We start from the raw sequence: 57,671 nt of genomic DNA on the forward strand, positions 1-57,671 counted from the left end.
ATAAAAAAAACGCCCCACAACAACAGCTAAGCGCCAGCATCGGCCGACGGCCTCCGCCGTCTTTTAGCCCAACCGTTAGGCAAAATTTAAGGACTTATGAAAATATTTCTTTTTCTCCTGCTTTGTTACAGCTCTGGATTAGGTAATGAAATAAAGTATAACCTTTATTTGAAGAATCCTTGTTTGAATGAAGTTGAGATTAGCTTTAACTATTATCTGGAAAAAGATGGAAAGCAATATCACATATCCGACTTCAAGACTGGGACTGTACTGCTTCCCAAGAAAGGTCAGTATATTTTGGTCTCTACGGGAACTGGTGACATTCAAAACATTCAACTCAATGAAGAGGTAAATTCAGACACCTTAACGATTCCCCGAATCCAAGAATATTTGGTTACCCATGATAAACACGGCTACATTTTTAGAAATTGTGACAAACCTTCTGATGGACTACAAAAAAGTTATTATTCAGACGGTTCAATTAAACTTATTGGTGAATTCAAAGAAGGATTAGTAGTCGGAGTCTTAAAGGAGTTTTATCATAACGGTAAAATCAAGCAAATATCTAATTATACTAAAGATGGTTTTTTAACTAAAACTACTCGATTTGATGAAAATGGTAAAATTATAAAAGAATAAAAAAAACTGTGCCTAACCAAGCACATGAGCAAAGCTGCGGCTGCGCCTGGTTCACCTCATATACAAGCCGTTAGCACAAATAAAGAATGAATAAAGACGAACAAATTTGGCGAGGCATCTTCTTAGTAGTCCCCGCGATTTTGGGATACAATATGGCAGACGCCATGGCGGCAGATGATAAAATGGAAATACTTTATGCCGCACTTTTTGGCGGTGTTGGGGCATTGGTGGGAGCGGGTATTTATTATTTAGTAAAAGAAAAAGGTAAAGGATTAAAAACTGCCTCAGCAGCTGGGCTTTTCGCTGTTGGCATACTTGCTCTATACTTGGTAACATCACAGCCGACTGACGAGGAGATACTGAAAGGGGAATGGGTAACGCAGACTATTGGTGAAGTGCAGTTCGACAGCCCTGAGAAACTGACTTTGCGGACTTCAGAAATTCCAGAGTCCACAAGGTGGTTCTACAAACAACTAAAGATGTACTCGGACGGAAACAATGACAGACTTACTGCCTTCATGGACTCCAGAATCAAAGCAGACACACTCTCTATAGTGGACGCGTATGCAAGCGCGTTGGAAGGCTTGCTAAAGAAACATAACGTCAGTCCAGAAAGGCTAAAGCTTGAGACTTTCTCATCCGATGAGGAGGAAATCTCGGCGATGTACACTTTTGACCTTAAAGGCGAGAGGGTTAACGGTTACGGGCACATGTTCAAGAAAGGAGAAGTACTGGAATCAATATGGCTCATGCCCATAACAAGAGGCTTCTCAAGAGAATACATCGAGGAGTTTGAAGCAGGTATCTTTCCAAACTATAAATAAAATTAATTGTGCTAACAAGGTACAGCTTTAACCCTTGCTACGCTACGGGCTTCGGCTGCACGAGTAACGTTAAAAACCAAAAAACTTGCACAAACCAATACATAATCAGAACTTCGTAGTTCTTACTTTAAATAGATGATTCAGGAAAGATTAAAAGGTACGGGCGTAGCGTTGGTAACGCCTTTTACAAAAGACCTGGCTGTAGATTATAACGGCCTAAAAAAGCTTCTGGACTTTGTGCTGGATGGCGGCGTAGATTACCTGGTAATTAATGGCACCACTGCCGAGTCGGTTACCACAACTGCCGAAGAGAAAAAGCAGATACTGCAAACTATAAAACAACACGTAAACGGACGCGTGCCGCTGGTTTACGGACTTGGCGGCAATAATACCCAGGAACTGCTGAATAGCTTCGCAACTACCGACCTGAATGGCATTGATGCCATACTTTCGGTGAGCCCATACTATAACAAGCCGTCGCAGCAGGGCATTTACCAGCACTATGTAGCTGTAGCCGAAGCATCGCCTGTGCCGGTTATACTTTACAACGTGCCGGGCCGCACAGGCAGCAACGTAACTGCCGAGACAACTATAAAACTGGCTGCACACCCTAACATTATCGGAATTAAAGAAGCATCAGGTAACCTGGAGCAATGCATGGCCATTGCCAAACACAAACCAGCCGACTTTATGCTGATCTCGGGTGATGATGTACTGACCTTGCCAATGATCTCGATTGGTGCTGTTGGCGTTATCTCGGTTCTGGCAAATGCCTTCCCTGAGAAGTTCAGCAACATGATACGCCTTGGCCTGAACTATGATTTCGCTAAAGCATCACAGCTACTTTACGACTTTATAGACATAAACCCGCTGATGTACGAAGAAGGTAACCCTGTTGGCGTTAAAGCCCTGCTGGAGCGTTTCGGAGTGTGCGAGCCTGCTGTGCGTATGCCATTGGTAGAAGCCTCTGCCGGCCTCCGCGACAGGCTATATAAACTGATCTAACCTATAGTATCAACTATAAAACAGAAAAGCCAGGCGATAAACCTGGCTTTTCTGTTTTATAATGTCATAGTATTAATGTCCATGCCCTGCGTGCGCATCATCCTGAACTACAGGCTGCGCTTCCAGTATCTGCTTCATATTATTCAGGCCGCGCTCGAAATCTGCCCCTACATATTTATCAAGGAACAGAATACCGAAATACTTATCTACCGGGTTCATGCCCAGTTCTGACTCCATTGACCAGGTAATGCGGGTGCCCTTTGCAGTTTCTTCAAAACTATAGTTAGTGTTGGCTTTATTGCTTGGGCCAAATTGCATTTCTGCATCAATGGCTTTATAAGGATCTGTTTTAACGATCTTGAATTCGCCATCGCCTACGTTAGGGTCTTTGCTGAACCAATTGTAGCTCGAGCCTGGTCCGCCATCGGGGCCGCTATATGTTAAGATCATATGCGGGTCAATTTTGTGCCACGGCGACCATTGCTCCCAGTTACGGAGCGTGTTTACCTGCTCAAATGCAGCATTGGCCGGTGCTGCTACTTCTATAGAGCGTTCAACCTTTAATTTAGATGAGATAAGCAACGAGCCGGCAGCCAGCAATAAAACCAGCGCAAGCAGTCCGAATCCGATCCTTTTTAACAATTTCATGGGTGTAGAGTGTTTAGGTGTATAGCCAAATATATTTATACTTATCTGGATATACAATACACGGCAGGCACAATAAAAAAGCCGCAGCATGTGCCGCGGCCTTTTCTCAGATGGAAATTTAATACTAATGTACAGGCATCTATACGTTAAAGTTTCGCTTTGGTAGCTTAGTACCTGTCGTAATCGGTGTAACGGTCATCAGAAGGCCTGTTTGTATAATCGCTGCTTCCGTAACGGTCGTTTCCAAAATCCCTGAACTCGTCTTCGTTGCCATATGATGCATCGTGGCGGTAACCGTGGTTGCCCCGGCTGTCGAAGTTGCGGTACATGTCGCCTTCTTCCGGGTTATCGAAGTTCGGGTTGTAGCCTAAACTATAGTTGTAATGGCGGTGGCGGTTATAGGGTCCTTCCTGCAACGGCATTGGCTTCATGTTCATCAATTCATCTTCTGGGCCGTGCGGCAAACCATAATTTTCGTCGCGCGGCATACCGGAATAGTTGGCAATGTCATACATCTGGTTATAGTAATCTTCGCGGGTTGGCTCGTAATCTCCTCTCCTCCTGTTATCCTGGTTTCGCGGAGAACGGTATTGCTCGCCTTCCTCATGATAATTTCCCCGCTGCCGGTTATAGTTCTGTCCGTAGCGGCTATCATCATACTCACGGCTATAGTTATCCTCAAAGTTTCCGGAATACATATCGTTGTTTCGTCTCATAGCTTTATTGTTTAAAAGGCAGCAAAAACACTTCACTTGCATTTGTGCCGCTGTTTAAAAGATTATTTTCTAGATCTGGTTCTTTTGCCACTCTGCGGCTGGTTCTGGGCCTGTTCTCCTCTCCAGCGGTCTATGTTACTGTAGTAACTGCCTTCGCCGTAGTGGGTTTCGCCTTCGGAGTAGTTACGGCCTGCAAAACCGCCACTATAGTCGTTATCGTAGCGTGGGTCGAAGTGTTCGTATCTTCTGTAAGATTCATAATCTCCCATAGACGCATGGCCTAAATATTCGCCTCTGTCTCCACGGCTTAATTCATGTCCAAAGCGCTCGTCGCGTTCACGGCTCAGGTCACGTGGCTCATTTTGCCGGCCAAAGTCGCTGTAATCTGAATTTCTGTAGTTGGCACGCGGGTCATAGTGGCGGCCGGAATTATAACCATCGTCTTTGGTGTAGCTCATGCCATACATATTATCTTTCCTTTGGCGACGACGCTGGTTGGTAAAATCTTCGCCGGCATATTGTGCCCCACCAACCTGGTAGCGACCTTCGGGAGATGAACCGCGATGATCGTCGTTTGTATTAAATGAGGACCTGTCAAGGAAATCTTCATCATACTCGCCTCTTCCGCGGTTAAAATGAGAGTCAATCCTATAGTTTCCCCGGTCCGAATTGTTACCGTGGTTACCGTGTAGCCAACGTGGTTCTACATCGTTTCGGGTTTCGCTCTGGTCATTTTCTCGTCTGTTTCTCATAGTTGTAGATTAATTTGTTCGTTTAGTTTTACGGCAGGTCAACGGGTTTAGATTAATTAGCTCTACATCCATAGTTATATAAATACCTTAACCATAGGCGTTTTCAGCCGTTATAAATAGTATCACTAAAGAATTAAAATGCTATGGAAGGAAACGATTGGTATAATACAGGATACACTGACTACAGAAATAATTACCGCGGCGATGACCGCCCGATAGACCAGAGCGTGTTCAGGGTAGCCTACCGTTTGGATAATGATAGTCCTTATCACGATGAAACCACTTACGACGGGTTTGACAGGCGCGGCGAACGACACGAAAGCTCCAGAACGTATGATCGCAGACCAGAGTATCAGAGCCGTGAGCAACGCTTTTACTATAACGAAAACCAGCCCCGACGCCGGGATCATGACCGTGACAGGGACCGGAACCGTTTTAACTATGGCAGCCGCAACTCACAGGGCTACTGGCATGATGAAGAAACGCAACAGCCGGAGAGCATGTACCGCTCCAGAAGCGTGTTCGCAAACTTTGAAGGAAACTATGATCCGGACCGTTTCAGAACCCGTGGCCGCGACGAAAGCTATGGCAACATGGCTGGCTCGCTAAGTGTGGGCTATGACGGAGACTGGAACGCAGACTGGGAAGAGCATCGTTACTATAACCCGCTTACTGGCCACAGACGCAGCTATCATGGCAACTATACAAGCCGCCATCCTGAGCCCGGCAACGAGCGTCGCGACCAGGATTATAACAGAAACGAACGAAACAGATACAACCGATTTTAACACCAGGCACTAATGCCTAAACCATAACTGAAAATAAAGAAGACTATGAACGATAAAAATAAGAAGAACCAGGACCAGAATAAACCAGATGGCAAAGGCAACAAAGTGCCTAACATAAACCCGACAGGAAAGAAGGTTGATGTTAACAACGAAAAGATCATGAAAGGCAAAGTTGGCGGTGCGCCATCGCAGAAAAGCGGTAGCCGCGGCAGTGCCGATGTACAGGACGGCGGTTCCGATATAGGCAGCAGCGCCGGCAGTCATTAAGCACACACTACAAACAGAAGGCCGGGACATAGTTCCGGCCTTTTTTTGTTGGCTAAAGGTTCCTCAAACTATAATTTACTACCAAGATGGCGCCAACCCATATAACCTTCCGTAGTTTCTTCTGTTGATCATCAGCCCCCTTACAGCATTTTAAACTATATTTGATCTGAGTAGCAGTATTACAACTATAAACCTAAACCGGAAATAAAGTACATGCAGCAAAATAATCATGTGGTAGTGATCGGGAACGGAATAGCCGGAATTACGCTGGCGCAGCGACTTCGTGCCCATTCTGATTGCCGCATTACTGTTATTTCTGCTGAAGCTCCAACGCACTTTTCACGCCCGGCATTGATGTATGTGTACATGGGCCACATGCGCTACCAGGACATTATACCTTACCCCGACTGGTATTACGAAGAACAAAAAATTGAGCAGTTGCAGGATTCTGTAGAGTCCGTAGATTTTGAAACGAAGACCCTGAAACTGCAAAGATCCCAACCGATAACATACGACCAGCTTGTATTGGCTACCGGATCTTCGGCGGTATACTATAACTGGCCGGGATTACAGCTAAAAGGCGTGCAGGCGCTTATAAGCCTGCAGGACCTTGAACTGATGCAGCAGACGACGAAAGGTATTAAACAAACAGTTATAGTTGGCGGCGGACTGATAGGAATAGAGATGGCCGAAATGCTGCAGAGCAAGGGCATAAACGTAACTATACTGGTCCGGGAAAATCTTTACTGGCGTAGTAACCTGCCTGAGCAGGAAGCTAAACTGGTAACGAAACACATCCTGGACTGCGGTATAGAATTGCAACTACAGGATGAATTGGCTGAGATACTTGGTGACGAAACCGGTAAGGTCAGAGCCGTTAAGACTAAAAGTGGTAAAGAGATTCCATGCCAGTTTGTAGGTATAGCTACGGGGGTTAAACCATGCATAGATTTTATAAAACCAACTGGTATTGAAACAGATAAAGGAGTTCTTATAAACCATTACTTCGAGACAAGCATAAAGAACGTTTACGCCATCGGGGATTGTGCCCAGTTTAAAGATCCGGCTCCCGGCGAGCCTGCATTGGAGCAACTCTGGTACACCGGCCGGCAACACGGCGAATCCCTGGCAGCCATACTCACAGGTAACCGGGAACCATATACCCGCGGCCCCTGGTTTAATTCCGCCAAGTTCCTGAACATCGAATACCAGACCTATGGTTTTGTTCCACGCAACTGGGACGAGCAACACTATAGTTCGCTTTACTGGGAACACCCGGTTAAGACCAAAGCCATGCGTTTACTTTATGAGCGAGAGAGCGGCAAACTGATGGGTGTGAACCTGCTCGGCATCCGCTTCCGCCACGACCTGTGCCATTACTGGCTGAAAGAGAACTATACCATACACCAGGTAATGGAGCAGCTGCCAGCCGTAAACTTCGATTCAGAATTTTTCCAGCGGTACGAGCCCGAACTTTTAAAACAGTATTACCAGCAGTTCCCGGAAAAACAGGCCCCGGTAAAACAGCATAGTTGGTGGAACCTTCGTCAGCGCTTATCCCTCTTTGCAGAAACACCCGACAACTGTTAAAGTATGCACAAAACTCCTACCAATAACTTATATAATTACTTTAAATACATTGGCTATACACTATTGGCCATCAGCACACTATGCTTGCTTGTTACTTTAATTGGTGGAGCTAATATTGATGCTGTTACCTGGGGATTAAGTGGATTAGGTCTGCTAACTACAGGCAGCCTGATAACTATAGTTTGCTCCCGTTTACCCAAACATGTATCGCATCAGAACAACGGACTCTGGCAACAGGATGCTACGTCACGCGGTATGTCAGCCTGGGTGTTAGGCATCGTACTTACCGGCTTTTACATCCTGCTTTACTGGTTTCCGGATACGCTGCATGGACTTATAGTTGCCGTAGAGCCACTCAGCCAGGGACTGCGAAATAAACCTTCAGACCAGTGGTTCCTGTATGGCACATTCTATACATTGGCGGTTATAGTGATGGGCGTGTACGCCCTGCTTAAATACCGGAACAATCCCTATCACCTGATCCGGACCTGTTCGGTCATCTTCTTCCAGTTGGGTTTCGCCTTTCTGTTGCCCGGCCTGTTACTGGCCTTTAACCAACCCGAATTCTACTTCAGTTATTTCTGGCCGCTTAAATATGATTACCTTTTTCCGGGTACTGTTGGCTACCTGGTTGATAATGGGCAGGCGCTGGGTGTATTTATGGTGTTCTGGGGTGCTGTGTTCACTTTTCTGGCAACACCTGTACTAACTTACTTTTATGGCAAACGCTGGTACTGTTCGTGGGTATGTGGCTGCGGTGGACTCGCCGAAACCGCCGGCGACCCCTACCGCCACCTCTCCGACAAAAGCAAAAAAGCCTGGCAATGGGAAGTCGCTATCATCTATCCTATTCTTGGCTTTGTGATCGTCACTACTATTCTGCTTTGGGTCAATTCCTGGTCAGGCGGTACTTTACTTGGAGACTTGTCAGGTGGTTTTTCAAGGAGTTACGGTTTCTTTATCGGTTCCCTGTTTTCAGGTGTAGTGGGCGTAGGTTTCTACCCGATCCTGGGTAACCGAGTGTGGTGCCGTTTTGGCTGCCCGATGGCCGCGTATTTAGGCCTTCTGCAAAAACATCTTTCGCGCTTCCGTATCACGACCAACGGCGGCCAATGTATTTCCTGCGGCAACTGCTCTACTTACTGCGAAATGGGCATTGATGTTCGGTGGTACGCCCAGCAAGGTAAGCCCATCATCCGCTCGTCGTGTGTGGGATGCGGAGTTTGTGCCCATGTTTGCCCCAGAGGCGTTTTAAAACTTGAGAATGGTCCGAGAGATGGACGGTATGATGGATCTACACTTATCCAAAGAGATTCTTTAAAGATCTTATCGTAACTGTCATTCTGAACGTCAGCCGAAGGATCTTATGTGTCTTATAGTTACTTCTTGTCATTTCGAACAGCGTGAGAAATCTGAGTTCTATAGTTGTAAACCCTGCTCTTCGCACCAAGCTATAGTTTCAAACCCCTTCCAATCCAGGGAGCTTTACTTATCTATCGTTTCAATCAGGCTTTGGTGCCCTCACGGCCGGGAGGCCCCGTCTTCGGGCATCGCGCTGTGCGAATCTCTTTTGCTCGTTCCTCGCAATGCCTTTCGGCACCAGATATTCACAAGGCGCTCAACCCAAAGACTGTGAAGTTTCGCATCATAACCGCCTATTAATAGTTTGAACGGTAAGCTTCGAGCTTTATCGTGGCTATAGTTCCGTAGGGACAGGTCGCGACCTGTCCGCTCGATAGGCTGTAACTATAGAACTAAAAAGTAAACTATAGGAATAGCAGAAACTGTCCCCTTGAGGGGACTATAGGGGTGTTAAATCACCAACTATAAAACCATAAATTAAACTGTAGCAAAGGCAGAAAAACTCCCCGCCTTAGACTACCGAGAACGAGAGTTCGAAGGTAGCGAGCATAGCTCAGAGGGGCTGGAGGTGGTTGGACCACGTTAACTATACAACTACACTTACCAACCAAATACCCTTTACCACAAAAAAAGCGACAGCTTTTGGGCTGTCGCTTTGATGTCTTTTATAAAACTAACTTGTAGAGTTAACTATGTGCGTGGTAACTAAAAGCTTCTGTTATTGTAATTCTTCCTGCTCCATGTATTCCCACATGGCATCTTCGTTGGCACCTGTCTTTGCAGCATAGATCAGCATGGTAGTATAAACACCTATCAGCAAAAAGCTAAGCGGTATAGAAAACACGAATGATACGACCAGGGTCTTAACCGGATCTGCTTTCGATTTCATCTTCGTTGATGCGTACCAGAAGAACAGAACATTAAAAACACCAGACAGGGCAACAAAATTAATGAGGTCTAACATTGGCTAAAAGTTAAGTTTATACTGATTGAACCAAGAAGTATGCCAGTCTAAACCTGCCTTTTGCAAGTATAATTCCAACATAGCAAAACTTCTTTCAGGGCTTAAAATCACTTTGAATAATTTAATTTTTCTCGGAAGATGTACTGCAATTTAAAAGGCTGTATTTTAAAACGCAAGTATTCATATTAAAATAATTACAAACATTAGCAACAAACTATATTACAAAACAGCTATATCTTAAGTGTTTACAATTCACTCAATTCACTGCTTAAAGGTATAATACATAATAATCCATCTGCGTAAAATCAACTCTTTAAATACAGCCGTATAGTTTACAGCAGGTTTTTATAATTATTTTTGACTGAGAATAACCGTAGTATAATTTTATTTGAATGAAGAAGAAACTGGTTGTACTTACAGGAGCTGGCATCAGTGCCGAAAGCGGAATTGCTACGTTCAGGGATGCGGACGGACTTTGGGAAGGGCACGATGTGATGGAAGTTGCCACACCACAGGGCTGGCGCAAAAACCCGGAACTGGTACTGGAGTTCTATAATCAGCGTCGTAAAAATGCCCATACTGTTAAGCCCAACCAAGGCCACACCATACTTGCCGACCTTGAAGAACACTTTGATGTGCACATTATAACCCAGAATGTAGATGACCTGCACGAGCGGGCCGGCTCAACCAATGTACTGCACCTGCATGGAAAATTGTTTGAAAGCCGAAGCACGCTGGATGAAAAGCTGGTTTATAAGATAGAAGGCTGGCAACTGAACAAAGGCGACAAATGCGAACGTGGCTCACAGCTGCGTCCGAACATTGTCTGGTTTGGTGAGCCTGTGCCGATGATGGAAAATGCCGTACAGGAAACGCTACAGGCTGATATTTTCCTGGTAGTAGGTACATCGCTGGTCGTTTACCCGGCTGCTGGCCTGGTGGACCTGGTACCGGAAGATGTGCCTGTTATAGTGGTAGACCCCAAATTGCCTACCGTAAGGAAACGCCCGAACCTGCTCCTTCTGGAAGACAAAGCCAGCACCGGCATGGAAAAAGTAAAGCAACTGCTGCTGGAGAAATATCTATAGTTTATAGCTTGCCCCACTCCTGCAGCATGCTGTACCATAGTTTGCCTTGTTCTATCTGTAACGGCGATGCAATGTTATTATGGTATAGTTGCCCGGTTCCCAGCCCCTGCGGCATAGTAATATTATAGTTTGCTGTAAAATGGCTTATCGCATTCAACCCGATATTCGATTCCAGAGCCGAGGTAATCCACCAGCCTATGTTACTCTTTTCTGCTAACTCAATCCAGGTAGCGCTAGCTTTCAGGCCACCTACCAGTGTTGGTTTTAAGATGATGTATTGTGGGTTTATCGTATCCAGCAGTTCAGTTTGTTTATCAGCCAACTGCACACCAATTAGTTCTTCATCCAGGGCAATTGGTACAGGTGTGTAGGCACATAGTTCCGCCATCGCTTTCCACTGTCCTTGTTTTATAGGTTGCTCTATACTATGGATGTTAAATTTTGCCAGTCGTTCCAGTTTCTTAAAAGCTTGGTCAGGGGCAAAAGCGCCGTTGGCATCTACGCGTATCGTTAATTCGCTTTCTGAGGCGGTTTCGCGTATGCTTTGCAGTATTTCCAGTTCGGTCGTAAAGTCAAGTCCGCCAATTTTAAGTTTCAGGCAACTATAGCCCTGAGCCAGTTTTTGTGTGATCTGCTGTTGCATAAACTCCTTATCCCCCATCCAAACCAGTCCGTTTATAGAGATACCTGCTTCACCATTGCTGAATGCGTTTTTGTAGATCAACCGCTTTCCGCCGTTTTGAAGATCCTGCAATGCAGTTTCGAGCGCAAAAAGTAAGGCCGGCCATTCCTGTAATTCCAGCATATCCATGTCTAACGTATCGGCTTTCCCTGAATTTATAGTCTGGCAAACTTCTGAAAGCTTCTGCTCTATATCCGGCCGGTGATCGATGCTTAAGCCGGCCAGTGGTGCGCATTCACCAATACCAATTATAGTTGGGTCAGCAGCATCCCAAAGTTTAATATAAAAAACCTGGTGCTGCGAAATAGCGCCTCTCGATGTGCGGGCATCAAACTTAAAATCAAGCGTATAAGGAATATAAGTACATTGTAGAGCCATGGTCCTGCTACTGAATTGTCATGCAAATTAAATCAAAGCAGCCTTAATAAACGTAAGTACCGCCATAACAATAAGAGATCGCGTTGGTTTTCTTAATAGTCAGTCACTTACCGGCCACGAAATTAACCTGATATAACACGCTTAAACTATGAAAACCCTCGCTACTAATTTAACGGATACTGCAACCCGGCTTCAGAAGATTAGATCCCAGACAGAATTTATCTGTAAACCGCTGGAGCCTGAAGATACCGTAGTACAGCCGATGGTTGATGTGAGTCCGCCCAAGTGGCACATGGCCCATACCACCTGGTTTTTCGAAGAGTTTGTGCTGAAGCCTTACCTGCCAAATTATACAGTTTTTCACCCGAGCTATAGTTACCTGTTCAACTCATACTACAATAGCGTCGGTAACCGGGTACAACGCGCTGAACGCAGCACCTTAACCCGTCCGCCACTTCGCGATGTCTATAGTTATCGCAACCATGTAAATGAACACCTGGCAAAACTCCTGGAGAACCCGGATGATCGTTTTCTGAGCGAAATGATGCCGGTGCTGGAACTTGGCCTGCAACACGAACAACAACACCAGGAACTGCTTCTTACCGACATAAAATACATCCTCAGCACAAACCCCTTATTGCCTGTTTATACGCCTGCTAAAACCAGCGGAAAAACGGAACATGTACCGGCCACTTTCCTGGATGTGCCGGGAGGAATTTACAAAATAGGTTACCAGGGCAATGGCTTCTGCTTCGATAATGAACTGGGTGTGCACGAGGTACTGATTCACGATTTACAGGTAATGAACAGGCTGGTGACCAACGGCGAATACCTGGAATTTATGGAATCTGGAGGCTATAAAGATTTCAGATTCTGGTTAGATGAAGGCTTTACCTTAGCTAAAACATCAAACTGGGAATCACCACTTTACTGGATGAAACAGGATAACAAATGGTTCCGCTATAGTTTGCACGGACCTGAAGAACTTGACCTGAACAAGCCGGTTACGCACATCAGTTTTTACGAAGCCAGTGCCTACGCCAACTGGGCCGGCAAACAATTGTTAACCGAGTTTGAATGGGAAGCGGCTTCGCAGGCGTATCCACCACAGCAGGGCAATTTCTCGGACTCCGGCATATTCGAACCAACAGCTGTTAAGACCGATCAAAGTAACATGCTGCAACTATACGGCGATGCCTGGGAATGGACCTATAGTGCCTACCATCCGTACCCGGGTTTCTCAACAGCACCTGGCGCTTTGGGCGAGTACAACGGCAAATTCATGATTAACCAGATGGTGCTCCGCGGTGGCTCCTGCGCTACACCTGCAGATCATATCCGAACTACATACCGAAACTTTTTTCACCCTGACAAACGCTGGCAGTTTACCGGAATCAGGCTGGCAAACAAATAAAACTACATGAAAGATAACCTCACCACTTTGCAGATAACAGATCTGAGCACACCTGAATCGGGTACAAGCGCCAGGGCAAGATTTGCAGCAGACGTAAAAAAAGGACTGAGCCAGCACGACAAACAGCTATCGTCGCGGTATTTTTATGATGGCGAAGGCAGCCGCCTGTTCCAGAAGATCATGCATGTGCCCGAATACTACCTTACCAGTAGCGAACACGATGTATTTACCACACACCGGCAGACTATAGCCCGGCAAATGGCATCACAGGGAGACTTCCATCTGATAGACCTGGGCGCCGGCGATGCCACCAAGACCAGGATCATCCTGGAAGAACTGCTGGAGCAAAATGCTGCATTCGACTATGTGCCGGTTGATATTTCAGGTGATGCCATGGCCGAACTTTGTGAGAATTTACAGCAGGCTTTACCAGAGTTACATTCACACGCAGTAGTAGGTGATTATTTTGATGCCCTCGATTGGCTGGATGAGCACAAGCCTGGTCGGAGGGTTTTACTATTCCTGGGGTCTAATATCGGTAATTTTAACCCTGAAGAGCGACAGTCTTTTTTGCAAAAAGTGCGATCTCACATGAGATCTGGTGATATGCTGTTAGTGGGCATGGACCTTTGCAAAGAACCGGAAACTATACTCCGGGCTTACGACGATGCCGCAGGCGTGACGGCTGCTTTTAACTTGAACCTGTTGCACCGTATTAACCGCGAACTTGGTGGCAATTTTATAGTTGAGCAGTTCAAACATTTTGCTCTTTACAACCCCCAGAAAGGCGTTATGAAAAGCTTTATCATCAGCCAGCAAGACCAGGAAGTAACGGTACAGGCCACTGGCCAAACCTTTCAATTTAAAGCCTGGGAAGCAATCCATACCGAAAATTCCTACAAATTTACCTTAGCGCTTGCTGAAACAATAGGCCAGGAAAATGGATTTGAAGTGAAGCAGGTATTTCAGGATAAAAACCAGTATTTTGCCGACGTTTTATACGCCGTAACCTAATATGACCGAATTGAACCTGGCCTCCGGGGCAAGTTATTTCCGAAGCCCTGATATAGCCATAACTGCTGCCACAAATGCTTTAAACGCTGGATTAACCTACTATGGGCCCGCCGAAGGTACCGCCGGCTTACGCCAGGCTTTAGTTGAGCGGTATCAGCAGGATGGCATCACTATAAAACCGGAACAAGTACTGGTAACTCCCGGCACCAAGCAGGCACTTTTTAATCTGTTCTCGGTGTTGCTGCGCGATGGTGACGAAGTGGTAATTCCAACTCCAGCCTGGTTTGGGTTTAACGAGCTCCTGAAATACAGTAAAGGCAAACTGGTAACCGTACCAACCACTTTAGAAGACAACTATAGTTTAGACGTAGAAACACTGCGAAATAAGCTTACAACGAAGAGCCGACTGCTGCTGTTAACCAACCCTGCCAACCCGACCGGCCGTATCTATAGCAAGCACGAACTCGAAACTATAGTTGCGCTGCTAAAAGATTATCCAGACTTATACCTGATCAGCGATGAGATTTATGACCTTGATACTTACGGCAACCCTGTTACTTCTGCCCTTAGCTGCGAAGGGGCAGACGAAAGAATAATCGTCGTTAACGGCTTCTCTAAAAACTTTGCGATGTCGGGCTGGCGCATCGGGTACATGGTGGCTCCGGAAGAGGTCATCAAACAAAGTACAGATTTCCAGTCTAATACCTTTTCGGGCGTGAGCATGTTTATACAAGAAGCTGCTCTGGCAACAATAACCCATAAATCCGAATCGTTGAAACCTATGCTGGAGGTGCTGCAGGAACACCGCCAGGTAATGTTGCAAGGCCTGGAAGCCATACCGCATGTTTCATTCTACGTGCCCGATGGCGCCTATTATTTTTTCCCGTACCTGGGCCATTATATTGGAACTACAACACCTACAGGCGCAACTATAAACTCCACAGAAGAGCTTTGCAATTACCTTCAAAACGAATATAAGCTTATAGTTGTGAACGGCGATAAGTTTGGCGGCATAGGCCATGTTCGCATGTCGTTTGCAGTGGAAAGACAGGTGCTGGACCAGGCTATGAGTCGATTAAAAGAGGCACTGCTGCAGCTTAAACCTGCCCCGGCAACTATAGGTAAACTATAAATTAACATAACGTATAGCTTACCGTAAAAAGCGCTAATTTTGCAGGCCTTTCCGGAGTAGCTATGCAGATCAATACCTATAAAGAACATTTTTCCAAGAACTTCTCACTCGCTTACCCGGTGGTGCTCAGCCAGTTGGGCCACATTATGGTTAGCGTGTTCGATAGTTTGATGGTAGGCCAGATCGGTACGGTACAGCTGGCAGCGGCTTCTCTAGCCGGTAGTATCTTCATGATCGTGATGGTGTTCGGGATGGGCGTTTCGTTCAGTATCACCCCCCTTATTGCCGCCGCCGAAGGCCGTAAAAACTATACCCGTATCTCGCTGCTGCTGCTCAACGGGCTTATCTCTAATCTAATACTTGGGGTACTCCTGTTTATAGTTGGCTATTTTTTATCTCCTTACATCACGCACTTAACCCAACCTGAGGAGGTGGTAGCGCTGGCAATTCCGTTCATAAACGTGCTCTTCCTGTCAATGGTGCCCCTCATGCTTTTCCAGGCGTTTAAGCAGTTCGCCGAAGGGCTGTCGTTCACCAAACAGTCGATGTACATTACGATAGTTGCCAACACACTCAACATTATTCTAAACTACCTTTTGATCTGGGGTAAACTGGGCTTCCCGGAAATGGGCATGATGGGGGCTGCCTGGGCTACGTTAATTTCAAGGATCGTGATGGCGCTGATGATGGCGGGCTGGGTAATGTATGCCAAACGTTTCGAGATTTTCCGCCATTTTCTGAAGCTGCGTCACCTTTCGTTTATACACATGTACCGCATCTTTAAGCTGGGCTTACCTATATCCGGCCAGATGATCTTTGAGATGGGCGCTTTCAGTTTCTCGGCAATTATGATCGGCTGGCTGGGCACCAAGCAACTGGCAGCCCACCAGATAGCCATAAACGTGGCATCGGTTACGTACATGATGGCCAGTGGCATAGCAGCAGCGGCAACTATACGGGTAGGCAACCAGAAAGGACTGGGCAACTATAGAAGCATGCAGATGGCAGGCAACAGCAGTTTTGCGATGGGTGTACTGTTCATGCTGGCCAGCGGCCTGCTGATGATCGCCGGTAATAAACTGATACCCATGCTTTATATTGATGACCCGGAAGTGATTCAGATCGCTTCTACCCTGCTCATAATTGCGGCATTGTTCCAGATCTCGGATGGCGTGCAGGTGGTAGGGCTGGGTGCCTTGCGTGGCCTGGAAGATGTACGGGTGCCCGGTGTGATCTCGCTTATCGCATACTGGGTGATCGGGTTGCCGGTGGGTTACGTGCTGGGCTTTAAATTAGGATTTGGAGTAAACGGAGTCTGGCTTGGTTTGCTGGCCGGCTTGTCTGTTGCCGCTTTATTGCTATTTTTACGCTTTAAGAAGCTTAGCAATCAGTTAGTTACAACTTAAAATGCAATTAAGGGCACTATTTTAGCAATAACTGCTGTTAAGCGGTAAATATAAATCTTTTAGCCAAGATGTTTTTTTTCTCTCTACTTTTGTCGCTGGTAACAGGTTACCTGGCGCCAGCTCCTGCCGCAGCCATGCCTGTTGCAGCAGACAAGAACACCGTTTCCGGTCAGATCTCCTGGTCTGCAGACCGACGCTTGTCCTGGGACGATTTTAAAGCCCTGCCCGATACACTAAACCCGCACCATGCCGTTACTGCCGCCAACCTTGCCGTAGATGCAAACTGCGCTGCCAATAAATTCAACTATACCGTAAAGTGCGTATTTGTGGCTACAGAATCATGGTCTAAAAACAAGCAATCTCAAAAATTACTGCATCACGAACAACTGCATTTTGACCTGACCGAAGTACATGCCCGCATGCTGCGTAAAAAACTACTAGCCCTGGGTACCTCCTGCACATCAGCCAATGCAAAACTCACCGAAACCGTAAATAAAGCCTTCACCAACTGGAAAGCCGAACAGGATAAATTTGACGAACTATCACGCCATGGCTTAGACGCCAACGTAACTGCCACCTGGGAAGCCAGCATCAATCAGCGCCTGAAACAACTGGAAAAGTTTGGAAGTTAGAAGGTTAAAAAGTTAGAAAGTTTAAAGGGTATCTTCTGATAAAAATAGAAAGAGCAACTATAGAAACAGATCTATAGTTGCTCTTTTGGTTTAAAGTTTAAAGTTTATAGTTCACAGAAGCAGATTCACGAAAACTTCATAATTCATCAACTTCCAAACTTTCTAACTTCTCAACTTTCTAACTTACTTGGGCGGTTCCAGGTCTTTGGTTGCGGGGCCTGTGATCACTTTCCCAAACGGGTCGAAACGGGAACCGTGGCACGGGCAATCCCAGGAGCTTTCTACGTTATTCCAACTTACTACGCAACCTAAGTGTGTACAGATAGCTGAACATTCGTGGCGGACACCTTCCTGATCGCAGTAAACAGCGATTTTGGTAGCACCTTTGCGCATGATCTTTCCTGTACCCGGCATAACCTCCGATGGATCACTCACTTCACCACCTGTCAGGTAATCCTTAAACTGGGCAGCCACATTCATGTTTTCTTTCAGGAACTCTCCGGAAGTTTTGAGGCTTACCCTTGCCGGATCGTAAATAGTAGCCCACTCATTTTTGCGGCCCATGATCAGGTCCGTAATTAAAATACCAGCTATAGTTCCGTGGGTCATGCCGTGGCCAGAGTCACCGGTGGCAATGTACACGTTCTCGGCATCTCCCGGGTTCCGACCAATAAAAGCAAGGCTGTCAACTGGCTCCAGCACCTGACCCGACCAACGGTACACGATCTCACCCGCCATCGGAAATTTCATCCGCATCCAGTGCTCCAGGTTCTGGAAGCGCAATGCCGGATGGTCGTCCTGCCCTGTTTTGTGGTCTTCGCCACCAACTATAAGCAGGTCATCTGCTCCTTCAGGTGCATCCTTATCAGCTTCCTGGATACGCACATAATGGTAAGGGTCTTTCATATCCCAGTACAAGGCATCGGGTACAGCGCCTTTTGGCACAGTGGCACCAATTACATACGTGCGGTAAGGTGCCTGCTTGGTATGCATGGTTACCATGTCGTTTACCGGCGTATTGGTAGCTACTACCAGGTGGTTTGCCGATACAGAGTTTCCATTTTCGGTTACCACAGTGGCAATTGCCCCCGTTCTAAATTCTACAGCCTTACTTGAAGTATAGATTCGTACATCCTTATCGATCAGCACATTGGTGAGGCTTGACAGATACTTGAGTACATGAAAGCGGCCCTGGTTCGGGAAGTGCAGGCAAGGCAGATCGGTAAGCGTTTCGACCGGGCAGGTTTTACGAAGCACTACATCGCGCCAGCCTATTTTCTGTACTGCTTCCAGTTCTTTCGTAAGCTGCTCCTCTTCCTTCTGGTCGTTGGCAAACATGTACCCATCCACCCTTTTAAAGTCGCAGTTTATCTTTTCCTCTTTAATTATCTCTTCAATTTTATCGATCGCTGCCATGTGGCTTTGCGTGGCCAGGCGTGTACCATCCACTCCAAACAAACGTATCAGTTCCGGGAAACCATCGTCGAGGGCGCTTGCCAGGTGGGCAGTAGTACGGTTGGTTTCGCCGCCGCAAATGGTGTCTTTTGCTTCTATTACCACCACGCTTCTGCCTTCTTTAGCCAGCAGGTAGGCGGTTGTTAATCCGGCGATGCCGGCACCAACTATACAAACATCACAGGTAGTATTTTCTTGCAGCGGATGTGTGGCCGGCATAGAAATGCCTTCAATCCAAACAGATTTGCTTGCTCCGGATTCTTTCTTCATAGTTTTATTGTGTGAGCGCGTGATTATAAAGCAGCCTGAACTGCCTGATTTTTACATAAGTAAAGTTGCATAGGAGTACGAAGTGCAGTGCCTTATGTTGCTTTTAGAACGCCCAGGCTATGTCAGGAGGGAATATCTTGTTTTCTGGAGTGCCTAACTATAGTTCACTTTTCAGCTTTATAGTATATTTGAGAAAATCAGAAACTATAAGCAGGACATGTACGCACCCGAAGAAGCTAAAGAAACAATAACCTGGCAGCAATTTGAGCAAACCGATATACGGGTAGGAACTATAGTGGAAGTGAACGAATTTCCGGAAGCGCGCAAGCCGGCCTATAAACTGACCGTGGATCTGGGCCCTTTAGGAATAAAAAGATCGAGCGCACAGATCACCAAACACTATACTCCTGAAGAACTGATCGGGCAACAGGTGCTTTGCGTAGTTAATCTGGGCAAAAAACAGATCGGAAAATATATTTCGGAAGTGCTGGTAACCGGTTTTGAGGATGAGAACAAGGATATTGTGCTGGCACAACCCGCCTCTAAAGTTCCGAACGGAAGCAAGCTTATTTAAAGTACCTGCTCTCCCGATTTTGCATCAGCAGGTCGGCGGAGGGTATTCTTTAACCTGCCTGGCATTTCTTCAATAGCTTCTTCTTCCTCTGGTAACAGCGTATCACCTTCGGCGGCTCCTCTACTCTTTTTAGCCACATACTTAGCTTCACGGGCCGAAAGCGTATCCAGTATTATCTCGTATAACCTGTCCATTTCCTGCAGGTTAGCGCCATAATAGTTATAGGTCTTCCTGAAAGCTGCTTGTTCTACGCCATACTTTTCCAGTATCTTTTTGTGTTCCCTGTTATACACCATCATGGCCGTATCAGGATAATTTATAGTTGCTTCTATCAGGGATTCCATGACATGCACATCTGCCAGTATCTGCACCATTTTAGCTTCCGGTACCATGCCTGCAGGCTTTGCGGTTTCTTCCTGCTGCTGGCAACCCAGTAGTACAAGATAAAAAAGTATATAGAAAAGTCGTTTCACGGATGTAAATTACGGGAATATGTCCTAATTTTAAAATCTCACACCAGGACAACAAGAGTATGAAAGAGCTTGTTCAAAAGCTACGAAAGTACGAGATCCGGATAAGAAAGGCAATCACTACCCAGATGCAAGGCGATTTCCACTCTGTGTTTAAAGGCTCAGGGCTGGAATTTGACGACGTGCGCGCTTACCAGTATGGGGACGATGTTCGCGCTATTGACTGGAATGTGAGTGCAAAAGGCCATGGCACCTTTGTTAAAACGTATCGCGAAGAAAAAGAGCAATCTGTGTTTCTGATGCTGGATGTGAGTGCTTCGCAAACGATTGGTACCGGTAAACAACATAAATTAGACGTTGGCAAAGAAATCTGCGGCGTACTTTCTCTTTCGGCAGCGCGGCAGCAAAGCCAGATCGGTATTATCTGCTTCTCAAACCAGAAAGAAAAGTATATTAAACCCGCAAAAGGCATTGAGCAGGCTTACACCATCATAAAAGCGCTCGACGAACTGCAACCCAAATCTGCCAAAACCAACCTGGCTGCAGGCATAAAACTTACCCTCGACATCATTAAGCGTCGCAGCATTATTCTGCTTATTTCCGACTTTATAGATGTGAATTATGAAAAGGAACTGCAGATGCTGGCCCGCCGACACGACCTGATAGTGATTCATTTAGTGGATGTGCGCGAACGGAAGATGCCGGGAATGGGCATTGTGCCTGTGTTGGATAAGGAAACCGGTAAAACCGTATGGTTAAATACCTCAGGCGTAGAATTCCAGAAAAAGTATTTTGCGCAGTACAAAGAGAACCAGGAAAATGTAATGCGCATCTGCCACAAATACCAGGCAAATTACCTGGCTATACAGGCTAACGAAGATTACGTGCCGCAACTGGTAAACCTTTTCAGGCTCCGCAACAAAACCACCAAACGAAGTGCTTAAGTATCTGCTATTTATAGTATTATTTGCTTTACCCGGTCTGGTAGCTGGTCAGCAGGTGCTGCGCCCTGTCGGCACTTTTAACAGCGACACTATCCGTATCGGAGCGCCCTTGCAATTTACTTTAGTACATCGTCACCCCGAAAAACTGGAAGTTATCTTACCAGGCACCAACTATAACTTCTCCCCTTTCGAGCTGGTACGGAAAGATTTTTTTGCGACTAAAACCAAAAACGGGATCAGTACAGATAGTGCGGTTTATACCCTGAGAACATTTGATACCAAAGCTGTACAATCGCTGGCCTTGCCGGTTTTTGTGCTGCAGGGCAAAGATACGATAAGGGTAAACAGCGACAGCAGCCGGGTAATACTGCAGGAACTGGTAACTAGAGTAAATGAGCCACTAAAGTTCAGATTCGAAACCGAACTGGTACCTGTTGAGGAACGCTTTGACTGGCCGATCCTGCTGCTCTGGATCTCTTTTATCTCACTTGTGTCGAGTTTGGTCTGGCTCATTTTCGGGCAAACTATAAAAACCAAGTATAAACTATACCGCCTTCGCAAAGACCATTTATATTTTGCTTCGCGCTACAATGCACACATAGATCGCTTTGTAAAAACAGGTGTATCGCAAAGTATGGAGAAGGCCGTATCGCTCTGGAAGAATTACCTGACCAAACTGGAACGAAGCGCTATTAACTCATTCACAACCAAAGAGATAGTTGAATTTTACAACGATAACGAAGAAGTAAACAATGCCCTGCGCCATTGCGACAAAGCCATTTATGGTAACCTGATTACAGAAGCCGACGCTGAGACAAAAGAAGCCTTACTGATGCTGCGCCGGTTTGCCAAAAGCCGTTACAGAGCCAACCGTGAGATCATAAAAAATGCTAAAAATAACAGACAACATGCTGGAGTGGCTGAGCCTGGATTGGTTTAGCTGGGACACGCTCCGCTCTTACGACTGGGTTTTTCCGTTGGTGCTATATGCGCTGCCGCTGGTGCCGTTGTTGTTCCTGCTGAAGTGGCTGTTCACGTTAAACTCGCGCAATAAGCTGAACGTGGCCATGTTCGATGGCAAACTTCACTGGCAATGGACCAGCTTACTACGCTTTGTGCCTGATATCCTGTTTATCCTTTTTATTATGCTGGTACTAGTGGCACTGGCACGGCCGCAACGCATAAACGAACAGGTAGAACAAACTGCAGAAGGCATTGACATTATACTTGCCCTGGATGTATCAGGCTCGATGGAGCTGCAGGATATACAACCAAACCGCCTGGACGCTGCCAAAGAAGTAGCCCTGGAGTTTATAGATGGCCGTGTGCAGGACAGGATTGGTTTGGTGGTATTTGCCGGCGATGCCTACTCGTTATCTCCGCTAACTACCGATTACCAGATGTTGCGCGAAAGCATTAACTCTATTGGCTTTAAGATGATCGAGAATGACGGAACCGCTATAGGTAGTGCTTTGGCTGTAGCTACTAACCGCATGCGTGACTCACAAGCCAAAAGCAAAGTTGTTATCCTGATAAGTGACGGGGAAAACACTGCCGGAAGCCTGGATCCGCAAATGGCTGCGCAACTGGCCAATAACTATAACATAAAACTTTATAGTATCGGGATAGGTAAAGACGGGCAGGTTCCTTATGCTGTAGATGACAACGGCAAAACGCTTTTTGTAGAAACTAACCTCGACGAAAGCAGCCTGCGCGATGTAGCCGAGATCGGAAGCGGACGGTTTTTCAGGGCTGATAGTAAAGATGCCTTGCAGGAAGTTTTCAAAAGTATAAACACCCTGGAAAAGACCGAAGTAAATGAAAAGCGCTTCCGGGACACCAAAGACTATTACCAGGTATACTTAAAGTGGGCCCTGCTCCTGCTGCTCTGCTGGATGTTGCTCAAAAACACCTTTGTAACAAATGTATTGGAAGACTAATTTAAAGTTAGAGAGTTTAGGAGTTAGAGAGTTTAAGAGTTATTGAGTTAAAGATTTGGGGAAATGTACAGACGCAATACATTGCTTCTGTACCATAGCTGATCCAACAATTCAACCATCCAACAATTAAAAATAAACTATGAGCAACATTGCAGATAACATACGATATTTTGATGAGCAGCTTAAGAATACTCCTGCCCGCCTGGTAGCTGTAACCAAAACGCACGCCGTAGAAACTATAAAAGAGGCCTACGATGCCGGGCACCGCATTTTTGGAGAGAACAAAGTGCAGGAACTGGTAGATAAATACGCCCTGCTGCCCCACGATATTGAATGGCACCTGATCGGGCATCTGCAAACCAATAAGGTAAAGTATATCTCCGATTTTATTAATACCATAGAGTCAGTAGACAGCCTGAAACTGCTCATGGAGATAAACAAACGGGCAGAGCAGCGCAACCGCACAACGCCTATTAACTGCATGCTGCAACTCTCTATTGCCGACGAGGAAACAAAGTACGGCATGACTTACGATGAAGCCGTGGCGCTGCTGCAAACTGATGAGTACCGAAACATGCATTATATCCGTATTACGGGGGTAATGGGCATTGCTACTAACACAGATGATCAGGATAAATTAAGAAACGAATTCCGGCAGCTTCGCTCCTATTTTGAGCAATTAAAAGAAACGTTCTTCTTCGCCAACCCCGATTTTAAAGAGATATCGATGGGCATGACCTCAGACTGGCAGCTGGCTTTAGAAGAAGGAAGCACCATGATTCGGGTAGGAAGTGGTATCTTCGGCTCACGAAACTATACAAAATAAGAAACACTAACATACACTATAATGCAAGACCAAAACGCAAACCAGGAAGCCAATTATCGCAAATTCGTACAGCAGGTAGCAGATACCGAACAAGTATGGGGTTTATCGGAAGGTGATATCTGGGCTACTTCCAGCTCAAATGAGTACGAAGACACGGAAGTTATTCTTTTCTGGTCGGATGCAGAAAACGCCAAAGCCTGTGCCGCAGACGAATGGGCAAACTATAAAGCTGAAGCATTACCTGTAGCCGAATTCCTGGAGAACTGGTGTGTAGGCATGTACGACGACGAACTGCTTGTAGGCGCCAACTGGACCGCTGATATGCAGGGTCGTGAGGTTGACCCTTTAGTAATTGCACTAGATGTAGTAAAGGAATTAAAAAGCCGAGGTAAAGAGATCAACCTGGAGCAATACGACAGCCTGAGTGAATTTGAAGAGCAGGTAATTGATGCCCTGGAAGGTGACGAAGAATAAACTATAGCTCAGCTTTTAGCCATGACACAAAAAACGATACTATTAATTGCCAGCGCATTCGGAGCTTTAACTGTAATGATCGGGGCGTTCGGAGCACATGCACTGGGGCCTATGTTACAAGCCACTAACCGCACCGATACATTCGAGACTGCCGTTAAATACCAGATGTACCACACACTGGCTTTGCTGGCTGTTGGCCTGTTGTTATTTAAAGTGGAGAGTCCGGCGTTGCAAGTGGCAGCCTGGGCATTTTTTATAGGTATCCTTGTCTTTTCGGGCTCACTTTACACGCTTTGTTTAACAGGCATAACCTGGCTGGGAGCCATAACACCAATTGGTGGCACTGCACTTATAGTTGGCTGGGGAGCGCTGTTCTATGCTATCCTGAAATCGCTATAGTTATAAATAAACATACTGCTATAAAACAACAAAAGCCATCCCGTTCGGATGGCTTTTGTATTAGAGAAAGAAGGTGACTTAGTTTTTAGCGCTGCCAGTCTGCTTCTCTTTGATGTTTGTTACGATATACACGCTTGTAGGCTCGCCTGCATTAGAGTGTACTGTAATAGCTTTTTTCTGGTTACCCAGCTTACCGGCACTGTTAAATTTAGCAACTACAGTTCCTGTTTTACCTGGAAGAATAGGCTCTTTTGTCCAGGTTGGAGTAGTGCAACCACAGGTAACATCAATACGATCGATCACGAGCGGCTGTGTACCGGTGTTCTTAAACTTGAACGTATGTTCTACTACATCACCCTGCGTAATGTCGCCGAAGTTATATTCCGCTTCTTCGAACGAGATAACAGGACCCGCTTTGGCTTGTGCCTGCGGTGCAGTAGGTTGTTTTTTAGGCTGCTGCTGTGCCACAGCGCCACCTGCAGTTATAGCTGCAATTGCGAACGATAGGAGAATTTTTTTCATGATGATATAAAGGATTATTTGAATTCGTACGGGTTAGATAGCGAATTTGTTTTTACAACGAAGCAAGATAACGTTTTAGTTCGTTAAGTGGCTAATAATTGAGCGTTAAAGTTTAAAAGGTATAGCTCTTCTGATGAGCGGGTTAGCGCTGTATATAACCATCTGGCAAATTCCTGGTTCACCATATCGTCTTTCAGGTAGCCCTGCTCTACAAAAACGGCCTGCCACTGCCCACCTTGCGCTTTGTGACAGGTTAGCGCATAGGCAAACTTTACCTGCAACGCATTCAGGTATGGGTTCTTTTTCAGTTCCTTTGCCCGCTCGCGTTTATTGGCAATGTCCATATAGTCCTGCAGCACGGCTTCGTATAGTTGCTTGTTTTGGTCGGCAGGCAATGCCGGGGCATCGCTGTGAAGCGTATCGAGCATTATCTTTGTTTCCAGTTCTTCAGCATCCGGGTAATCTACAAAGCGTACACGTACATCCGCAAAACGGAAACCATACAAATCTTCGTACTTGATGATCTTGGTAACTTCCACAAAGTCGCCGTTGGCCATAAACCCGATCTCCGAATCTTTTGGCAGCCAGAAATAGTTGTTCCGCACGATCATCAGGTAATCGCCTACTCCTATCTCATCTTCTGCAAAGAAAATACTGCGCCGGATGTGCTGGTTATACATATTGGCCACTTTGTTAGACCTACAGATAACGATGGCATTCTCCACACCAAACTTATCATAAGCATAACGCAGGCCATCTTCCAGCTTCTCACCAGTCATTTTAAAAATGTCTTTCCAGCCTTTGGTAAACAGTTTTATATCCGGTTGCTCCAGGTTAAGCTGCGAGCGCAGTTGCGTGGCATTCATCAGTATACCGGAAGCCTCGGCCTGTCGCATTACCTGTTTCAGTTCAATCTGATGTACCTCGCACCGGAAATTATGCTTTATGTAATCTGCATCAAGTGACGGGCTGAGGGTCTGGCCTACTGGTGGCAACTGGGCTGTATCACCGATCAGGAGCAGTTTATTGCTTTTCTTCTCAAACACATAGTTCATCAGGTCCAGCAGCAAACCATTCTGCCCAAAACCACTGTCGTCTGAGATCATGGAGGCCTCATCAACTATAAAAACAGTGTTTTCGAGCTTGTTTGGCATGCGCGTAAAAGCTAGCCCTTCAGAGTATGGATTGGCCGTCTGGCGGTAGATCTTTTTATGGATGGTAAAAGCTTTTTTTCCGCTGTAGGTACTCATTACTTTGGCTGCACGACCTGTCGGAGCCATCAGCACATACTTATAGTTAAACTTGTTCAGGATCTTTACCAACGATGTAACCACCGTAGTTTTACCTGTACCGGCATAACCTTTCAGCATGAAAACCTGCCGCTCATCTGACTTGGAAAGTATAAACTCATCCAGCTTGGCAAACAGCTTCGCCTGATCCTCGGTAGGCTCAAACGGAAAATTCTGACGCAGTACTTCTACCGGACGCATTTTTTATAATGGATAATGATGAATTAATAATTATGAATGGCTCAGCTAACTAACTCCCCTCCTTGGAGGGGTTAGGGGTGGGTTTACATTAGCTGAGTTCATACTTTACAGATGCTATACAACAATTATAAGCACAGCTATAGTTTAACTTTCTAACCTGTTAACTTCCAAACTTTCTAACTCTTACCTTCTCTAACTCTAAGGTCTTCCGGTGTTATAGTTGCCATACTTGTTGAGGCTTTAGCAATAAGCAACGGTTCAGCTTCGTCTTTCACCACATATACTTCGGCTTCGCAGAAATTGAGTTTGCGGCCCTGCTTAAGCACATACCCTTTTGCCAGTAATTTGTCGCCCACACCCGGATGGAAGTATGATACTTTAATTTCGGCGGTAACTACATGATGATCTTTAGGTACAAGGCTTACAGCAGCGAATCCGGCAACTATATCGGCAAGCGTGGCAATAACGCCGCCGTGGGTAAAACCTTTATGCTGCTTGTGGCGCTTCTCTAGTTTTAGCTCGCCTTCTATCCTTCCTGCTTCTATTTTCGTAACTTCGAAGCCCATCAGTTTCATGAACTCCTGGCGATCCAGTTTTTCGCGGATGTCAGCTTCGAAATCGGGATTAAATGTTTGAATCATATTTTACAAAAATACCACCAATACCACGCCTAAACAAACTATGTCAGTTTTAAACCCAAATGCTGCTGCCTACGCCGATAAAGTTCGGGTGCGGGTGTGTGGCATCTGCATACAGGATGATAAAATGCTACTGGTTCGCCATCAGTCAACTATTAAAAACAAGGCTTTCTGGGCGCCACCTGGCGGCGGTTTGCAGGTTGGCGAAACTATAGAAACCTGCCTGAAACGCGAAGTGCAGGAAGAGACAGGCCTGGAAGTAGAAGTAGTTCGTTTTCTGTTTGTGAATGAGTTTTTGCAGCCACCTTTGCAGGCAGTAGAGCTATTTTTTGAAGTAAAGCCAGTTGCCGGAACTATAACCAAAGGCACAGACCCCGAGGCTACTCCTGATATGCAGCTGATAGAAGAAGTAACCTGGAAAACAAAGCACGAAGTAAGGGAAATTCCGTTGGCGGATAAACACAGCATTCTGCACCACCTTTATTCTTTCAACGACCTGATGAGTTTGCCGCATCATTTCGTGAAGTAGAAATGCCATCTTTTTACTATACTTGCATAGCACTATAAACGGCCAACTATTCAGCACTTTTACAATTGAACACGACCAGCACCAACTTCCGGCTATCGCACAAAATTCAGGACGAAGCATTTGCGCTGTCTGCTGCCAGCAACTGCAATTTATACTTATCTATCTCCCAGAAAAGTATACGCCTGGCTATAGTAGACGTAGAGCGCAATAAGTTTGTAGTGCTGGAAGATTATGAGCTGATCACGGTATTTACGCCTGCACAGGTGGCCGAACAGCTACAGCTAATTGCCCGTGAAAACCCGCTATTGCAGGAACAGAACTGGAAAACCATTCGTGTAGCGGTAAGCAACCAGCATTTTACATTAGTACCCGAAACGCTTTTTGACCCTACTCACCAACAGGATTACCTGCGCCTGCACAGCAACCTGAACCCAAATCTGGACGATGTGCTATCCTACCACCACAGCAACCTGGAAGCAGTTAACATCTTTGCAGTGGCGCATGTTATTCGTGCTACTGTTCAGGAGATTTTCCCTGAGCGCAACATTCAGTTTGTGCACCAGACAAGCTCACTTATCAAAAGTATACTGCACCAGACCGGGCGAAGTGCTACTCGTAGCATGTATGTTTTTGTGGAGCGTAGCTTTGTAACGATCCTGGTAGTAGATGCCCACGGACTCCAGTTCTGCAATATTTTCCAGTACCACAGCCCCGAAGACTTTATTTATTACATCATCTTCGTGATGCAGGAACAGAAAATGAACCCTGAACAGGAAACCATCACTGTTTGGGGCGATATTACGCACGATGCCACGCTGTTCACGATCATGCAGAAGTATATCCGCCAGGTTAAGTTCGGGAAGAAACCACAGGATATTGGCTATTCTTACAAATTCGACGACCTGTTCGAGCACCGATATTTCGAGCTCTATAGTTTACACTTGTGTGAATGAGACTAATTTTGATTGATGAATGTGTAATGAATAATTACTTTCCATTTGTCTTTCAAAGTAAGGAGAAACCTGAATCAACTATAGTTTGCAAACTATAAATCTTACCCGCAGTACAAGCAAAAAATCAAAATTCAAAATTAAATGACAAAGCGCATAGCTCTCTTTCCCGGCTCATTCGATCCTTTCACAAACGGACACCTGGATGTGGTAATGCGCGGTACACGGTTGTTTGATGAGATCATTATCGCGATCGGGAACAACAGCAGCAAACAGCGCTATATTCCGGTCGAGCAGATGGTGGAAATTATTACCGGAATTTTTAAGGACGTGCCAAATGTGTCAGCTACCTCTTACAAAGGCCTGACTGCGGAATACGCGCGCGAAGTAGGTGCCAACTTCCTATTGCGCGGCCTGCGCAACACTACCGACTTCGAATACGAGAATACTATAGCTCAGGCTAACCGCCACGTAAACACCGACTTGGAAACAGTTTTCCTGATCACTTCCCCGCCACTGGCTGCCATCAGTTCCTCTATCATCCGCGAAATTCACCGGTTTGGCGGCGATGTAAGCGATTTTATACCTTTCCCGACGGCAGCGATTGCAGGTAGTGGCGAACAATAAAAGCTATGGAAGTATAAGCCTTTGGTAGCACTTCTATGGCTTCTTCAGGAGTCATCCAGCGCACTTCTTCAATAAACTCCTCGGCCTGTGGCTTCATCAGGCTATCGTCGGTGCAGTTCATCACATACCATGATGTCTTCTTCAGAATCTTTTTGCCTTTGTAAGCATACGAGTGCCAGGTTTTAGGCAGCTTTTCCGCCAGCTCTACCGAAATATTACATTCCTCCTCTACTTCGCGCAGCGCGCCCTCTTTGGCACCCTCTTTCTTGTTCAGCTTGCCTTTAGGCAGGTCCCAAACGCCCAAACGGTATATCATCAGTAGTTTTCCATCCTTCAGCACCAATCCGCCGGCAGCTTTCACAATTTTAAACTGGTCTTTCAGGTGCTCGATCAGGCGCTTCTTTTTATTAGTTACCAGCGTCAGTGAGTTCAGCTTTTTCAGCTTTTTCACTTCCATCAGGCGCACCAATCGGTCAATCAGCATCAGGTCGGCATCTTTTATGAGCACATCGCCCAACAGGTCTTTCGAAGTAAAATGATCGTCGGCATCTAAAACAAGGTCGTAGTGGTGCCTGTAAACCTTTTCGTTCGATCTTTTAAGTATAAGCGGTATATCGTTAATAAAAACGTTCATGGGGAAGCGGCTCTTGTGAAGCGTTAATTTACACAAATGAATAAATAAATCAGTTTAAAGAAAATACAGCGCCACAAAAAGCTAAATATTTCTGTAATTTCGAGTCATGGATACTACGACGACAGCACACCAGGTAGCTTCTTTCCTGCTGGAAACGGAAGCCGTTAAGTTAAGCCCAGAGAAACCTTTTAAGTGGAGCTCTGGCTGGAACTCGCCCATTTACTGCGACAACCGTGTTACCCTTTCTTTTCCGCATATACGCAGCTTTATTAAACAACAGCTAGCGGAACTGATCAAAAAACATTATCCAGGAGCCGAAGCCATTGCCGGCGTAGCCACTGCAGGCATAGCCCAGGGCGCTTTAGTAGCCGATCTACTGGAGATGCCTTTCCTTTACGTACGCCCTGAACCTAAGAAACATGGCATGGGTAACCAGATAGAAGGCAAGCTGTTACCGGGCCAGAAGGTGGTACTGGTAGAAGATCTGATCTCGACAGGTGGCAGCTCTTTAAAATCTGCAGAAGCCGTGCGTGCCGCAGGTGGCGAAGTAGTTGGTATGGTTGCCATCTTTACCTATGGTTTTGCTTTGGCTGATGAGAATTTCAGAGAAGCTGGCATACCACTGCATTGCCTCAGCAACTATAGTGCTTTAACAGAAGTCGCCATTGCTAATGGTTATATCCAGGAATCAGCAATGGATGCTTTAGCCGAATGGCGAAAATCTCCGGAAACGTGGGGAAATTAATGACTAATAATTAATAAAGAATGAAAAATGAAGGAGATGGGGCTTAGGCTTTGTCTCCTTTTTTGTTTAACCTCACCTCAACCCTCTCCTGAAAATGGAGAGGGGGCTTTGTGTTTTTGCTATAGTTAGTACTATCGTTCTATAGTTTCAATCCACGGGCGGACAGGTCGCGACCTGTCCCTACAGAAATACAACCACGATAAATGTCGAAGCTCATAGGTTCGACTATAGATAGGTGGTAACTATGAGAAAGATTTCAGTCTTTGGGTTGAGCGCCTTTGATTTGTTGCGGTGGCGCAGCCAACCCGAGGTAACGAGGGTAGCAAGAAAGCAGCAGCGCGATGCCCGAAGACGGGGCCTCCCGGCCGTGAGGGCACCAAAGCCGGATTAAAACGATAGGCAATTATAGCTCCCAGGATTGAAAGTAATTTGAAAGTATAGCATGGTTCTAGTTGGAAGAGATTTATCTATAGGCCATATAAGATCCTTCGGCTTCGCTCAGGATGACATTATACAACTTTAATTTCAACTATATTTTCACAAAATCTATCGTAAACCCTAACTTCACATAAATCAAACTCCTCATGAACCTAACAAATCACTAATGAAAATAGGCTTGCTCTCTGATACTCACTCCTACATCGATGACCAGATCATCCGGCTTTTAACAGGTTGCGATGAAATTTGGCATGCGGGTGACTTTGGAACAATAGAAGTATCGGACAGGCTAAACCAGATTGCACCTTTGAGGGGAGTTTATGGCAACATTGATGATGCAACTATAAGACAGGTTCACCCGAAAGTAAACCGGTTTAAAGTGGAAGGGCTGGACGTGATGATGACGCATATTGGTGGCTACCCGGGCAAGTATCACCCAGATGTGAGAAACGAGATCAAAGCAAACCCGCCGCAGCTATACATTACCGGCCACTCACATATACTTAAGGTGATGACCGACAAAAGCCTGAACAATTTACTGCACTTAAACCCGGGAGCTGCCGGCAAACATGGCTTCCATACGATGCGCACCATGATGCGATTTGATATTACCGACGGAAAGCTGGAGAACCTGCAGGTGATAGAGCTTGGCAAAAGGGCATAAAAAAAGCGTGCCTGCGGTGCAAGCACACTTTGAAGTCTTTCGAAAACCCGCCAACCGAAGCTTTCACAGCGTTGGCAGGCAGATGGTTTTACTTTGCCGTAAAAAGACTACTCAGCTGAAGTTTCTTCAGTTGTTTCTTTTTTGTTTTTCGGAGCTTCACCGAACTGAGCGCGAAGCTCGTCCATGTCAACGTTCTTGATAACTGGTGTTAACAACAGCTGCTTAATTCTGGCAACCTTGTTGTTTGCTCTTGCCTTATTTTTACGGTCTTTTCTTTTAAGTCTAGTAACTCCCATCGTTGCAATTATTAAATTTGAAGGGCAAAAGTAAGTTATTATTTTTACAAAGTAAAGTATTTGTCTTATCAAATTCAGGATTACCTATACAAACCTCATGATAGAAATAACTGACCTTCGTTCTGATACCGTTACAAAACCTACTCCGGAAATGCTACAGGCCATGTTTGCGGCACCAGTAGGCGACGACGTGTACGAAGAGGACCCAACTATAAATACCCTGGAAGCCAAAGCTGCTGCCATGTTTGGCATGGAAGCAGGCCTCTTCTGCCCTTCCGGCACCATGACTAACCAGATCGCTATAAAAGCTCACACCGAGCCGCTAACGGAAGTAATATGTGACATCACCTCACATATTTACCAGTATGAGGGCGGCGGCATAATGTTTAATTCGGGTGCATCGGTAGCGCTGGTACACGGCGAGCGCGGTAAAATGACACCGGCACAGGTAGAGGCTCACATCCGTCCCGACAATATACACTATCCTCCAACCCGCCTGGTTTCGCTGGAGAATACCTGCAACAAAGGCGGCGGCGCTTTTTATACTATAGATGAGATAGCGGCTATTTCGGAAGTCTGCAAACAAAATGATCTGGCCCTGCACCTGGATGGCGCCCGCGTTTTTAATGCGCTTGTTGCTTCCGGAGATGATGCCAAAGACTACGGCCTGTATTTCGATAGCATTTCGGTTTGTCTGAGTAAAGGATTAGGTGCGCCGGTTGGCTCGGTGTTGTTAGGTAATAAGGCTTTTATTAAAAAGAGTCGGCGCATTCGTAAAGTACTGGGTGGCGGTATGCGACAGGCCGGTTACCTGGCTGCAGCATGCATTTATGCCTTGGATAACAACATTAAAAGACTGGCCGAAGACCAGCGCAAAGCGAAACTGCTGGAAGAAGCGCTGCTGCAAACCAATTATGTAGAGAGTGTGCTGCCCGTACAGACCAACATCGTTATCTTTAAACTGAATCAGAAATACAATGATGCCGCTTTCCTGCAGGCCCTGGCAGAGCAAAATATTAAAGCATCGGCTTTCGGACCGCAGATGATACGTTTTGTTACGCACCTGGATGTAACTGATGAAATGCTGGCACATACTATAAATGTGCTGAAATCGCTGTAAAAATCTTATTAGCCCTAACCCGCCTTAGACAAGGCGAGGCTAAAGGGGTGGTTGAACCACACAAACAATAAAACTATGACTAACTCCTCTCCCATTTATACTTTCCCGGAAGTGATGGCAGTGCTGGGCAAAGACCAGGTATTGGCAACTATAATCGAGCAGGGCCGACCACTGACTTCTTCCAGGTCTGAAGACCTGTACTATAAACTACTCAGCGCTATAGTTTCACAGCAGCTTTCTACGAAGGCGGCAGCAACTATATTTAAACGCTTTACAGAGTTTTTCCCTGAAAACTACCCGCACCCCGAACTGGTATTGGCCACCACCGACGAAATGCTGCGTAGCGTAGGCTTATCTTTCCAGAAAATAGGGTATGTGCGAAATGTAGCAGCTTTTGCAGCAGACGGTAACCTGGAGCACGCAACTATAGATGCCCTGGAAGACGAAGCGCTGATACTGCACCTGACCCAGATAAAAGGCGTTGGCCGCTGGACCGTAGAAATGTTGCTGATGTTTGCCCTGGAACGCCCAGATGTTTTCCCGGTAGATGACCTGGGGATACAGAATGCCATGAAAAGACACTATAGTTTGGAAGAAACCGGTAAACCACTTCGCCTGCGCATGCAGCAAATAGCTGAAAACTGGCGCCCCTACCGCACCATAGCCAGCAAGTACTTATGGCAGTCGCTGGACAATATGCCGAAGTAAAAGTTTATAGTTATATTGAGTGAGACTTAAACTAAAACAACTACATACATAGTACAGATAAACGTCATAGTGACGTATATCCAGTAGTTGGCAGTAATTAAAACTAAGAATAAAGCCGTGAGAAAAATACTATTAGGGGTAATTATTGGTATTGGACTTACCGTTTTCTTCTTTTTGTTTAAGGAACTATTCATTTATAATATTGAAATTCCAAAAAATCACGTTACGGTTCGTCTTTTAATAAAATCTGAGAAAGAAATTGAAAAATTAACTTTAACTTCTTCAAGTTCAACCCAAACAATTGACCTAAAAGGACAAACAGAAACTGTTTTAATATTTCCAAATCCAGGAGAAGGCTCTTTTAAAGTCTGTTGTATTTTCAAGGATGGAAAAGAAGTTTGCAGTAAAGGTGGATATGTAGAAAGTGGATATTCGCCAAAACTTGAAATTACTGATAGCGAAATAAAAACTGTTGAACATTATTGATTACAGTTTAAGGGCCTTGATTTAAAAAGAAACAAACTTTTAGGAAAAATAACAATTGCCAACAAAAGCTAAAAATCATTAAAACGTTTTTTAGCCCAGACGTTGGCTAGAAGGTAAAATGAATAAAAATCTCTATATCGTAACAATGATACTCATCTTCTGTTCCAGCACAAACTCATTTGGGCAGAATAAGATTATCAGTGGTAGAATTATTGACGAGCATCTAAATCCGTTAGCTGACGCAGTAATACAAACTTTGGATTCTACATATGCTGCAAGAGCAGATAAAGATGGATACTATGTGCTTAAGGTTCCGGAAGAAACAAAAAGAATAAAAGCTTGGGCTGTTGGAATGGAGACAGAAACATTCAATCTATCCAATAACTGTGAATTTAATCTTATCTTATTTGATAACATCATTGCCGAATTTGAAACGAAAGCAGAGCATCAAGAACGATACAAAAACCGGAAACGTGAATTGCCAAGACTGTGTAAAGAAGCAATCAACAAAGGTATAATTGATAAAAACAAACCCTGTAGCTAACAATACCTTTACGGTAGCTACGCCACCACAAAGCCTCTAGCCGTTAACCCTCATACATACTCAAATATGCCTAACTCCACCATTCAACAAACTATAGAAAACTACATTAAAGCCTATAACAACTTTGATGTTGACGGAATGGTAGAACAGATACATCCGGATGTACAATTCGATAATGTATCAAACAACGAAAAAATGCTAAGTATAAAAGGATTAGAAGCCTTTAAAGCACAAGCACTGAAAGCCACACAATTGTTTACCGAGCGGGAGCAAAAAATCAGGCAATTAACTATAACAGATAATACTGCAGAAGCGGAAATAGATTATACAGCTATACTTGCTATAGATCTCCCAAATGGAATGAAAGCCGGCGATAAACTGGAATTAGAAGTTAAATCTGTGTTTACTATTCAGGATGATAAGATAATCAAGCTGCAGGATTATAGTTAGAGCTACCGCACCTTCGCCCGCTTTACCAGGTAACTATATAGCACCTTATCAAAAGGCTCGCTGATATCTACTGGCACGAAATCAATTTTATACTGGCCGCATTTTAGTGCAAGCTCTCGTTTATAGTTCTCTACTGAAGCTTTATAGTTCTCACGCACCTGCGATGGTTGCAGCTTTAGCTCCTGCCCTGTCTCTACATCCACGAAAATGTAAGGCCGCTCTGCAAAGTCAAATTCTTCTTCTGTTTTGCGGTCCATCACATGGAAGATCAGTACTTCGTGCTTCTGGTGTTTCAGGTGCTGCAACGCAGAAAAAGTTGTGTCCATATCCTCGTTACGTCCCAGCATATCACTGAAAATAATAACCAGCGACCGTTTTGGTATTTGTTGTGCAATCTGGTGAATTACTCCCGGAACTTCGGTGCCCGAACGTACAGGCTTGGCCTCTAACTGCTGTTGCAAGAGCAATAAAAGTGTATGCAGATGTGAGGCTGTTGAGCGAACAGGTGTTTGAAGTTGGATGGTGTCTGAGAAAGTAACAAGCCCTACTGCATCGCGCTGTTTACGCAAAAGCGTGGCAATAGCTGCCGCACAAAGTATGCTGAATTTTATTTTGCCATGTGTATCTATGGGGTAGTACATTGACGGCGATACATCCAGCAAAAGGTGGCAGCGCAGGTTGGTTTCTTCTTCGTAACGCTTTACAAAAAGCTTGTCGGTGCGGGCAAAAACCTTCCAATCTATATGGCGGGTGCTTTCGCCGCTGTTGTACAGGCGGTGTTCCGAAAACTCAACCGAAAAACCGTGATAAGGGGATTGATGCAAGCCTGTGATAAAGCCCTCCACCAACTGCTTTGCCAGAAACTCCATGTTCTCGAACTTCTGAACATCGGCAAGTGTGATGGGTTGCTTCATGGGCTACATGCTATTTTGTCTTCTCTGATTTTGTATCTGAAACGACGAATGGCACATCTTGTTGCTTTTCCTCAGGTATAACTTCCTTAATAGTTACCCTACTAACACCGGCACGAATCATATCAATTTCTTTTGCAGCAGCCTTAGACAGATCGATAATGCGGCTGCCTTTCGGCATACGGTCGTTTATCTTAACTATAACTGATTTGCCATTGGCCAGATTAGTTACTTCCACTAAAGTGTTGAACGGAAGTGTGGAATGCGCTGCCGTAAGCTGGTTTTTGTCGTAACGTTCGCCATTAGCGGTGCGTTGTCCCTGCATGCGGTCGGCATAGTACGATGCTTTGCCGTTGGCAGTATAGGCAGTGTTACCAGACGAAAAAGAGAGAAGGAATACTAGTAAAATTGAACATAAATTCATGATTTACTATTTTGGTCCGGGGCCAAATATAACAGAAAAATTTAATATCGATTTTAAATTCAAAAATTTTTATATATCAATTCTATATGTTACTTTTAGGTTCATTAAGTTGAATTTAACGTCTTATAAACGGTGGAAGAGAACAACGAAAAAGCAGAAATTTATTCCCAAAGAGTAAGAGCCGGGAAGAGAACGTATTTCTTTGATGTGAAATCAACTCGCTCAAATGACTTCTATGTGACCATTACGGAGAGCAAGAGAAAGTTTAAAGACGAGACCTTCTCGTATGAAAAACACAAGATCTTCCTTTATAAAGAAGACTTTGTGAAATTCATGGAGGCACTGCAAGGAACCATAGAGCACGTTAAATCAGAGCTGCTAACCGAAGAAGCACTGGCCGCCCTGGAAGCACCTGAAACTGTAGAATCTGCAGAACCTTTGACTGTATCAGCTGATGCAACGTTTGACGAAGAATTGAAGTGGGAGTAATTATTTTTTCCGCTTTATAATATATTTAAGAGCCTGTAGCTAACGCTGCAGGCTCTTTTGTTTTACCTCTCCCTAACCTTCCCTTAACTACGGGGGAAGCACTAAACCCACCCCTGCCCCTCCCGAGAGGGGAATTTCTGCTACAGTTATAGTTTGCCTTATAGTTCTATAGTTGTTAATTAACACCCCTATAATCACCTCAAAAAGATACTTCTGCTGAAAGTATAGTTGAGGTTATAGTTCTATAGTTACAGCCTATTAAGCGGACAGGTTGCGACCTGTCCCTACGGAACTATGACCACGTTAAATTTCGAAGCTTACCGGTTTAAACAATAGATAGGCGGTTGCTATGAGAAGCGTATCAGTCTTTGGGTTGAGCGCCTTGTAGATTTCCGGTGCCGAAAGGCATTGCGACGCAGGAGCAAAGGAAATGTACACCGCGCGATGCCCGAAGACGGGGCCTCCCGGCCGTGAGGGCACCAAAGCCAACAATAAACTATGGGATAATAAAGCTCCCAGGATTAAAAGTGATTTGCAACTATGGCTTGGTTCAGGTTAGAAGAATACCTAACTATAAGCTTGGATAGATTTCTCCTTGCGTCGAAATGACAAAGAAAATAGGACATATAAGATCCTTCGGCTATCGCTCAGGATGACAGAAGAACAACTATAGGATACATCAAATCTTTTAGTTAACACTCGTAATGACAGATTAAAAACCAACTATAAACCAATCAACAAAAAACCTTATCTTTGCACCCTGAAATTAACTACTAAAGATACATGGGATTAAGATGCGGCATCGTGGGCTTGCCAAACGTAGGTAAGTCAACTTTATTTAACGCTATTTCTAACGCCAAGGCAGAATCTGCTAATTACCCTTTCTGTACCATTGAGCCAAACGTGGGTATAATTACAGTGCCCGACGAGCGCCTGCAGATACTGGAAGAACTGGTTCACCCGGAGCGTGTACTGCCAACGGTTATCGAGTTCGTAGACATTGCCGGCCTGGTAAAAGGTGCGAGCAAAGGTGAAGGCCTGGGTAACAAATTCCTGGCAAATATCCGTGAAGTAGATGCCATTATACACGTGGTTCGTTGCTTCGAGGACCCTAACATTGTACACGTATCCGGTAAAGTAGACCCGATCTCTGATAAAGAAATTATTGATACAGAACTGCAGCTGAAAGACCTGGAGTCTATTGATAAGATGATGCTGAAAGTGCAGCGCTCTGCCAAAGCCGGTGATGCAAAAGCAAAGAAAGAACTGGCGGCACTTGAACGGTATAAAGCCCATTTGGAACAGGGCCAAAATGCTCGCAGCTTAGATGCAACGGATGATGAAAAGGAAACTGTTAAAGACCTGAATCTGCTGACTGAAAAGCCGGTAGTTTATGCTGCTAACGTAGACGAGGAATCTGTAAACACAGGCAACCAATTCTCTAAAGCTCTGGAAGAGCATGTAAAAGCTGAAAATGCACAGGTTGTGTTAATTTCTGCTTCTATTGAGGCGCAAATTGCTGAACTTACCGACGAAGAAGAAAAGGAAATGTTCCTGGCGGAGTATAACCTGAAAGAGTCTGGACTGAGCAAGCTGATAAAAGCATCTTATAGTTTACTGAACCTGATCACCTACTTTACGGCCGGTGTGAAAGAAGTACGCGCCTGGACTATCGGTAAAGGCTGGAAGGCCCCTGCAGCTGCCGGTGTTATTCACACTGATTTCGAGAAAGGCTTTATTCGTGCTGAGGTAATTAAACTGAAAGATTACCAGGAATATAAAACTGAAGCGAAGATAAAAGAAGCCGGTAAAATGGCCGTGGAAGGTAAAGACTATGTGGTACAGGACGGTGACATTATGCACTTCCGTTTTAACGTTTAAGTTTTTATTTTACAAATATAGAAAAGGGCAGCTTTATAGTTGCCCTTTTTGTTTTATACTTTCTGCAATAATATAGTCAAGATCCTTGGAATTTGAGTGCGGTCATTATTGTCGAAAAACTCGTTGATATTGGCAACTCTAAAACCATGTTGTTTAGCGGCCTGTGTAAAGTCTGAAATGTTGTGCGTGTAGCATTCCAGTACCTGACGGCCTTCTTCCGTATCGAAGCGGGCTTTACTGCCGGTGTATTGCTTGAATGGATGTAACTCTCCTATATAAACGTAACCGCCAGTAACCAACGCATTAGCAGCTTGTTTAAAAATATGATTAAGTCTTTTGATGTGCTCCAGTACGAGACTAAAAGTTACCAGATCATACTTCCCTTCCAGGAATGTCCAGTCTTTTGTAATGTCAGCCTGAACGAAATTTACTTTATCAGAAGCTACTTTCTCTTTTGCTTTGGCTAACATCTCTTCCGAAAAGTCTACAGCAGTTATATGATCAGCTTTATCAGCCAGCCACACAGTATTCTTTCCTGTGCCGCAGCCAATTTCCAGCACACGCTTAAAATCTATAGTTGATAGTATAGTCCGCAATGCCTCCCCTTCCAAATCACGGGTTTTGTTCTGGTTAGTGTCGTATTGATTTGCCCAACTGTTGTAGGCACTTTGGATGGTGCTCATATTTCTTGTTAACAATAGCATGGTTCAAAACAGTAGCTGGCATGTAGGCCTCACCTTTAACGAGCATTGTTCAATTAGTTAATGGCTGTTTCTTCAGAATCCATCGTGTATGCCATCGTCCCGTATGTATTTCTAAGCCAAGTCACTTATTTAATTTTCAATGTCTTCAAAAAACTTTATCAATGCTTCAGAAGTTTGCCTCTGTTGTTCATTCAAATCAATTGTTGCCGTTTCATCTGTCAACAAGCTTCCTAAATAGCCAAACTGAGAGTGATTTCCACCTTTTATCAATTGCAGATTAGTATGTACAGGCAATTTATTTTTATTCTCCATTACTTCAGCTACACCTGCCAGCCCATCAAATTCAGCATAAAGTTTTACGGCCGGTAGAGTTCTGCTTGATAAATCGTAATCTCTTGGGTGAGATGTTCCTATAAGGAATAGCCCCTTCATCAAACCCGGATTTTCATAGACGAATTGAGCCGCCATTTTTGCTCCCTGGGAATGTCCTCCGATAATGTAAAATCCATGTTTTAAATCAAACAAGTCAGAGACCTTCTGATAATCCCACTGGGGCATTCGCCAATTCATTTTTATCAGGTGGCACGTAAAACCATTTTCAGCTATCGTGCGGCATAGTGGTGCATAAGCTTTAGGATCAGTAAGTCCTCCCTGTAAGAATATGATTTCGTGGGTTTTACTTTTAGTTGTAGGGCGGAAGGTGATTAGATCCGGGCCGATTTCAACGGTAACTCTAATATCATTGCCGAGAGTATTAGCTGGCAAATCCCTGGACTGGTATGTGGACCATTGCCACACAAAAAAAATTATGACAAGACTAAACCAGATGATCCTAAATATATTCCTTTTCTTAACCTTCATTTTTTTATAAGAGAAGAATTAGTCCAAGGCCAGTCAGAAGTAGCGAAGCAACTAATAATACCTGCAGCGTTTTAATCTTTCCTTTCTTTGAGACCCAGATTCCTAACATCATTTCAGTGGTTTAGAAGGCACCTTTTCTTTCATTTATATCTCTAATTAATTAGTACGTGCGATAGCCGAGGCAAGCGAAAACCAGAACTTTATTTACTTGTCTGCAACACCTAATAAAGGCATGAACAGTTACATAAGTTAAACTTTGGGTTAAAGCTTACCTCCTCCTGTTAAACAAGATCTCTTCATAACCGATCAATAGATCTGCTCTGGAGCCGGGTGGGCGGTAATAGATCAGGATGTCATAGGTGTTTTCGGTTTCGAAGTGGCTGCCTTCGTAGTAACTATAGTCTATCGTTTGGTTTTGCTGCAACACATATTGGTAGTTATAGTAGCCTTGTTTCAGAAGTAATCTTCCGCTGTAAGTTTGTCGTTCAGAGTTGAAACGCATGCGGGCGTCCGAGGAAATTCTCCAGTCCGTTAAGCCGCCTAAAATGTATACCTGCCCTGTTTGCTCTTCCGAAGCTTTCAGTTCAAAATCAACCCAGGTATAGTCGCTGTTCACGTCGCCGTTACCGTACTCGCGGTTGTTAAAAAGCATTTTACCATTTATATCCGGTTCCTGACTGTACACTTCCCCGGACCGGTTCTTATCTATCTGCAGAAAAACTTCTATCGGATTAGCCTCTTCGTTCACATCGCTAACGCCAATGCCATTATAACGCACGCTGCGGGTATCAAACGGGCGGTATTCTGCCAGGCCCAGGAAATTATCTTTCGGCTCGAAGAACACATATTCCAGTCTTTTCAGGTGGTCGCGCACAAAGGTTGGTGAAGGGATGAACTTGGCATTGTCCCAGCGATGGTTCTGGCGCAGCACAGCTTTTACCTCCATGGCCGGGTTCACGAGTTCATAGTCCTGGTAAAACACATTAAACTCTACCGGCTGACGCGTATGGCGGCCCGACGGTCCGGATGGTAAGCCTAACTTAGCAGTAACGGTGGTCAGGTTCTGGTATACCATCATGCGGCGCGTCAGCAAAAGGTTTCCGCCTTCTTCGCGCACCTCCAGCAGATAATTACCACTCATTTTTACACGCGGCACCCTGAACCGGTAATGCACATACGGCACGCGGGTGTTCACCGAGTTCTGTACATCGGTTATAAAAAACTCATTGAAGTCGTTCAGGTACTGTGTTTCTGTCAGGTTAGATGGCGTCCAGTTATAGTTGCAGTGTATAAGTTTGGCTACCAACCGTTGCGGACCAGCATTCAGCCTGTCGAACTCTAGTAAAACAGGTCTGCCCTGCTGCAGCGATGTAACAGCCGGCTCCAGCACTTCTTCGGGGACCCCGGTTGCCTGGTAAAACTGTACCGACTTTATGGTTTCGTTATAAATATAGTCTTCGTACCGGATCGGGATCTGCTTGTTAGCACTGCCGCTCTGTGCCTGCTCTTCGATGGGGACGCAACCAGTTAGGAGCGCCAGAGCAAGTACAACTAAAAATGTGGGTTTTCTGGACATAGGCTGGAAAAGCAACTACACTACACAGGATAGCCGCGCTGGTTAGACATTACGAATATACCGAAATCAGGGTGAGAAGCAAACTATAGCTTACTCGTGCACCAGTTCGGTTTGTATCACAATGCATGCCTGCAGTGTTTTCTGTACCGGACATTTAGATGAAATGATCTCCAGGCGAAGGCGCTGTTCCTGGGTAAGGTCGCCTGTAAGTTTCAGCTTTTTTGTGATCTGGGATATTTTGGCAGATTTGTCGTCGCAGTGTTCGCAGTCGGCCGCATACACCCGTTCATGACTAAGAACAACTTCCGCGCGTTGCAGGGGCCATTGCTTGCGTTGAGCGTACATGTGCAGTGTAATTACAGTGCAAGACCCGAGTGCGCTCATTATGTAATCATAAGGTGTCGGGCCGGTATCAATTCCCTGCGTAATTCCGCTTTCATCAATCACAAACTGTTGGTCGCCCATCTGTATGTTGGCAACAAAACCGTTGGGTTGCTCGGCGCTTATAGTTACTGTTCTGCTCATAGTTTTATAGTTAATTCCTACAACTATACGCAGATCATCAGAACTATAGTTAAACTATAATTTCAGCTTAAAAACTGAGCGTAAATACTGTTCCTTCACCAAGTTTAGAGTTTACTGAAATGTTGCCCTGGTGCAAACGCATGATCTGGCGTGATAAGCTTAAACCGATACCGGAACCTGTTTTTTTAGTTGTATAGAATGGTATAAATATCTTCTGCATCGCTTCTTCTGTCAGGCCCTGGCCATTGTCGCAAACCATTATCCGGGCACGGCTACGGTCATCCAGGTAAGCCTGTAGTTTTATAGTTGCATCTGCTTTTTCGTGCAGCGCTTCGATGGCGTTCTTCACCAGGTTTATCAGCACTTGCCCTACCATATCCCGGTCCGCAGAAAGTAGGATATCTTCTGAGGGTACCTCCACTTCCAACCTAACCTGTTGCTTTGCCAGTTGCTCACGCATCAGCATCTTAATTTCCTGGAAAAGCTCCCCTACTTTAAATACCGATTTTTGCGGAACAGAGATCGTTGTGAGGTTACGGAAATCGTTCACAAAACGGATCAGGCTGTCGGATCGGCGGCTTATAGTTTGCAGGCAGCGGCCAACATCGTCCAGTTCTTCGCGCAGTATAGTTATCTCCTCCGCTTCAGTATCGGTGTAACTGCTAATCTCTTCGGATGCACTTGCCGAGAGCGACGCGATCGGCGTTACTGAGTTCATGATCTCGTGTGTAAGCACTTTTATCAGGTTGTGCCAGGCTTCCATTTCCTTCTCTTCCAATTCGCGCTGAATGTTCTGGATGGATGCCAATCGTATTCTGTCTCCGAGCAGCGAAAGCTCCATTACATGCACGGTCAGGTTTGCCTGTTCCCCACCCTTACGGATCGGCACCAAAACTTTATCGCCATGTTCGAGTTGCTGCAGGCCAAGCGCAAGTTCAGGGCTTACCTTTTGTAGCTCACTGATGTTGTTTGCCTGTGTTAAATGCACCAGTTTTTTAGCGGCATTATTCAGCATCATTATCTCCCCGTTCGGTTTATAGGTAATAATACCGATGCCAATGTGCTGCACAATAACCTCAAAGTAATGCAGGTGCGCTTCTTTCTCTGCCCGTACTTCCCGGAACTTTTGCATCACATCGTTCAGGCCATGTGTTAGTTCATCCTGCAATTTCCCTTCGTGGGTAACATGGAATTGCTCTGTAAAATCGTCGTACTTTATAGAGTTCAGGAAACGTAGGAACTGCCGGTTTGTGCGCTCATGGTAATGAACCAAAAGGACAACCTGTACTACAACAAAAATAAGCAGCCCGATAAAAGTACCTCTGTATTCCTGGTCAGGGCCAACTATAGCCAGGGCGTAAATGGATACTGTAAGCAACACAATACGCAGCAGCAGCTGAAACCTATAGTTCTTAAAGCGCATACTTTTCCAGTCTTCGGTACAGTGCCCCGCGCGACAAGCCTAATTCCTTTGCAGCCTTCGAGATGTTGCCGTCGTGTTTATCTAATGCCTTCTGCACTGCTTCACGCTCCAGGTCATCTAACCGGCGGGCATCGTTTGTGGGCAATTCTATAGTTGGAGCTACTTCCGGTTCAGCTAAAAAGAAAAAGTCTTCGGCCTGTAGTTCACGGTTGTCGCTCATGATGGATGCACGCTCCAGTACATGCTGCAACTCGCGCACATTGCCCGGCCAACTATAGCGCCGTAGTCTGGCCAACCCGCTATCGGAAAGTCGTTTTAAAGGCTGTTTGTACTTGCGTGCATATATACTTAAAAAGTGCTCTGCAAAAAGCGGAATGTCATCAAGTCTATTTCGTAAAGGTGGCAAATTAAGCTCTACTGTGTTAATACGGTAAAGCAGGTCCTGGCGAAATTCGTTGCGAGCCACCATCTCTTTTAGCGGCATATTGGTGGCGCAGATCAGGCGTACATTAACGGGAATAGGCCTGTTTGTTCCAACCCGAATCACCTCGCGACGCTGCAGCACGGTCAGCAATTTTGCCTGCATCGCCAGCGATAAATTCCCGATCTCATCCAGGAACAACGTACCACCGTTAGCCGCTTCTATCCTACCAACTCTGTCCTCTTTTGCATCAGTAAACGCTCCTTTTTTATGCCCGAACAATTCGCTCTCGAACAACGATTCTGTAATAGCGCCCATATCCACGGTAACAAAAACTTTATCGGCACGGGAAGAGCGTTGATGTATAGTTCTGGCGATCACTTCCTTGCCTGTCCCGTTCTCGCCCAGCAACAAAATATCAGCATCGGTTTTAGCCACTTTATCTATAATAGAAAACAGTTGCTGCATGGGCAGGCTGGTACCGGTAATGATATCTGAGGTTGCGTTAAGCTCGGCTGTGAGGGTGCGGTTCACTTCTTTCAGCTGCGATACTTCTTTATAGGAATTGCGTAGTTTGGATGCTGCCGAAAGTGTCGCGATCAGCTTTTCGTTTTGCCATGGTTTCAGCACAAAATCAGTAGCACCTTCTTTTACCGCACGTACCGCCATTTCCACATCACCAAATGCAGTTATCATGACCACCACCGCCGACGGATCATATTTCAGGATTTCCTGTAGCCAGTAATAACCTTCCTGCCCGCTGGTAATGTCCTCGCTATAGTTCATGTCCAGCAGAATGATGTCGAACTCATAATTAGAAAGCAGGAAAGGGATCTTCTTCGGATTCTTCTCCATCACCACTTCTTTGGCATGTTTGCGAAGCAGCATTTTAGCAGAGAAAAGCACGTCTTCGTTATCGTCGATCACCAGTATGCGTCCCAGGTTATTTTCCATGGCGGGTAATTTGTTTTTATACTTTACAGTAAAATATTGTGCCAAGCTAATACAAGTGTAATTTATGGGAAATTAACCAGAAAAAGTAGTACCTGCTGTCCATTGCCGGACAAATAGTGTCCACGAGCGGACAGTGATTTAAACTATAGTTTACTAAAATGCACAGGAATCAGGATTTATGGTTTTGGCACAGCACTTGGCTTAAAGTTTACAACAGATTTACAACTTTGCCATTTGAATCAACACCATCATCACCAAAAATTATGTTCAAGATCTACTTCCTTACAGCCATCCGCTCTTTAATCCGCAATAAGAGTTACAGCATACTTAACATTTCCGGTCTGGCGCTTGGCATTACCTGTAGCATCCTGCTATTCCTGGTAATTAAATACGAACTTAGTTACGATACTTTTCATAGCAAAGCAGACCGCATTTACCGTGTCATTACACAATTTAAGTCTGGAGATGAGGTCAGCTACTATAGCGGAACCCGCTTCCCGATTCCGGCACTGCTCCGCAGCAATGACAACTTCGGTTTTGAAAATCTGACACAAATTTTAGGGGAAGAATCGGCACAGGTAAATATTTTAAATGATAATGGTACACCTGCACGCCGCTTCCTGGAGAATAACCCCATCGCTTTCGTGGAGCCCGAGTTTTTCGACCTCTTCGATTTTGAAACAGGTCCTACAGACCCAAGGCCAGGCCTGGCAGAACCTAACACCGTTGTGCTTACAAAAAGCATTGCAGATAAGTATTTCCCTGGTGAGGATGCGGTAGGAAAAGTGATCAGGTATAACAACAATCTTACGCTTAAAGTAACGGCAGTAATTCCGGATCAGCCTTCTAATACCGACTTCCCTTTTGTCATGCTGATTTCCTATAAATCTTACAAGAACTATAGTACATTAGACACTGAAAGCTACAATATACTGTCGAGTAACCAGCAACTTTACGTAGTTCTACCTGATGGTGTATCGCCGGAGGTTAAAGCAAAAGAACTTAGCAAGTTTGTAACACGCCATAGCTCATCCAAAAAAAACAGCGACGAAAGATTTGTGCTCCAACCCCTCAGCGACCTACACTTTAACAGCGACCTCGGCAACTATAGCCAACGCACTATAGCTAAGGAAATAATCTGGTCCATGGCTTTTATCGGTGCTTTTCTGGTGCTGGTAGCCTGTATAAATTTCGTGAACCTGGCATCAGCCCAGGCCATAAAGCGGGCGAGAGAAGTGGGCGTTCGTAAAGTGCTGGGTAGCAGCAAAGGTCAGCTGGTGTTGCAGTTTATGGGAGAAACCCTGCTGATCACGTTGGTTGCCGCCCTTTTTTCTGTCATACTTACTGAGCTTGCCTTACCATACCTCAACAACCTCCTGGAGCTAAACATCACGTTCAGTATTTTTAGAGATTCAATTGTGTTGTTATTTTTAGCAGCGCAGGTTGTGCTTGTAACCCTTTTTGCCGGTTTATACCCAGCTTTTATCCTTGCCCAGTTCCAGCCTATTTCTGCCCTTAAGAGTAAGTTAAATACGCAACAGGTCGCAGGCTTGCCAATTCGGCAAGCGTTGGTTGTACTGCAGTTCACCATTTGCCAAGTACTTATTATCTGTACCATCCTGGTTAACGAGCAAATGGATTACTTTACAAACAAGCCATTAGGTTTTCAGAAAGAAGCTGTAGTTACCATGCTGTTGCCAAGCCAGGCAGGCAAGAAATTAATGCCTTTTAGCGAAGAGATAAAAAATAATCCGGCTATTAAGGATATAAGTTTTGCGGGCACACCTCCATCTTCCAATATGACCTGGGGTTCCAATTTCAGCTATAACAACTCCAGCGACGATGCCCCTTTCGAAGCCAATTTGAAATACGCAGATGAAAACTACCTGGAGTTGTACGATATAAAACTGGCTGCAGGACACACCTATAGCCGACAGGATTCAGCGGTGGTTCTGATAAACGAAACGATGCGCCGCAAGCTTGGCATAAAGACACCAGAAGATGCCCTTGGCAAAACTATAGCATTAGGTAGACGTGATTTTAAGGCAACTATAATAGGTGTTGTTGAGGATTTCCATCAGAATTCACTCCATCGACCTATCGACCCAAGTATTATACTATCTAACCCGGATAACTATTATTACCTGTCTGCTAAAATAGACTTGAACGAACAACAAGAAGCACTAACTCACCTCGAAAAAATATGGTCAAAAGCATATCCCGATGATGTGTTCAATTACGAGTACCTGGATGAAACTATAGCAAACTTCTACCGGGATGAGGCTCGTAAGAGTAAACTGTTTAAGATCTTTTCTTTCATAGCCATTTTTATAGGTTGTCTGGGGCTTTATGGTCTAGTCGCTTTTATGGCCGCTCAGCGTACAAAAGAAGTAGGTATCCGTAAAGTGCTGGGAGCTTCTATCTTCAGTATTACCCTCCTGTTTTCGAAGGAATTCATAAAACTGGTCCTTATCGCATTCCTGCTTGCTGTTCCAATCGCTTATTACCTGATGAACCAATGGCTGCAAGATTTTACTTACCGCATTACCTTAGGCTACGAAGCGTTTATAGTCGCGGGTATTTTAACCTTGGTAATTGCACTATTAACCATGAGTACACAAGCCATAAAAGCAGCTATGGCTAACCCAGTAGTATCGTTAAAAAGTGAGTAAACTATAGTATTTGTCTTTCTTATGTGTAGTTACATGTGTTATAGTTAATTTTTTATAGTTGAAAAACAGCAGGTTATCATTTATATTCAAAAATTCAGCTTATTGCTGTTTGCTATAATAAAACCTACTCTTATCTTTGCACCGCAATACAGCAATTGCACGGTCCGTTCGTCTAGGGGTTAGGACTTCAGATTTTCATTCTGGCAACAGGGGTTCGATTCCCCTACGGACTACTGAAAAGCCTATTAGAGCAATCTAATAGGCTTTTTTATTTCACTTCGTACACTATTCGGACACCAACTTTAGCACCTCCCTCCTATTTTACTTGTTCCACTTGCCTACATGGAGCTTTCTCTTCAATTCTGAATCATCAAGATTGAGAAAATCAAAGAAATGAAGTTCATCCTCTTCTTTTGCTTTATCCTTCCTATACTGCCAGTAGGAATTATAAGATCCTGCTTTTAACCAAAGATTAACAATCTGGCAGTCCTCATAGAAATCATGACTAATTTCCTCCACGAAAAAAGAAGTTGTTCCAAGGTATGCTGAAAAGAAAGGTAGAGAAATTCCTTCGCCCACCCTTGGCATCACTGGCAGCTCACTCACTTCTATCCCAATGAATTTTTCTCGCTTGTCACCTCTTATAAGAAATGCGAAACTGACCTTTGAAAACCTAAACTCCGGTCTCGATTCATCATCTAGTACCAAATCATGATATATCTCCTGTATGTATTTCCTCGCCTTATTAATCCCAATTCCAGCTTCTGTGGCCATCTCTTTAAGTGTTGGCAACTTATTAGCTCCGCAGTAGAAATCATAGCACAGAATCTGCCTGAGTAATTCAGAGTAAGCTTTGTTACGCTCAACTAACTTCAGTGCTCCACTTCGCATAGCCCTTATATCGTGGAGCATGGTCTTCGTTGATAGAGTGTCATCTTTCCTGTTTGAAAAAATTTAATTATATGAGTGATAACATAATATCTTTATTAAAACATGAATTAATATGTAAAGTAAGAACCTTGAAACTAACCATGTCAAATACTATATGTGCTAATGCATTAGAATATTCATTGTTATAGAAATAATATTATAAATTGCCATAATTATTGTTTTAATAACAAGGCCTTTACTGGATGGAGCATGTTGCCTTTTTCGACTTGGAGGTAAGCATACAGACTAAACCAAGGATTCAAAGTATAGGTGTATGGTTTCAAGGCCGTACTCTCCACTCCCAATCTATATACGATTTCGAGCAGTTTCAACAAGATGCTAAAATGTTGTGCGGCCATAATATCCTGGCACATGACATTCCTTTTCTAAAAGTTGCCGGTGCTTCCGACAGCTTTCTTCGTAAAAGCTTTATTGATACACTTTACCTTTCCCCTCTTTTCTTTCCCAATCGGCCATACCACAGGCTTATAAAAGATTACCGGCTGGTGAGTGAATATTACAATAACCCTGTAGAAGACTCTAAAATTGCAGCTGATCTTCTAGAAGACTGCATAGGTGCTTACTTCAATATGCCTTCTCAATTAAGAAGCATCATTCACCACTTGCTATATAAACAGGAAGCCTTTTCTGCCTTTTTTGAATTAATAGCTAAAGGTGAACTAACTAGAGAAGAAGTTCAACTTGAAGTTCAAATCCGTTCTTATTTTAATAATAAGATTTGCTCCAATGCTAACCTTTACCCTCTAGTTTACCAACAGCCGATTCCTTTAGCTTATGCCCTTACCCTAATTAATGCTCCGGATCAGGGCTCTATCATCCCGCCTTGGTTGTTACATCGCTATCCTGAGGTAGTCACCATCCTACAGCAGCTCAGGGGAAATTCCTGTCAAGAACCCACCTGCTATTATTGCGAAAAGTATCTTTCTCCGATAGCAGGGTTACAAAAGTATTTTGGCTATGCTGGGTTCCGAAAGTTTTCTCAGAGTGAGCAGACACCACTGCAACAGCAGGTAGTAGAAGCGGGACTTAAAGGTGAGTCACTAGTAGCTATCTTTCCAACTGGTGGTGGAAAGTCTCTAACGTTCCAATTGCCAGCCCTAATGAAAGGAGATGCAAACCGGGCACTAACCGTTATCATCTCTCCCCTCCAGGCATTGATGAAAGACCAAGTAGATGTTCTACGTAACCGCTTTGACATTACTACTGCGGTGGCCATCAATGGTTTGTTATCACCATTGGAGCGCGCTGATGCTATACAGACAGTACAAGATGGTGGTGCTAATCTTCTTTACATATCTCCTGAATCATTACGTTCTAAGACCATTTATAGGCTGTTAAAAGGTCGTCAGATTGAACGTTTCGTTATCGACGAGGCACACTGCTTTTCTTCCTGGGGCCAGGATTTTCGAGTTGATTATCTGTATATAGGGCGCTTTCTTAAGGAGCTTACTGAGGCGAAAAACTTAAGCCAGCCCATTCCGGTGTCATGCTTTACTGCTACCGCTAAACCTGAGGTAGTGCAGGATATTATTCATTATTTTAAAGAGCAGGCTAATCTCAACCTGAAGCTATATCAGACAAGCGCTTCACGTACGAACTTGACCTACAAAGCATCCAAAGTGGATGGGAAAGAATCCAAAATGCAGCAGCTAAAAGATCTGCTTCAGGATTTAACGGAACCAGCTATTGTATATGTTAGTCGAACAAATACGGCTGTACAAATTGCCGAAGAGTTGAAAAAATCAGGTATAAAAGCGGTTGCATTTCATGGGAAAATGGAATCTGATCTGAAAATTTCAATTCAGGACAGTTTTATGGGAGGTGAAGTTAATGTGATTGTGGCAACCTCCGCTTTCGGTATGGGAGTAGATAAGGAAAACGTTAAACTGGTTGTGCATTATGATATCTCTGATTCATTAGAAAACTATTTACAGGAAGCGGGACGTGCTGGAAGAAAACCAGATTTGCAGGCTGATTGCCACCTGCTTTTTGACGAAAATGACCTAAATGAACACTTTGCCCTATTAAACCAAACTAAGCTTTCCAAAAAGGAAGTTGGGCAGATATGGAAAGCTGTAAAGGATTTTAAGCGGCTAAAGTTCACGAAATCTGCACTGGAGCTGGCCAAGCAGGCTGGCTGGGACACTGATATCATGAACCTTGAAACTCAAGTAAAGGCTGCAATAGCAGCACTAGAGGATGTAGGTTACTTAAAACGGGAAATGAATTCCCCTAGAATATTTGCACAAAGCATATTGGTGCGAAATGTTGAGGCCGCTAATAAAGTCATACATGCCAACTCAGACAAGTTCTTAGGCGATCAACTACAACAAGCAGTTAGGATATTTCAGTATCTTATCTCTCGCGAAGACACAATGATTGATACACTTTCTGATCATCTGGGTATTCAAAAAGAAACAGTAGTCAGAATCTTACTATACTTCAAGGAACTAGGTTTGCTTGGCGATACCAAAGACTTGACAGCTTTAATCAATCCTGCTCGAAGTGAGAAGAACTCTGAGCGTTGCTATCGGCGCTATTCGAACCTGGAGAAAGCACTATTAGATGTATTATTACCGACGGAGGATTCACCAGTTGTTTTCCAGATTCACCTGCGGGACATCAATGAAAAACTTATAGAAAAAGGATGTGATGGAAGTTCCATTGAGGCAATCCGGAACTTGCTGCAATTCTGGGAGCACAAGCATTATATCAAGAAGGAGCGGATTGATGCCCATACCCTTCTTTACCGCATTGGTTTCCGTAAAGAAAAGCATGAGATAAAAAAGGCCATCCATGAACGCCTTACCAGGGCTGCTGACGTTGTACAGTGGCTATGCCAACAGAACGCGCTCGAGATTGCAAACAAGCAAAAGCAGGATGATAGTGCCCTCGAATTTTCAATGGTGGAAATGAAAAAAGGGGTGGAGTATAATAACATTATGCTACCTAAAGCCTCGCTCACAGATTATGAGGCAGACCTACTATACCTGCACATCATAGGTTCCATCAAACTGGAAGGCGGATTATTTGTACTCTATAATCCTATGACAATTGAGCGGCTAGTTGAGGATAATCGAAAGAATTACACAAAAGAAGATTACGCTAAGCTTGAGAGGCATTATGAAAAAAAAGTGGAACAGATCCACATTATAGGAAAGTATGCCGAAAAGCAAATCCGTAACCACATAGAAGCTCTCAGCTTTGTAGATGATTACTTCCGATTGGGTTATGAAGCTTTTGTGCAACGCCATTTCCGGAACGAAAAAGGTAAGCTGAAGCAGCCGATAACAGATAAGAAGTACAGGGAAATATTTGCCAATCTTTCCCCTGAACAAGAGTTGGTCATCAAAGACAATAAAAGCTCTCATATTTTAGTAGGTGCAGGACCTGGTAGCGGAAAAACTCGGGTGCTAGTGCACAAGGTAGCCGCTTTACTGATGATGGAGGACATTAAGCCGGAGCAGTTTTTGATGCTCACGTTTTCCCGTCCTGCTGCTACTGAGTTCAAGGAAAGACTACAAAGGCTAATAGGGAAATCAGCATATCATATTGATATTTTTACCTACCATGGCTTTGCATTCCAACTTTTAGGCCGTGTAGGCGATTTAAAGAAGTCCGACAATGTGATAAAGCAGGCTACAGAAGGTTTGATAAATGACGATGTTCCGAGCGACCGGCTGAAGTGCAAGAGCGTGATTGTGGTAGATGAGTATCAGGATATTAGTCAGCAGGAGTATGACTTCCTTAATAAGATAATTGAGTTAGCTGATGATGTGCGGGTGATCGTGGTGGGAGACGATGATCAGAATATCTATGAGTTCAGAGGTTCCTCTGTGTCCTTTATGCGTGACTTTGAACGTGATAAACAGGCAATGAAATACCTCTTCAGCACAAATTACCGTGCTTGCTTTAACCTAGTAGATTTCTCTAACCATTTTCTAAAACTTTTCAAGTCTGATAGGTTAAAGGAAGGACTGCCCCTGATGGCCTATAAGCAAACCTTTGGTGATATTTGTTTAAACCGTTATAAATCTAGCTCTGATCTGGTGACTCCTCTGGTGCAGGATGTAGTAAAACGAAAGCTTACCGGAACAGTAGCTGTGTTGACTCACACCAATGAGGAAGCCTTGCTAGTACAAAACCTATTGCTCCAAAATAATATTCCTACTCGCCTTATTATGGCTCAGGATGGGTTCTCTTTGCGGCAGTTGCTAGAGATCAAGTGTTTCAGTTGGTACATACGCGACAAAGTCAACAACGAGCTTGGTTTTATAGCAAAGGAGGACTGGGAGCAAAGCCGAAACCGGATTGAGCAGGAGTTTGCCGGCTCAACTAATTTAGGCCTAAGCTTAGATGTAATAGATGAATTTGGACGAACAAGTGGCGAACGAAAATTTTGGTCTGACTGGCTAGCTTATATCCAGGAAGCACGTGCTGAGGATTTTATTTATCCTGAGGCTAATAAAGTGTTGGTATCCACCATGCACAAGGCCAAAGGAAAAGAATTCGATCATGTCTTCTTATTATTAAAAAATTACAAGCTGGAGAAGGAGTCGAATAAGCGTGTAGTCTATGTGGCCATCACCCGAGCCAAGCAATCCTTGCACATTCATACCGACCAGTATTATTTTGACCAAATAAGAGTTGAAGCACTGACAAGAAAGGAAGACCACACCTTATACCCAGCGCCGAAAGATTTGCAACTGGAAACAAGTATGAAAGATGTGGTATTAGGTTTCTTCAAGCAGCCACATACTATAAAAATAGTAAGACAACTAAAAGCTGGTAGCTCTCTAAAATCACAAAAAAATTCTACAGATAATCTGTTTCTTTCAGATGTCTCTGTAGTATCCTTCTCCCAGAAATTTAAGCAAGTGCTGGCAAAATTATTCACACAAGGTTACACTCTGCAGAGAGCCGATATAGCGCATGTTATAGTTTGGTATTGTGAGGAGGATGGAAAGGAATATCGAGTAGTTCTGCCTAGGCTGTATTTGCAAAGCACTTAATCAAATGTTTATCTAGCTACTTTTTATACTACTAGAAATAAGGAAAAGTGTATACAATAAGAAAAAAAGCCACTAATTTCGAGTGGCTTTCTTTATAATATAATTATAAATTACTGAGCAGGAGGATTTTCTTTAGGTAAATCAACTATCTGGCCTTCTACAGAGCCTTCCTCATTAACTTCTTTAGACTTTGACACCTCAGTGTTAAAAGTTTCAGTCCCTGCAGCTACCTCTGTAACTTTAGCAGCAAGGATATCTCTTTCTTCAGCACCTATCTCCTGATAATCCAAATTTAAGATCTCAGCTTGTTGAATACGATCTATCCTAAAAATTCTTTCTTCTTCTTTAGATTGACAAAATGCTTCAACAAAAATTAATTTCTGGTTTGAGCTTGTAAAAAGATTACAAACCTTTACAGTTCTAGTCGATAATTTTTCTTGTCTGTTTTTGTACTGTATCCTTAAATACTGATTTGAACTATGCGCCTTGTTAATCAACTTTTCAATAGAATCAGTAATATGGTCTTGAAAAGAATTTTCGTTTAAATCTGTAGCTGAATTTATAAAATTGAAATCAGGTGCTTTTTCAATAAATGGAGATTTTAAAATATCCCATTTTATAATGTCATTAACCTTAAAATTGCCAAATCGATTGAGGAAATAATCGAATCCTCTCACCTTATAATACCCACCATCATAAATAAAAGACTTAGGTTTGATGATAGTTGGTTCTTTCCCTTCTCTGCTGAATCGTAAAAATTTATTAGTCTGAATAGCCTCTTCTATTTGTTTTAATATTTTTTCTATTGAAGATGAATTGTTTATAATTGTTATCGCTTCAATAGGTAAGAACTCTTCAGAGTATTTATTTAATGAACTGTTAAACCACAGGCATTTTACTACTAGTTTGGATACTTTTCTGATTTCATGCCCCTTCTTTTTATCATATACCGGTTCTTTGACTTCATTTTGTTTTACACAGCTTACCTGCATAATTGGGGGCTGGTAACTAAGCAATGCATTTATTGTAACATTGTTTTTAAGTGCATGCTTAGTTGAATTATCACTAAAGTAGATATCCTCAAACTGTGTAGATATCTTTTTCTTATTTGACTCTAATTCATGAGTAGAAAATATTATTTCCCTTCCATAAGATAATTCAGCTTCATCAACAATTGTATTAGCCTTTCTAATTATCTTTAATTGTTCATGGTTAAGCCATTTCTCTTCGAATGAATAATTTTTATGGGAAAACCATTTACAAAGACATTTGAATTCACTTCTTACTTGGTGGCCTGTTTTTTGATCACATATCTCTTCGTTTTCCTTTACAATCTCTATAATTATCATTAACGGAGATAATAATGATGGATCTCCACCAATTAATACATTATCTATACCTTCAATAAAAGGATGTGTTTTAATAGCTACAATGTCACCTAAGCTAAAAGGGAATTTAGTCATAACTTTATCTTAATATTATCTAAGTCTAAGCTAGCAATATTAGCAAATAAATATATATTTGCAATGTTAGCTCAGAGGCAAGGGTTAAAAATTACGAACAGCTGGTTTGATGGATTATAAGTTTGGAATGGAAATTATTATGTCCATTTTAGATTACTGTTTTCAACGAACGGAAAACAGGCTGAAGATTAGTTCCGTTTGCTCCAAAGAACTCAACGGTGCTGGAAACGAACTCTAAGGTTGCCTGAATAGCAGGGACCAAAGTTACTAAGTTATCTACGCCCATACAAGGAGCGAAACACAGGAAGCATGATACAAGCTTCATTAGGATGATTATTATTGACATAGTCTTTCTATTATATAGTTTGTTAAACACTTTCTTTATACAATTCACATTAGCGGCGACTCAAGAACTTGGGTAACAATCTTGCTCTATTTATTAGAGGTTATGTTCGTAATGTAAATTTGCCGCGCCTATTTGCCTTTGGGTTAACTTTTTAGATGAAACAGGATACACAAGATATTTGGTTAAAGAGCAGAGGTTATTTGCACCTTACCCAAAAGATAAATATTGCTGAAGAGGGTAAATCTATAAAGGCTAAAATCACCAATAAAAACTTCGTTGCAAAACATGCTTTCTTCCCGCTAATACATTGCGTCATTAAGGAAAGAAAGTTTAAAAAAGTTAAGACGGACGGATCAACAATCAGAAAGCATAGTTATAAGGATCCAGAAAAGGGTGAATATGTTCAGACAGCAAAAAAACGCCCTTTACATTATGCAACTCATATTGATTCTTTAATTTTTGGTTATTATGCTTCTGTATTACAGGAAAAGTACGAAGCTGAACTAGCCAAATTTGCTGGCTTATCAAAATGCATCACTGCTTATAGAAGAATTGAGCACAATCAGGAAGGCTATAATAAAAGCACCATTCATTTTGCTCATGAAGCTTTTGAACAAATTAAAAGCTTGGCATCTGCCAATGGTTGCCAAGTTTTAACATTCGACTTAAAAAGCTTCTTCAGCACTCTAGATCATAAAGTACTTAAGCGTGCCTGGTACCAATTATTCGGCCTAGATACTTTACCCCCCGATCATTATAATGTTTTTAAAGCAGCTACTAACTTTTCCTATGTATTACTCGATGATCTGAGAATTTCTCCAGATAAAATGGGCAGAAAATCCGGGTTTGATGAAAAGCGGCTAGCAGAGCTTCGAAGTAAAGGTATACAAGCCTTTTTTGAATCGCCGGAAGAATTGCGTAATAAAATACAGTCAAAAGAATTACCAGTCTTTAAAAACCCGTTTCGGAATAAGCAAAAGCAGCTAATAGGAATACCACAAGGATTACCCATCAGTGCCGTCTTAGCCAACCTCTATTTATTAGAATTTGATAAACAAGTATTTGAACACTTAGTATGCCAGCTAGGTTGCTATTACCGGAGGTATTCCGATGACATTTTAATTATAAGCGAGCAAAAGGACTGCAAGAAAGTCGAGGACTTCATTAGTGAAATGCTAAGGCGATTCAAAGTTGATTTATCTAAAGATAAGACGGAGAAATTTTGCTTTAAGACTATACTTGATGATAAGAATAACTCCAAAGTAATTAGTATTAGAACTATTGAGGGTAAAGAACATCTAGGCTTACCTTTGAATTATTTGGGTTTCGAATTCTACGGAGACAAAACGCTGATAAAATCGGCAAACCTCGCGAAATTCTACAGGCGCATGATAGAAGCTGTTAAAAGATCAGGCCGCCACATCAGAAAAGCAAAACATAAAAGCCCTTTTGCCTCTAATGAGCTTTTTAAGAAAAGAATATTCAAGTTATACAGTTTCCATGGCAACAAAAAGAGGCTCACTTATAAGGCAACTAAACGACTAGAAAAAGATGCTCTAGGACG

Annotated in this window: 57 protein-coding genes and 1 tRNA gene (1 of these 58 running past the window's edge); 36 read left to right on the forward strand and 22 right to left on the reverse strand. The window is 44.0% G+C overall.

The genetic code is table 11. The features are described 5' to 3' along the window. The first annotated feature begins 96 nt into the window (after positions 1-96). From ABS362_RS15200 to dapA, 3 genes are all read left to right on the forward strand, one after another. Positions 97-639 carry a toxin-antitoxin system YwqK family antitoxin gene (locus tag ABS362_RS15200; RefSeq protein ID WP_350413395.1) on the forward strand — a complete coding sequence of 181 codons (543 nt, stop codon included), beginning with the start codon at positions 97-99 and terminating at the stop codon, positions 637-639. Between the two features lie 86 nt (positions 640-725). Further along, entirely contained in the window at positions 726-1,463 is a 738-nt protein-coding gene (locus tag ABS362_RS15205) for a hypothetical protein (protein ID WP_350413397.1), read from the forward strand. A 135-nt stretch (positions 1,464-1,598) separates the two neighbouring features. After that, positions 1,599-2,468, forward strand: a complete 870-nt coding sequence (gene dapA / locus ABS362_RS15210) for a 4-hydroxy-tetrahydrodipicolinate synthase (protein ID WP_350413399.1) — start codon at positions 1,599-1,601, stop codon at positions 2,466-2,468. Positions 2,469-2,540: 72 nt separating this feature from the next. Here the strand turns inward: dapA and ABS362_RS15215 are convergent, their stop codons facing one another. The 3 genes from ABS362_RS15215 to ABS362_RS15225 form a co-directional block, all read right to left on the reverse strand. Further along, on the reverse strand, positions 2,541-3,116 hold the full coding sequence (locus ABS362_RS15215) for an SRPBCC family protein (RefSeq protein ID WP_350413400.1): 576 nt from the start codon (positions 3,114-3,116) through the stop codon (positions 2,541-2,543). A 167-nt stretch (positions 3,117-3,283) separates the two neighbouring features. Then, entirely contained in the window at positions 3,284-3,832 is a 549-nt protein-coding gene (locus ABS362_RS15220; protein ID WP_350413401.1) for a hypothetical protein, read from the reverse strand. Between the two features lie 62 nt (positions 3,833-3,894). Beyond that, positions 3,895-4,584 carry a hypothetical protein gene (locus tag ABS362_RS15225; RefSeq protein WP_350413403.1) on the reverse strand — a complete coding sequence of 230 codons (690 nt, stop codon included), beginning with the start codon at positions 4,582-4,584 and terminating at the stop codon, positions 3,895-3,897. 143 nt (positions 4,585-4,727) lie between these two features. Between ABS362_RS15225 and ABS362_RS15230 the strand changes: the two genes are divergently transcribed. The 4 genes from ABS362_RS15230 to ABS362_RS15245 all read left to right on the forward strand — a co-directional run bounded on the left by ABS362_RS15230 (position 4,728) and on the right by ABS362_RS15245 (position 8,564). After that, the gene (locus ABS362_RS15230; protein ID WP_350413405.1) at positions 4,728-5,372 is read left to right on the forward strand and encodes a hypothetical protein; all 645 of its coding nucleotides are present in this window, start codon (positions 4,728-4,730) and stop codon (positions 5,370-5,372) included. A 45-nt stretch (positions 5,373-5,417) separates the two neighbouring features. After that, the gene (locus tag ABS362_RS15235; protein WP_350413407.1) at positions 5,418-5,639 is read left to right on the forward strand and encodes a hypothetical protein; all 222 of its coding nucleotides are present in this window, start codon (positions 5,418-5,420) and stop codon (positions 5,637-5,639) included. 213 nt (positions 5,640-5,852) lie between these two features. Further along, a complete protein-coding gene (locus ABS362_RS15240; RefSeq protein ID WP_350413408.1) occupies positions 5,853-7,229 on the forward strand; it encodes an NAD(P)/FAD-dependent oxidoreductase in 1,377 nt (458 codons plus the stop codon). 3 nt (positions 7,230-7,232) lie between these two features. After that, on the forward strand, positions 7,233-8,564 hold the full coding sequence (locus tag ABS362_RS15245; RefSeq protein ID WP_350413409.1) for a 4Fe-4S binding protein: 1,332 nt from the start codon (positions 7,233-7,235) through the stop codon (positions 8,562-8,564). 745 nt (positions 8,565-9,309) lie between these two features. Here the strand turns inward: ABS362_RS15245 and ABS362_RS15250 are convergent. Then, positions 9,310-9,555, reverse strand: a complete 246-nt coding sequence (locus ABS362_RS15250; protein WP_350413411.1) for a hypothetical protein — start codon at positions 9,553-9,555, stop codon at positions 9,310-9,312. Between the two features lie 392 nt (positions 9,556-9,947). On the opposite strand from ABS362_RS15250, the gene ABS362_RS15255 reads away from it, so the two are divergent. Then, on the forward strand, positions 9,948-10,643 hold the full coding sequence (locus ABS362_RS15255) for an SIR2 family NAD-dependent protein deacylase (RefSeq protein ID WP_350413412.1): 696 nt from the start codon (positions 9,948-9,950) through the stop codon (positions 10,641-10,643). A 1-nt stretch (position 10,644) separates the two neighbouring features. Here ABS362_RS15255 and ABS362_RS15260 read toward each other — a convergent pair whose 3' ends face one another. Then, positions 10,645-11,703 (reverse strand): o-succinylbenzoate synthase, encoded by a 1,059-nt coding sequence (locus ABS362_RS15260; RefSeq protein ID WP_350413414.1) that lies wholly within the window; start codon positions 11,701-11,703, stop codon positions 10,645-10,647. Between the two features lie 148 nt (positions 11,704-11,851). On the opposite strand from ABS362_RS15260, the gene egtB reads away from it, so the two are divergent. From egtB to ABS362_RS15285, 5 genes are all read left to right on the forward strand, one after another. Then, entirely contained in the window at positions 11,852-13,117 is a 1,266-nt protein-coding gene (egtB, locus tag ABS362_RS15265) for an ergothioneine biosynthesis protein EgtB (RefSeq protein WP_350413416.1), read from the forward strand. Positions 13,118-13,123: 6 nt separating this feature from the next. Continuing rightward, on the forward strand, positions 13,124-14,131 hold the full coding sequence (gene egtD / locus ABS362_RS15270) for an L-histidine N(alpha)-methyltransferase (RefSeq protein WP_350413418.1): 1,008 nt from the start codon (positions 13,124-13,126) through the stop codon (positions 14,129-14,131). Position 14,132: 1 nt separating this feature from the next. Beyond that, positions 14,133-15,263, forward strand: a complete 1,131-nt coding sequence (locus ABS362_RS15275) for an aminotransferase class I/II-fold pyridoxal phosphate-dependent enzyme (protein ID WP_350413419.1) — start codon at positions 14,133-14,135, stop codon at positions 15,261-15,263. A gap of 62 nt (positions 15,264-15,325) precedes the next feature. Further along, positions 15,326-16,669 carry an MATE family efflux transporter gene (locus tag ABS362_RS15280; protein ID WP_350413421.1) on the forward strand — a complete coding sequence of 448 codons (1,344 nt, stop codon included), beginning with the start codon at positions 15,326-15,328 and terminating at the stop codon, positions 16,667-16,669. 68 nt (positions 16,670-16,737) lie between these two features. Further along, positions 16,738-17,301, forward strand: a complete 564-nt coding sequence (locus tag ABS362_RS15285) for a DUF922 domain-containing protein (protein ID WP_350413423.1) — start codon at positions 16,738-16,740, stop codon at positions 17,299-17,301. A 183-nt stretch (positions 17,302-17,484) separates the two neighbouring features. Here ABS362_RS15285 and ABS362_RS15290 read toward each other — a convergent pair whose 3' ends face one another. Next, a complete protein-coding gene (locus tag ABS362_RS15290; RefSeq protein ID WP_350413425.1) occupies positions 17,485-19,026 on the reverse strand; it encodes an FAD-dependent oxidoreductase in 1,542 nt (513 codons plus the stop codon). A gap of 217 nt (positions 19,027-19,243) precedes the next feature. On the opposite strand from ABS362_RS15290, the gene ABS362_RS15295 reads away from it, so the two are divergent. Next, positions 19,244-19,600, forward strand: a complete 357-nt coding sequence (locus ABS362_RS15295; RefSeq protein WP_350413427.1) for a tRNA-binding protein — start codon at positions 19,244-19,246, stop codon at positions 19,598-19,600. Here the strand turns inward: ABS362_RS15295 and ABS362_RS15300 are convergent. Continuing rightward, positions 19,597-20,073 (reverse strand): DUF4296 domain-containing protein, encoded by a 477-nt coding sequence (locus ABS362_RS15300; RefSeq protein ID WP_350413428.1) that lies wholly within the window; start codon positions 20,071-20,073, stop codon positions 19,597-19,599. The two genes, ABS362_RS15295 and ABS362_RS15300, sit on opposite strands and share 4 nt — an antisense overlap. A gap of 59 nt (positions 20,074-20,132) precedes the next feature. Here ABS362_RS15300 and ABS362_RS15305 point away from each other — a divergent pair, with 59 nt between their 5' ends. The 6 genes from ABS362_RS15305 to ABS362_RS15330 all read left to right on the forward strand — a co-directional run bounded on the left by ABS362_RS15305 (position 20,133) and on the right by ABS362_RS15330 (position 24,653). Continuing rightward, entirely contained in the window at positions 20,133-21,014 is an 882-nt protein-coding gene (locus tag ABS362_RS15305; RefSeq protein WP_350413430.1) for a DUF58 domain-containing protein, read from the forward strand. Next, positions 21,007-21,954 carry a hypothetical protein gene (locus ABS362_RS15310; protein ID WP_350413432.1) on the forward strand — a complete coding sequence of 316 codons (948 nt, stop codon included), beginning with the start codon at positions 21,007-21,009 and terminating at the stop codon, positions 21,952-21,954. Before ABS362_RS15305 ends, ABS362_RS15310 begins: the two co-directional genes overlap by 8 nt. Further along, the gene (locus ABS362_RS15315; RefSeq protein WP_350413434.1) at positions 21,902-22,954 is read left to right on the forward strand and encodes a vWA domain-containing protein; all 1,053 of its coding nucleotides are present in this window, start codon (positions 21,902-21,904) and stop codon (positions 22,952-22,954) included. The genes ABS362_RS15310 and ABS362_RS15315 overlap by 53 nt, the downstream gene beginning before the upstream one ends. A gap of 139 nt (positions 22,955-23,093) precedes the next feature. Then, positions 23,094-23,780, forward strand: a complete 687-nt coding sequence (locus ABS362_RS15320; RefSeq protein WP_350413435.1) for a YggS family pyridoxal phosphate-dependent enzyme — start codon at positions 23,094-23,096, stop codon at positions 23,778-23,780. A 21-nt stretch (positions 23,781-23,801) separates the two neighbouring features. After that, a complete protein-coding gene (locus ABS362_RS15325) occupies positions 23,802-24,254 on the forward strand; it encodes a DUF2750 domain-containing protein (protein ID WP_350413437.1) in 453 nt (150 codons plus the stop codon). 21 nt (positions 24,255-24,275) lie between these two features. After that, a complete protein-coding gene (locus ABS362_RS15330) occupies positions 24,276-24,653 on the forward strand; it encodes a DUF423 domain-containing protein (protein ID WP_350413438.1) in 378 nt (125 codons plus the stop codon). A gap of 78 nt (positions 24,654-24,731) precedes the next feature. On the opposite strand, the gene ABS362_RS15335 is transcribed toward ABS362_RS15330, so the two are convergent. The 3 genes from ABS362_RS15335 to ABS362_RS15345 all read right to left on the reverse strand — a co-directional run bounded on the left by ABS362_RS15335 (position 24,732) and on the right by ABS362_RS15345 (position 27,306). Then, positions 24,732-25,175, reverse strand: coding sequence for a DUF1573 domain-containing protein (locus ABS362_RS15335; RefSeq protein ID WP_350413440.1), 444 nt, complete (start codon positions 25,173-25,175; stop codon positions 24,732-24,734). Between the two features lie 83 nt (positions 25,176-25,258). Next, positions 25,259-26,665, reverse strand: a complete 1,407-nt coding sequence (locus ABS362_RS15340) for an ATP-dependent DNA helicase (protein WP_350413441.1) — start codon at positions 26,663-26,665, stop codon at positions 25,259-25,261. A 176-nt stretch (positions 26,666-26,841) separates the two neighbouring features. After that, entirely contained in the window at positions 26,842-27,306 is a 465-nt protein-coding gene (locus tag ABS362_RS15345) for a PaaI family thioesterase (RefSeq protein WP_350413443.1), read from the reverse strand. A 40-nt stretch (positions 27,307-27,346) separates the two neighbouring features. On the opposite strand from ABS362_RS15345, the gene ABS362_RS15350 reads away from it, so the two are divergent. The 3 genes from ABS362_RS15350 to coaD all read left to right on the forward strand — a co-directional run bounded on the left by ABS362_RS15350 (position 27,347) and on the right by coaD (position 29,409). Next, positions 27,347-27,832, forward strand: a complete 486-nt coding sequence (locus ABS362_RS15350) for an NUDIX domain-containing protein (protein ID WP_350413445.1) — start codon at positions 27,347-27,349, stop codon at positions 27,830-27,832. A gap of 65 nt (positions 27,833-27,897) precedes the next feature. Next, positions 27,898-28,785, forward strand: a complete 888-nt coding sequence (locus tag ABS362_RS15355) for a DUF3822 family protein (RefSeq protein WP_350413446.1) — start codon at positions 27,898-27,900, stop codon at positions 28,783-28,785. Positions 28,786-28,926: 141 nt separating this feature from the next. After that, on the forward strand, positions 28,927-29,409 hold the full coding sequence (coaD, locus tag ABS362_RS15360; RefSeq protein ID WP_350413448.1) for a pantetheine-phosphate adenylyltransferase: 483 nt from the start codon (positions 28,927-28,929) through the stop codon (positions 29,407-29,409). Here coaD and ABS362_RS15365 read toward each other — a convergent pair. After that, a complete protein-coding gene (locus ABS362_RS15365) occupies positions 29,363-30,043 on the reverse strand; it encodes an NUDIX hydrolase (protein ID WP_350413449.1) in 681 nt (226 codons plus the stop codon). The two genes, coaD and ABS362_RS15365, sit on opposite strands and share 47 nt — an antisense overlap. Before the next feature lie 106 nt (positions 30,044-30,149). Here ABS362_RS15365 and pyrE point away from each other — a divergent pair, with 106 nt between their 5' ends. Together pyrE and ABS362_RS15375 are read left to right on the forward strand one after the other, a co-directional pair. Continuing rightward, positions 30,150-30,788, forward strand: coding sequence for an orotate phosphoribosyltransferase (pyrE, locus tag ABS362_RS15370; protein ID WP_350413451.1), 639 nt, complete (start codon positions 30,150-30,152; stop codon positions 30,786-30,788). 604 nt (positions 30,789-31,392) lie between these two features. After that, complete coding sequence (locus ABS362_RS15375) at positions 31,393-31,890, forward strand: metallophosphoesterase family protein (RefSeq protein ID WP_350413452.1); 498 nt, start codon at positions 31,393-31,395, stop codon at positions 31,888-31,890. Between the two features lie 107 nt (positions 31,891-31,997). Here ABS362_RS15375 and ABS362_RS15380 read toward each other — a convergent pair whose 3' ends face one another. Next, on the reverse strand, positions 31,998-32,186 hold the full coding sequence (locus ABS362_RS15380) for a hypothetical protein (RefSeq protein ID WP_187065478.1): 189 nt from the start codon (positions 32,184-32,186) through the stop codon (positions 31,998-32,000). Between the two features lie 97 nt (positions 32,187-32,283). Between ABS362_RS15380 and ABS362_RS15385 the strand changes: the two genes are divergently transcribed. The 5 genes from ABS362_RS15385 to ABS362_RS15405 all read left to right on the forward strand — a co-directional run bounded on the left by ABS362_RS15385 (position 32,284) and on the right by ABS362_RS15405 (position 35,494). Next, positions 32,284-33,306 (forward strand): threonine aldolase family protein, encoded by a 1,023-nt coding sequence (locus tag ABS362_RS15385; RefSeq protein WP_350413454.1) that lies wholly within the window; start codon positions 32,284-32,286, stop codon positions 33,304-33,306. A gap of 75 nt (positions 33,307-33,381) precedes the next feature. Then, the gene (locus ABS362_RS15390) at positions 33,382-34,014 is read left to right on the forward strand and encodes a DNA-3-methyladenine glycosylase family protein (RefSeq protein WP_350413456.1); all 633 of its coding nucleotides are present in this window, start codon (positions 33,382-33,384) and stop codon (positions 34,012-34,014) included. A gap of 117 nt (positions 34,015-34,131) precedes the next feature. Continuing rightward, positions 34,132-34,500, forward strand: coding sequence for a hypothetical protein (locus ABS362_RS15395; RefSeq protein ID WP_350413457.1), 369 nt, complete (start codon positions 34,132-34,134; stop codon positions 34,498-34,500). Positions 34,501-34,645: 145 nt separating this feature from the next. After that, positions 34,646-35,044, forward strand: coding sequence for a peptidase associated/transthyretin-like domain-containing protein (locus tag ABS362_RS15400; protein WP_350413458.1), 399 nt, complete (start codon positions 34,646-34,648; stop codon positions 35,042-35,044). 66 nt (positions 35,045-35,110) lie between these two features. Beyond that, positions 35,111-35,494: a nuclear transport factor 2 family protein gene (locus ABS362_RS15405; protein WP_350413459.1), complete on the forward strand. Its 384-nt coding sequence runs from the start codon at positions 35,111-35,113 to the stop codon at positions 35,492-35,494. 2 nt (positions 35,495-35,496) lie between these two features. Here ABS362_RS15405 and ABS362_RS15410 read toward each other — a convergent pair whose 3' ends face one another. After that, a complete protein-coding gene (locus ABS362_RS15410) occupies positions 35,497-36,408 on the reverse strand; it encodes a DUF58 domain-containing protein (RefSeq protein ID WP_350413460.1) in 912 nt (303 codons plus the stop codon). 10 nt (positions 36,409-36,418) lie between these two features. Beyond that, positions 36,419-36,829: a septal ring lytic transglycosylase RlpA family protein gene (locus tag ABS362_RS15415; protein WP_350413461.1), complete on the reverse strand. Its 411-nt coding sequence runs from the start codon at positions 36,827-36,829 to the stop codon at positions 36,419-36,421. Positions 36,830-36,961: 132 nt separating this feature from the next. On the opposite strand from ABS362_RS15415, the gene ABS362_RS15420 reads away from it, so the two are divergent. Next, positions 36,962-37,318, forward strand: a complete 357-nt coding sequence (locus tag ABS362_RS15420; protein ID WP_350413462.1) for a DUF3276 family protein — start codon at positions 36,962-36,964, stop codon at positions 37,316-37,318. A 783-nt stretch (positions 37,319-38,101) separates the two neighbouring features. Further along, the gene (gene ychF, locus ABS362_RS15425; protein WP_350413463.1) at positions 38,102-39,199 is read left to right on the forward strand and encodes a redox-regulated ATPase YchF; all 1,098 of its coding nucleotides are present in this window, start codon (positions 38,102-38,104) and stop codon (positions 39,197-39,199) included. Positions 39,200-39,252: 53 nt separating this feature from the next. On the opposite strand, the gene ABS362_RS15430 is transcribed toward ychF, so the two are convergent. The 6 genes from ABS362_RS15430 to ABS362_RS15455 all read right to left on the reverse strand — a co-directional run bounded on the left by ABS362_RS15430 (position 39,253) and on the right by ABS362_RS15455 (position 45,663). Continuing rightward, positions 39,253-39,882, reverse strand: coding sequence for a class I SAM-dependent DNA methyltransferase (locus tag ABS362_RS15430; RefSeq protein ID WP_350413464.1), 630 nt, complete (start codon positions 39,880-39,882; stop codon positions 39,253-39,255). A gap of 150 nt (positions 39,883-40,032) precedes the next feature. Beyond that, complete coding sequence (locus tag ABS362_RS15435) at positions 40,033-40,668, reverse strand: alpha/beta hydrolase (protein ID WP_350413466.1); 636 nt, start codon at positions 40,666-40,668, stop codon at positions 40,033-40,035. 364 nt (positions 40,669-41,032) lie between these two features. Beyond that, entirely contained in the window at positions 41,033-42,340 is a 1,308-nt protein-coding gene (locus tag ABS362_RS15440) for a type IX secretion system plug protein (protein ID WP_350413467.1), read from the reverse strand. Positions 42,341-42,430: 90 nt separating this feature from the next. Next, positions 42,431-42,865: an OsmC family protein gene (locus ABS362_RS15445; protein ID WP_350413469.1), complete on the reverse strand. Its 435-nt coding sequence runs from the start codon at positions 42,863-42,865 to the stop codon at positions 42,431-42,433. Positions 42,866-42,932: 67 nt separating this feature from the next. Beyond that, a complete protein-coding gene (locus ABS362_RS15450) occupies positions 42,933-44,288 on the reverse strand; it encodes a sensor histidine kinase (RefSeq protein ID WP_350413471.1) in 1,356 nt (451 codons plus the stop codon). Next, positions 44,278-45,663, reverse strand: coding sequence for a sigma-54-dependent transcriptional regulator (locus ABS362_RS15455; protein WP_350413472.1), 1,386 nt, complete (start codon positions 45,661-45,663; stop codon positions 44,278-44,280). The genes ABS362_RS15450 and ABS362_RS15455 overlap by 11 nt, the downstream gene beginning before the upstream one ends. 263 nt (positions 45,664-45,926) lie before the next feature. On the opposite strand from ABS362_RS15455, the gene ABS362_RS15460 reads away from it, so the two are divergent. After that, the gene (locus tag ABS362_RS15460; protein ID WP_350413473.1) at positions 45,927-48,335 is read left to right on the forward strand and encodes an ABC transporter permease; all 2,409 of its coding nucleotides are present in this window, start codon (positions 45,927-45,929) and stop codon (positions 48,333-48,335) included. A gap of 161 nt (positions 48,336-48,496) precedes the next feature. After that, positions 48,497-48,568, forward strand: a tRNA-Glu gene (locus tag ABS362_RS15465). A gap of 88 nt (positions 48,569-48,656) precedes the next feature. On the opposite strand, the gene ABS362_RS15470 is transcribed toward ABS362_RS15465, so the two are convergent. After that, complete coding sequence (locus ABS362_RS15470) at positions 48,657-49,247, reverse strand: hypothetical protein (RefSeq protein WP_350413475.1); 591 nt, start codon at positions 49,245-49,247, stop codon at positions 48,657-48,659. 221 nt (positions 49,248-49,468) lie between these two features. On the opposite strand from ABS362_RS15470, the gene ABS362_RS15475 reads away from it, so the two are divergent. Continuing rightward, the gene (locus tag ABS362_RS15475; RefSeq protein WP_350413477.1) at positions 49,469-54,298 is read left to right on the forward strand and encodes a RecQ family ATP-dependent DNA helicase; all 4,830 of its coding nucleotides are present in this window, start codon (positions 49,469-49,471) and stop codon (positions 54,296-54,298) included. Between the two features lie 110 nt (positions 54,299-54,408). On the opposite strand, the gene ABS362_RS15480 is transcribed toward ABS362_RS15475, so the two are convergent. Further along, positions 54,409-55,761 carry a WYL domain-containing protein gene (locus ABS362_RS15480; protein ID WP_350413478.1) on the reverse strand — a complete coding sequence of 451 codons (1,353 nt, stop codon included), beginning with the start codon at positions 55,759-55,761 and terminating at the stop codon, positions 54,409-54,411. Positions 55,762-56,262: 501 nt separating this feature from the next. Here ABS362_RS15480 and ABS362_RS15485 point away from each other — a divergent pair. Then, positions 56,263-57,671, forward strand: partial view of a reverse transcriptase/maturase family protein gene (locus tag ABS362_RS15485; RefSeq protein ID WP_350413480.1) — the 5' portion only. 181 nt of this gene lie beyond the right edge of the window; 1,409 of the gene's 1,590 nt are visible here — the first part of the coding sequence; it begins with the start codon at positions 56,263-56,265; the stop codon falls past the right edge of the window.

Origin of the sequence: Pontibacter populi (assembly GCF_040278685.1) — a bacterium.
Taxonomy (GTDB): domain Bacteria; phylum Bacteroidota; class Bacteroidia; order Cytophagales; family Hymenobacteraceae; genus Pontibacter; species Pontibacter populi.

Coding starts and splice junctions, on each gene's coding strand:
- ABS362_RS15480 (WP_350413478.1), bottom strand. CDS start 55,761: ATGACTAAATTCCCTTTTAGCTTAGGTGACATTGTAGCTATTAAAACA.
- ABS362_RS15475 (WP_350413477.1), top strand. CDS start 49,469: ATGGAGCATGTTGCCTTTTTCGACTTGGAGGTAAGCATACAGACTAAA.
- ABS362_RS15280 (WP_350413421.1), top strand. CDS start 15,326: ATGCAGATCAATACCTATAAAGAACATTTTTCCAAGAACTTCTCACTC.
- ABS362_RS15410 (WP_350413460.1), bottom strand. CDS start 36,408: ATGAAGCAACCCATCACACTTGCCGATGTTCAGAAGTTCGAGAACATG.
- ABS362_RS15260 (WP_350413414.1), bottom strand. CDS start 11,703: ATGGCTCTACAATGTACTTATATTCCTTATACGCTTGATTTTAAGTTT.
- ABS362_RS15215 (WP_350413400.1), bottom strand. CDS start 3,116: ATGAAATTGTTAAAAAGGATCGGATTCGGACTGCTTGCGCTGGTTTTA.
- ABS362_RS15230 (WP_350413405.1), top strand. CDS start 4,728: ATGGAAGGAAACGATTGGTATAATACAGGATACACTGACTACAGAAAT.
- ABS362_RS15400 (WP_350413458.1), top strand. CDS start 34,646: ATGATACTCATCTTCTGTTCCAGCACAAACTCATTTGGGCAGAATAAG.
- ABS362_RS15325 (WP_350413437.1), top strand. CDS start 23,802: ATGCAAGACCAAAACGCAAACCAGGAAGCCAATTATCGCAAATTCGTA.
- ABS362_RS15225 (WP_350413403.1), bottom strand. CDS start 4,584: ATGAGAAACAGACGAGAAAATGACCAGAGCGAAACCCGAAACGATGTA.
- pyrE (WP_350413451.1), top strand. CDS start 30,150: ATGGATACTACGACGACAGCACACCAGGTAGCTTCTTTCCTGCTGGAA.
- egtB (WP_350413416.1), top strand. CDS start 11,852: ATGAAAACCCTCGCTACTAATTTAACGGATACTGCAACCCGGCTTCAG.
- dapA (WP_350413399.1), top strand. CDS start 1,599: ATGATTCAGGAAAGATTAAAAGGTACGGGCGTAGCGTTGGTAACGCCT.
- ABS362_RS15275 (WP_350413419.1), top strand. CDS start 14,133: ATGACCGAATTGAACCTGGCCTCCGGGGCAAGTTATTTCCGAAGCCCT.
- ABS362_RS15455 (WP_350413472.1), bottom strand. CDS start 45,663: ATGGAAAATAACCTGGGACGCATACTGGTGATCGACGATAACGAAGAC.
- ABS362_RS15305 (WP_350413430.1), top strand. CDS start 20,133: ATGAAAGAGCTTGTTCAAAAGCTACGAAAGTACGAGATCCGGATAAGA.
- ABS362_RS15205 (WP_350413397.1), top strand. CDS start 726: ATGAATAAAGACGAACAAATTTGGCGAGGCATCTTCTTAGTAGTCCCC.
- ABS362_RS15235 (WP_350413407.1), top strand. CDS start 5,418: ATGAACGATAAAAATAAGAAGAACCAGGACCAGAATAAACCAGATGGC.
- ABS362_RS15385 (WP_350413454.1), top strand. CDS start 32,284: ATGATAGAAATAACTGACCTTCGTTCTGATACCGTTACAAAACCTACT.
- ABS362_RS15460 (WP_350413473.1), top strand. CDS start 45,927: ATGTTCAAGATCTACTTCCTTACAGCCATCCGCTCTTTAATCCGCAAT.
- ABS362_RS15350 (WP_350413445.1), top strand. CDS start 27,347: ATGTCAGTTTTAAACCCAAATGCTGCTGCCTACGCCGATAAAGTTCGG.
- ABS362_RS15390 (WP_350413456.1), top strand. CDS start 33,382: ATGACTAACTCCTCTCCCATTTATACTTTCCCGGAAGTGATGGCAGTG.
- egtD (WP_350413418.1), top strand. CDS start 13,124: ATGAAAGATAACCTCACCACTTTGCAGATAACAGATCTGAGCACACCT.
- ABS362_RS15365 (WP_350413449.1), bottom strand. CDS start 30,043: ATGAACGTTTTTATTAACGATATACCGCTTATACTTAAAAGATCGAAC.
- ABS362_RS15200 (WP_350413395.1), top strand. CDS start 97: ATGAAAATATTTCTTTTTCTCCTGCTTTGTTACAGCTCTGGATTAGGT.
- ABS362_RS15470 (WP_350413475.1), bottom strand. CDS start 49,247: ATGCTCCACGATATAAGGGCTATGCGAAGTGGAGCACTGAAGTTAGTT.
- ABS362_RS15375 (WP_350413452.1), top strand. CDS start 31,393: ATGAAAATAGGCTTGCTCTCTGATACTCACTCCTACATCGATGACCAG.
- ABS362_RS15255 (WP_350413412.1), top strand. CDS start 9,948: ATGAAGAAGAAACTGGTTGTACTTACAGGAGCTGGCATCAGTGCCGAA.
- ABS362_RS15345 (WP_350413443.1), bottom strand. CDS start 27,306: ATGATTCAAACATTTAATCCCGATTTCGAAGCTGACATCCGCGAAAAA.
- ABS362_RS15295 (WP_350413427.1), top strand. CDS start 19,244: ATGTACGCACCCGAAGAAGCTAAAGAAACAATAACCTGGCAGCAATTT.
- ABS362_RS15450 (WP_350413471.1), bottom strand. CDS start 44,288: ATGCGCTTTAAGAACTATAGGTTTCAGCTGCTGCTGCGTATTGTGTTG.
- ABS362_RS15330 (WP_350413438.1), top strand. CDS start 24,276: ATGACACAAAAAACGATACTATTAATTGCCAGCGCATTCGGAGCTTTA.
- ABS362_RS15430 (WP_350413464.1), bottom strand. CDS start 39,882: ATGAGCACCATCCAAAGTGCCTACAACAGTTGGGCAAATCAATACGAC.
- ABS362_RS15340 (WP_350413441.1), bottom strand. CDS start 26,665: ATGCGTCCGGTAGAAGTACTGCGTCAGAATTTTCCGTTTGAGCCTACC.
- coaD (WP_350413448.1), top strand. CDS start 28,927: ATGACAAAGCGCATAGCTCTCTTTCCCGGCTCATTCGATCCTTTCACA.
- ABS362_RS15240 (WP_350413408.1), top strand. CDS start 5,853: ATGCAGCAAAATAATCATGTGGTAGTGATCGGGAACGGAATAGCCGGA.
- ABS362_RS15285 (WP_350413423.1), top strand. CDS start 16,738: ATGTTTTTTTTCTCTCTACTTTTGTCGCTGGTAACAGGTTACCTGGCG.
- ychF (WP_350413463.1), top strand. CDS start 38,102: ATGGGATTAAGATGCGGCATCGTGGGCTTGCCAAACGTAGGTAAGTCA.
- ABS362_RS15440 (WP_350413467.1), bottom strand. CDS start 42,340: ATGTCCAGAAAACCCACATTTTTAGTTGTACTTGCTCTGGCGCTCCTA.
- ABS362_RS15380 (WP_187065478.1), bottom strand. CDS start 32,186: ATGGGAGTTACTAGACTTAAAAGAAAAGACCGTAAAAATAAGGCAAGA.
- ABS362_RS15445 (WP_350413469.1), bottom strand. CDS start 42,865: ATGAGCAGAACAGTAACTATAAGCGCCGAGCAACCCAACGGTTTTGTT.
- ABS362_RS15335 (WP_350413440.1), bottom strand. CDS start 25,175: ATGAAAAAAATTCTCCTATCGTTCGCAATTGCAGCTATAACTGCAGGT.
- ABS362_RS15405 (WP_350413459.1), top strand. CDS start 35,111: ATGCCTAACTCCACCATTCAACAAACTATAGAAAACTACATTAAAGCC.
- ABS362_RS15315 (WP_350413434.1), top strand. CDS start 21,902: ATGCTAAAAATAACAGACAACATGCTGGAGTGGCTGAGCCTGGATTGG.
- ABS362_RS15290 (WP_350413425.1), bottom strand. CDS start 19,026: ATGAAGAAAGAATCCGGAGCAAGCAAATCTGTTTGGATTGAAGGCATT.
- ABS362_RS15415 (WP_350413461.1), bottom strand. CDS start 36,829: ATGAATTTATGTTCAATTTTACTAGTATTCCTTCTCTCTTTTTCGTCT.
- ABS362_RS15220 (WP_350413401.1), bottom strand. CDS start 3,832: ATGAGACGAAACAACGATATGTATTCCGGAAACTTTGAGGATAACTAT.
- ABS362_RS15245 (WP_350413409.1), top strand. CDS start 7,233: ATGCACAAAACTCCTACCAATAACTTATATAATTACTTTAAATACATT.
- ABS362_RS15320 (WP_350413435.1), top strand. CDS start 23,094: ATGAGCAACATTGCAGATAACATACGATATTTTGATGAGCAGCTTAAG.
- ABS362_RS15250 (WP_350413411.1), bottom strand. CDS start 9,555: ATGTTAGACCTCATTAATTTTGTTGCCCTGTCTGGTGTTTTTAATGTT.